Source organism: Photorhabdus australis DSM 17609 (genome assembly GCF_000711895.1).
GTDB lineage: Bacteria > Pseudomonadota > Gammaproteobacteria > Enterobacterales > Enterobacteriaceae > Photorhabdus > Photorhabdus australis.
Map to the genome: position 1 here is coordinate 1 of NZ_JONO01000034.1, position 57671 is coordinate 57671.

General features: G+C 41.1%; 58 protein-coding genes, 1 other RNA gene and 2 pseudogenes (1 of these 61 running past the window's edge). 38 read left to right on the forward strand and 23 right to left on the reverse strand.

From position 1 onward, the window contains the following. The 3 genes from BO26_RS10955 to dinQ all read left to right on the forward strand — a co-directional run. On the forward strand, nt 1-303 hold a 303-nt coding region (locus BO26_RS10955; RefSeq protein WP_036771339.1), incomplete at its 5' end, for a baseplate complex protein. Beyond that, nucleotides 303-1940: a type VI secretion system Vgr family protein gene (locus tag BO26_RS10960; protein WP_036771341.1), complete on the forward strand. Its 1638-nt coding sequence runs from the start codon at nt 303-305 to the stop codon at nt 1938-1940. The genes BO26_RS10955 and BO26_RS10960, both read left to right, overlap by 1 nt. Before the next feature lie 471 nt (nt 1941-2411). Continuing rightward, a complete protein-coding gene (gene dinQ, locus BO26_RS24635) occupies nt 2412-2495 on the forward strand; it encodes a damage-inducible type I toxin DinQ (protein WP_420864701.1) in 84 nt (27 codons plus the stop codon). Between the two features lie 653 nt (nt 2496-3148). Here the strand turns inward: dinQ and ssrA are convergent. Both ssrA and smpB read right to left on the reverse strand, forming a co-directional pair. Then, nucleotides 3149-3512, reverse strand: a transfer-messenger RNA (tmRNA) gene (ssrA, locus tag BO26_RS22090). Nucleotides 3513-3562: 50 nt separating this feature from the next. After that, nucleotides 3563-4045, reverse strand: a complete 483-nt coding sequence (gene smpB, locus BO26_RS10975; protein ID WP_015833415.1) for an SsrA-binding protein SmpB — start codon at nt 4043-4045, stop codon at nt 3563-3565. A gap of 157 nt (nt 4046-4202) precedes the next feature. Between smpB and BO26_RS10980 the strand changes: the two genes are divergently transcribed. Both BO26_RS10980 and BO26_RS10985 read left to right on the forward strand, forming a co-directional pair. Continuing rightward, nucleotides 4203-4637 carry a type II toxin-antitoxin system RatA family toxin gene (locus tag BO26_RS10980; RefSeq protein ID WP_036771346.1) on the forward strand — a complete coding sequence of 145 codons (435 nt, stop codon included), beginning with the start codon at nt 4203-4205 and terminating at the stop codon, nt 4635-4637. Continuing rightward, a complete protein-coding gene (locus tag BO26_RS10985; RefSeq protein ID WP_036771348.1) occupies nt 4630-4926 on the forward strand; it encodes an RnfH family protein in 297 nt (98 codons plus the stop codon). Before BO26_RS10980 ends, BO26_RS10985 begins: the two co-directional genes overlap by 8 nt. A gap of 56 nt (nt 4927-4982) precedes the next feature. Here the strand turns inward: BO26_RS10985 and bamE are convergent, their stop codons facing one another. The 3 genes from bamE to nadK form a co-directional block, all read right to left on the reverse strand. Next, entirely contained in the window at nt 4983-5330 is a 348-nt protein-coding gene (gene bamE / locus BO26_RS10990) for an outer membrane protein assembly factor BamE (protein WP_036771349.1), read from the reverse strand. Nucleotides 5331-5442: 112 nt separating this feature from the next. Continuing rightward, complete coding sequence (gene recN / locus BO26_RS10995) at nt 5443-7104, reverse strand: DNA repair protein RecN (RefSeq protein WP_036771350.1); 1662 nt, start codon at nt 7102-7104, stop codon at nt 5443-5445. Nucleotides 7105-7192: 88 nt separating this feature from the next. Then, a complete protein-coding gene (gene nadK, locus BO26_RS11000; RefSeq protein WP_036771351.1) occupies nt 7193-8071 on the reverse strand; it encodes an NAD(+) kinase in 879 nt (292 codons plus the stop codon). 124 nt (nt 8072-8195) lie between these two features. Between nadK and grpE the strand changes: the two genes are divergently transcribed. Beyond that, complete coding sequence (gene grpE, locus BO26_RS11005; RefSeq protein ID WP_036771352.1) at nt 8196-8777, forward strand: nucleotide exchange factor GrpE; 582 nt, start codon at nt 8196-8198, stop codon at nt 8775-8777. Nucleotides 8778-8830: 53 nt separating this feature from the next. Here grpE and ung read toward each other — a convergent pair whose 3' ends face one another. Further along, the gene (ung, locus tag BO26_RS11010; RefSeq protein ID WP_036771354.1) at nt 8831-9511 is read right to left on the reverse strand and encodes a uracil-DNA glycosylase; all 681 of its coding nucleotides are present in this window, start codon (nt 9509-9511) and stop codon (nt 8831-8833) included. A gap of 659 nt (nt 9512-10170) precedes the next feature. On the opposite strand from ung, the gene BO26_RS11015 reads away from it, so the two are divergent. The 7 genes from BO26_RS11015 (at nt 10171) to BO26_RS11045 (ending at nt 14131) form a co-directional block, all read left to right on the forward strand. Then, a complete protein-coding gene (locus BO26_RS11015) occupies nt 10171-11187 on the forward strand; it encodes a Tle-like phospholipase domain-containing protein (protein ID WP_036771356.1) in 1017 nt (338 codons plus the stop codon). 15 nt (nt 11188-11202) lie between these two features. Continuing rightward, nucleotides 11203-11790, forward strand: a complete 588-nt coding sequence (locus BO26_RS11020) for an ankyrin repeat domain-containing protein (protein WP_036771357.1) — start codon at nt 11203-11205, stop codon at nt 11788-11790. A 419-nt stretch (nt 11791-12209) separates the two neighbouring features. Further along, nucleotides 12210-12431 (forward strand): hypothetical protein, encoded by a 222-nt coding sequence (locus BO26_RS11025; protein WP_036771358.1) that lies wholly within the window; start codon nt 12210-12212, stop codon nt 12429-12431. A gap of 10 nt (nt 12432-12441) precedes the next feature. Next, on the forward strand, nt 12442-12861 hold the full coding sequence (locus BO26_RS11030; protein ID WP_477707023.1) for a hypothetical protein: 420 nt from the start codon (nt 12442-12444) through the stop codon (nt 12859-12861). A 102-nt stretch (nt 12862-12963) separates the two neighbouring features. Then, the gene (locus BO26_RS11035) at nt 12964-13155 is read left to right on the forward strand and encodes a hypothetical protein (protein ID WP_036771362.1); all 192 of its coding nucleotides are present in this window, start codon (nt 12964-12966) and stop codon (nt 13153-13155) included. Nucleotides 13156-13176: 21 nt separating this feature from the next. Beyond that, a complete protein-coding gene (locus BO26_RS11040) occupies nt 13177-13791 on the forward strand; it encodes a rhomboid family intramembrane serine protease (RefSeq protein ID WP_036771364.1) in 615 nt (204 codons plus the stop codon). Next, a complete protein-coding gene (locus tag BO26_RS11045; protein ID WP_036771366.1) occupies nt 13778-14131 on the forward strand; it encodes a hypothetical protein in 354 nt (117 codons plus the stop codon). Before BO26_RS11040 ends, BO26_RS11045 begins: the two co-directional genes overlap by 14 nt. A gap of 162 nt (nt 14132-14293) precedes the next feature. Here BO26_RS11045 and srmB read toward each other — a convergent pair whose 3' ends face one another. Continuing rightward, complete coding sequence (srmB, locus tag BO26_RS11050; protein ID WP_036771368.1) at nt 14294-15640, reverse strand: ATP-dependent RNA helicase SrmB; 1347 nt, start codon at nt 15638-15640, stop codon at nt 14294-14296. Between the two features lie 153 nt (nt 15641-15793). Here srmB and trmN point away from each other — a divergent pair, with 153 nt between their 5' ends. Then, nucleotides 15794-16528, forward strand: coding sequence for a tRNA(1)(Val) (adenine(37)-N(6))-methyltransferase TrmN (gene trmN, locus BO26_RS11055; RefSeq protein WP_110882734.1), 735 nt, complete (start codon nt 15794-15796; stop codon nt 16526-16528). A 49-nt stretch (nt 16529-16577) separates the two neighbouring features. Here the strand turns inward: trmN and nadB are convergent, their stop codons facing one another. Then, nucleotides 16578-18182, reverse strand: coding sequence for an L-aspartate oxidase (gene nadB, locus BO26_RS11060; protein WP_036771372.1), 1605 nt, complete (start codon nt 18180-18182; stop codon nt 16578-16580). Nucleotides 18183-18384: 202 nt separating this feature from the next. On the opposite strand from nadB, the gene rpoE reads away from it, so the two are divergent. The 11 genes from rpoE to acpS all read left to right on the forward strand — a co-directional run bounded on the left by rpoE (nt 18385) and on the right by acpS (nt 27734). Beyond that, complete coding sequence (gene rpoE, locus BO26_RS11065) at nt 18385-18954, forward strand: RNA polymerase sigma factor RpoE (protein ID WP_036771374.1); 570 nt, start codon at nt 18385-18387, stop codon at nt 18952-18954. 39 nt (nt 18955-18993) lie between these two features. Then, nucleotides 18994-19650 (forward strand): anti-sigma-E factor RseA, encoded by a 657-nt coding sequence (rseA, locus tag BO26_RS11070; RefSeq protein ID WP_036771375.1) that lies wholly within the window; start codon nt 18994-18996, stop codon nt 19648-19650. After that, a complete protein-coding gene (gene rseB, locus BO26_RS11075; RefSeq protein ID WP_036771377.1) occupies nt 19650-20606 on the forward strand; it encodes a sigma-E factor regulatory protein RseB in 957 nt (318 codons plus the stop codon). The genes rseA and rseB overlap by 1 nt, the downstream gene beginning before the upstream one ends. Next, entirely contained in the window at nt 20606-21070 is a 465-nt protein-coding gene (gene rseC, locus BO26_RS11080; RefSeq protein WP_036771379.1) for a SoxR-reducing system protein RseC, read from the forward strand. Before rseB ends, rseC begins: the two co-directional genes overlap by 1 nt. A gap of 195 nt (nt 21071-21265) precedes the next feature. After that, nucleotides 21266-23062, forward strand: coding sequence for a translation elongation factor 4 (gene lepA, locus BO26_RS11085; protein WP_036771381.1), 1797 nt, complete (start codon nt 21266-21268; stop codon nt 23060-23062). A gap of 20 nt (nt 23063-23082) precedes the next feature. After that, nucleotides 23083-24063: a signal peptidase I gene (gene lepB / locus BO26_RS11090; protein WP_036771382.1), complete on the forward strand. Its 981-nt coding sequence runs from the start codon at nt 23083-23085 to the stop codon at nt 24061-24063. Nucleotides 24064-24232: 169 nt separating this feature from the next. Next, nucleotides 24233-24913, forward strand: a complete 681-nt coding sequence (rnc, locus tag BO26_RS11095; protein ID WP_015833451.1) for a ribonuclease III — start codon at nt 24233-24235, stop codon at nt 24911-24913. Continuing rightward, entirely contained in the window at nt 24910-25818 is a 909-nt protein-coding gene (gene era, locus BO26_RS11100) for a GTPase Era (RefSeq protein WP_036771384.1), read from the forward strand. The genes rnc and era overlap by 4 nt, the downstream gene beginning before the upstream one ends. Before the next feature lie 10 nt (nt 25819-25828). Then, complete coding sequence (gene recO / locus BO26_RS11105) at nt 25829-26542, forward strand: DNA repair protein RecO (RefSeq protein WP_036771385.1); 714 nt, start codon at nt 25829-25831, stop codon at nt 26540-26542. 80 nt (nt 26543-26622) lie between these two features. Then, the gene (gene pdxJ, locus BO26_RS11110; RefSeq protein WP_036771387.1) at nt 26623-27354 is read left to right on the forward strand and encodes a pyridoxine 5'-phosphate synthase; all 732 of its coding nucleotides are present in this window, start codon (nt 26623-26625) and stop codon (nt 27352-27354) included. Beyond that, on the forward strand, nt 27354-27734 hold the full coding sequence (acpS, locus tag BO26_RS11115; RefSeq protein WP_036771388.1) for a holo-ACP synthase: 381 nt from the start codon (nt 27354-27356) through the stop codon (nt 27732-27734). Before pdxJ ends, acpS begins: the two co-directional genes overlap by 1 nt. A 2-nt stretch (nt 27735-27736) precedes the next feature. Here acpS and BO26_RS11120 read toward each other — a convergent pair whose 3' ends face one another. From BO26_RS11120 to BO26_RS11175, 12 genes and pseudogenes are all read right to left on the reverse strand, one after another. Beyond that, nucleotides 27737-27997: a YfhL family 4Fe-4S dicluster ferredoxin gene (locus BO26_RS11120; protein ID WP_036771390.1), complete on the reverse strand. Its 261-nt coding sequence runs from the start codon at nt 27995-27997 to the stop codon at nt 27737-27739. A 455-nt stretch (nt 27998-28452) separates the two neighbouring features. Then, a complete protein-coding gene (locus BO26_RS24040; RefSeq protein WP_236637432.1) occupies nt 28453-29178 on the reverse strand; it encodes a hypothetical protein in 726 nt (241 codons plus the stop codon). Nucleotides 29179-29569: 391 nt separating this feature from the next. Beyond that, entirely contained in the window at nt 29570-30004 is a 435-nt protein-coding gene (locus BO26_RS11130) for a tail fiber assembly protein (RefSeq protein ID WP_036771392.1), read from the reverse strand. Between the two features lie 48 nt (nt 30005-30052). After that, nucleotides 30053-30775 carry a phage tail protein gene (locus BO26_RS11135; protein WP_036771394.1) on the reverse strand — a complete coding sequence of 241 codons (723 nt, stop codon included), beginning with the start codon at nt 30773-30775 and terminating at the stop codon, nt 30053-30055. A 391-nt stretch (nt 30776-31166) separates the two neighbouring features. Then, nucleotides 31167-31601, reverse strand: a complete 435-nt coding sequence (locus BO26_RS11140) for a tail fiber assembly protein (protein ID WP_036771395.1) — start codon at nt 31599-31601, stop codon at nt 31167-31169. A 53-nt stretch (nt 31602-31654) separates the two neighbouring features. Beyond that, complete coding sequence (locus BO26_RS11145) at nt 31655-32368, reverse strand: phage tail protein (protein ID WP_036771397.1); 714 nt, start codon at nt 32366-32368, stop codon at nt 31655-31657. 391 nt (nt 32369-32759) lie between these two features. Then, a complete protein-coding gene (locus BO26_RS11150) occupies nt 32760-33194 on the reverse strand; it encodes a tail fiber assembly protein (RefSeq protein WP_036771399.1) in 435 nt (144 codons plus the stop codon). Between the two features lies 1 nt (nt 33195). Further along, complete coding sequence (locus BO26_RS11155; RefSeq protein WP_036771400.1) at nt 33196-34023, reverse strand: phage tail protein; 828 nt, start codon at nt 34021-34023, stop codon at nt 33196-33198. A 1039-nt stretch (nt 34024-35062) separates the two neighbouring features. Then, nucleotides 35063-35293, reverse strand: a pseudogene (locus tag BO26_RS21570) (tail fiber protein); the annotation flags it as partial. A 174-nt stretch (nt 35294-35467) separates the two neighbouring features. Then, nucleotides 35468-36067, reverse strand: coding sequence for a tail fiber assembly protein (locus BO26_RS11165; protein WP_036771402.1), 600 nt, complete (start codon nt 36065-36067; stop codon nt 35468-35470). Then, entirely contained in the window at nt 36064-36564 is a 501-nt protein-coding gene (locus BO26_RS11170; RefSeq protein WP_036771404.1) for a phage tail protein, read from the reverse strand. The genes BO26_RS11165 and BO26_RS11170 overlap by 4 nt, the downstream gene beginning before the upstream one ends. A gap of 162 nt (nt 36565-36726) precedes the next feature. Beyond that, nucleotides 36727-37128, reverse strand: coding sequence for a hypothetical protein (locus BO26_RS11175; RefSeq protein WP_051690951.1), 402 nt, complete (start codon nt 37126-37128; stop codon nt 36727-36729). 1111 nt (nt 37129-38239) lie between these two features. On the opposite strand from BO26_RS11175, the gene BO26_RS24045 reads away from it, so the two are divergent. Continuing rightward, a complete protein-coding gene (locus BO26_RS24045; protein WP_236637433.1) occupies nt 38240-38833 on the forward strand; it encodes a gp53-like domain-containing protein in 594 nt (197 codons plus the stop codon). Between the two features lie 265 nt (nt 38834-39098). Beyond that, on the forward strand, nt 39099-39608 hold the full coding sequence (tadA, locus tag BO26_RS11185) for a tRNA adenosine(34) deaminase TadA (protein ID WP_036771406.1): 510 nt from the start codon (nt 39099-39101) through the stop codon (nt 39606-39608). 11 nt (nt 39609-39619) lie between these two features. Here the strand turns inward: tadA and BO26_RS11190 are convergent, their stop codons facing one another. Both BO26_RS11190 and mltF read right to left on the reverse strand, forming a co-directional pair. Then, nucleotides 39620-41926 carry an Orn/Lys/Arg family decarboxylase gene (locus BO26_RS11190; RefSeq protein WP_036771408.1) on the reverse strand — a complete coding sequence of 769 codons (2307 nt, stop codon included), beginning with the start codon at nt 41924-41926 and terminating at the stop codon, nt 39620-39622. 126 nt (nt 41927-42052) lie between these two features. Then, on the reverse strand, nt 42053-43474 hold the full coding sequence (gene mltF, locus BO26_RS11195) for a membrane-bound lytic murein transglycosylase MltF (RefSeq protein WP_051690953.1): 1422 nt from the start codon (nt 43472-43474) through the stop codon (nt 42053-42055). 269 nt (nt 43475-43743) lie between these two features. Between mltF and purL the strand changes: the two genes are divergently transcribed. Further along, complete coding sequence (purL, locus tag BO26_RS11200) at nt 43744-47631, forward strand: phosphoribosylformylglycinamidine synthase (protein WP_036771427.1); 3888 nt, start codon at nt 43744-43746, stop codon at nt 47629-47631. A 100-nt stretch (nt 47632-47731) separates the two neighbouring features. On the opposite strand, the gene BO26_RS22095 is transcribed toward purL, so the two are convergent. Continuing rightward, nucleotides 47732-47911, reverse strand: coding sequence for a hypothetical protein (locus tag BO26_RS22095; protein WP_201771264.1), 180 nt, complete (start codon nt 47909-47911; stop codon nt 47732-47734). 505 nt (nt 47912-48416) lie between these two features. Between BO26_RS22095 and BO26_RS23480 the strand changes: the two genes are divergently transcribed. The 10 genes and pseudogenes from BO26_RS23480 to BO26_RS11240 all read left to right on the forward strand — a co-directional run. Beyond that, the gene (locus BO26_RS23480) at nt 48417-48575 is read left to right on the forward strand and encodes a hypothetical protein (RefSeq protein ID WP_157835547.1); all 159 of its coding nucleotides are present in this window, start codon (nt 48417-48419) and stop codon (nt 48573-48575) included. A 132-nt stretch (nt 48576-48707) separates the two neighbouring features. Next, a complete protein-coding gene (locus tag BO26_RS11210) occupies nt 48708-50147 on the forward strand; it encodes a sensor histidine kinase (RefSeq protein ID WP_036771411.1) in 1440 nt (479 codons plus the stop codon). Continuing rightward, nucleotides 50147-50983 (forward strand): two-component system QseEF-associated lipoprotein QseG, encoded by an 837-nt coding sequence (gene qseG / locus BO26_RS11215; protein WP_036771413.1) that lies wholly within the window; start codon nt 50147-50149, stop codon nt 50981-50983. Before BO26_RS11210 ends, qseG begins: the two co-directional genes overlap by 1 nt. Next, entirely contained in the window at nt 50980-52317 is a 1338-nt protein-coding gene (gene glrR, locus BO26_RS11220) for a two-component system response regulator GlrR (RefSeq protein WP_036771415.1), read from the forward strand. Before qseG ends, glrR begins: the two co-directional genes overlap by 4 nt. A gap of 65 nt (nt 52318-52382) precedes the next feature. After that, a complete protein-coding gene (locus BO26_RS11225; RefSeq protein WP_036771417.1) occupies nt 52383-54005 on the forward strand; it encodes an NAD+ synthase in 1623 nt (540 codons plus the stop codon). 15 nt (nt 54006-54020) lie between these two features. Further along, complete coding sequence (glnB, locus tag BO26_RS11230) at nt 54021-54359, forward strand: nitrogen regulatory protein P-II (RefSeq protein ID WP_036771418.1); 339 nt, start codon at nt 54021-54023, stop codon at nt 54357-54359. 748 nt (nt 54360-55107) lie between these two features. After that, nucleotides 55108-56169, forward strand: a complete 1062-nt coding sequence (locus BO26_RS11235; protein ID WP_036771419.1) for an AMP-binding protein — start codon at nt 55108-55110, stop codon at nt 56167-56169. Beyond that, nucleotides 56169-56327: a hypothetical protein gene (locus BO26_RS23485; protein WP_157835548.1), complete on the forward strand. Its 159-nt coding sequence runs from the start codon at nt 56169-56171 to the stop codon at nt 56325-56327. The genes BO26_RS11235 and BO26_RS23485 overlap by 1 nt, the downstream gene beginning before the upstream one ends. A gap of 36 nt (nt 56328-56363) precedes the next feature. Further along, nucleotides 56364-56663, forward strand: a pseudogene (locus BO26_RS24640) (hypothetical protein); the annotation flags it as partial. Nucleotides 56664-56887: 224 nt separating this feature from the next. Further along, nucleotides 56888-57671, forward strand: the 5' end (the start) of a protein-coding gene (locus BO26_RS11240) for a type VI secretion system Vgr family protein (protein WP_036771420.1). The gene runs 1253 nt beyond the window's last position; only the first 784 of its 2037 coding nucleotides appear in the window; the start codon lies at nt 56888-56890; its stop codon lies beyond the right edge, outside the window.

The following is a 57671-nucleotide window of genomic DNA, read 5'->3' on the forward strand; positions in this document are numbered from 1 at the left end:
AACCTGAAACGCTACAGGGTCGCCAACCTGACCGCACAGGCCATCAATTTTCGCATTGGCACCTTCACCAGTACCATTGATGCCAGCAAGCTGGACGGTAAGCAGGCATGGCAGGTCACTTTTACCCTGCGGGAACATTTATCGGTGTCTGAAAAACGCGATGCCCGTGCAGCCGGCACTGTTTCGGCCAGGAAACAAACCGGAAAAGGCGGCAGCACCGCAGCCAGGGAAGAGCCGGAAAAATTAAGCTGGTTTGAGCGTGAGGTTCTAAAACCGATTAATGATCATATCGGGGGCAGTTAATGAAACCCCTTAACCGGCTTTACCTGTCCAATGATGAGATCCATTTGGTGGATGCCAATCTTATGCTGGAACTGTCAGCCTGTGGCCGGGGCTTTATCACGGCAGAAACCACCACGGATTACACCGGAAAACTGGTGCGTCTTGATGTGGGTTATACCGATTTGTTGCTGCGCTGGTTTACAGGCTATGTCGAGCGTTCGCAGCCTGCTCAGAACGGTTACCAGCGTTTGTTTGTCCGTGAACTGGTCGGCGTGTTTGATAAGGCGTGGCCGTGCTCATTTCAGCACCCGACCCTGCGCCAGATTACGGGTTGGTTGCAGGAGCACAGCGGGTTGACGTTTATTTTACCGGATGCACCTTATACGGATACGCCTGTCCCGCACTACACCCATAACGGCACAGGCTACCAATTATTGGCAAATCTGGGGCAGGTCTTTGCTATTGAGGATTATATCTGGCACCAGTTGCCGGATGGTTCGGTGTATGTCGGCAACTGGGCGCATGCGATGTTTCAGGACAAACCTGTCGAGATCCCCAATGAATTCAGTCAGGGACAATCGGCGGGCAATGCCATGACCATACCGATGATCCAATCCTTGCGCCCCGGCTTTGTGGTCAATCAGCAACGGCTGAATAAGGTCAATCTCAACAATGAAAACATGATCATTATATGGATGCCAAAAAACCAGCAAGCGGGCAAAACGCCTATTCAGCGCCAGATTGATGCGGCATACCCGGAATTATCGGCGGGGCTGCATCTGCCCAAATTTGGCCGCATTGAGGCACATACCGAAAGTACGGCGAGTGGGGATATTTCCGACCCGTTCCGCCCGCGCTATGCAGTCGATGTGCAATTGCTGGATGCAGACGGTAAAGACGCCGCCGCCCCGGTTTATCGTGCTGTGCCGCTGCCCTTGCCGATGGCGGGCGGTGAATCGGGGATGTTCCAGTATCCGCCCATCGGCACTGTGGTTGAAATCGCGTTTGAGGGCGGACGCCCCGATAAGCCCTTTATCCGCCAGACCCTGAGTCAGGGCAACACCCTGCCGGATATCAAGCCGGGTGAACAGTTACAGCAGCAACGGGCGGAAGTCTCGCAACGGGTGACACAGGAAGGGAGCTGGATACGCCAGACTGACCAGACCATTAATGAGTCTTCCATGTACCGTGTCGTCAGGGCAGACACGGAAAACCGCACCGTGGTTGCCCGTGACACCACCATTCAGGCCACGGATAAAACCACGGTGCTGGGAACGTCCACACTACTGGCAGGCGCAATCCAGCAGGTGGCTGACGGGGATTACAGTCTGGCAGCATCCGACAATTACCTCGCCAGTGTAGGGAAAGAGGCCAATATCGATGTGGGCCAAAAGCTGATAGAAAAAATCGGCCTGCTTAAGCAGAGCATCGCCGGCGTCAAACAGGAAATCGTGGCACCCGTGGTCTGGGTGGGTAGCCAACAACTGAACGTCATGACTCTGATGTTAGAGACCCTGGATGTGGTGAAAGAACTGGCCGAACTGACCGCCGCCCATACCCATCACAACACTGGCACCCCGGAGAACGCTAGCGCCATCAGAGGCACAGCCCATCACTCTGAGGGACTGAAACAGAAATATTCGCCGGTGATTGGGTGAGTGCCACTTATCGGTATGCATGGGTTGATATTTTACGCTACAGGTATTAGACTGGTTATGTCAGTTGTGGAATACCGCGCTGTGACTGAGGCCACCAACTTCAGTAATAGCACAAATATGCTCCATCACGTATGGATAAAACAAAAAAGCCAACTAGTGAGGTTGGCTTTTTTGTTTTATCTACTTATCACTTGAATTGATTGAATGATCTGAAAATAAATTTATAATTCATGATTGTTAGTTGAGCTTGCGCAATGACCGCCGTTAAAAAGCATCTGATATGGAAAAGGAATTCAGCGTTTCGTAGGTTTTACGGAATGTATCAAAGCCCTGGCTGAAGAACAGGTGGTGCTGCTTCAGTGCCTCGGTCAGAGCGCGGTGTTCCACAACTGACGTGGCGGAAACCAACCGGACAGGCAGCGTAAAGGCAATGGCTGGTTAAGCCGTGCTCCTGCTCATAGGAGCGAACGGATGAAAGAGGTTATTAACGCCACTATCATCGTTCTAAAAGCACTAATTGCGCTTTTAGAGCTGATCCGTACATTTCTGAAGTAAAATAACGGAAACGTAGATAAGGTCATCGGGTTAACCGCCCGGTGGCCTTTAACATTTCTAGCGCACCCTCAATAAAACACCACCAGACGCATACAACGCCGTTCACCTCTCAATTCACTTCTCGCTACGGTTCATTTGGATCTGCGTTCCTGCGCCGTGCCCATGCTGCACAATCCCCACGAAATAAACGTCAACCTGACGTAAAACGGACTACACCGCACCCGCCTGCACGTTTTGGATCAAAAAATTATTTCAGTTTTAAAATTCTACAAACCGAATCGCCAGACCGCACCAATGCCGGCAGTGTGGGAAAAATCGTAAACTGGAAAGTGTGAAAAGATTTTCAGGGAATTTCAGTTTCTGGATCAAAAGCGGATCACGGAAAAGATGTCAATGCAATGATATTAAAGATAAAAATCCGTTTTACGTGGGTTAAATAGATCACCAGAGAAAGCCGTGTAGTGTTAAAGGGTTCAGAGTTTATGCGGCTTTGAGGATAGTGGAGAACTGAAATTTATTGAGATTGATTGTTGGTTGGCTAAAAAAGCTCATTAGAAGAATAAAACTGTAAGGCGTAAAAAAATTCTATCGCCACTTTGCCGCCATTGCCAAACAAAAAGAGGCCGCGTTTTCACGCAACCTCTTGATTTATTTGGTGGAGCTGGCGGGAGTTGAACCCGCGTCCGAAATTCCTACATCCTCGGTACTACATGCTTAGTCTAATCTTTACATTCACTTGCCAGCTGCGGACAGACACGCCACTAACAAACTAGCCTGATTAGATTTAACGCTTCAACCCCAGGCAAGGCATCCACGCGATCTCTTTTGGATTTGACCTCTCTTGATCCCCGTCCTAAGAGCGGAGGCTAGGGAGAGAGGGAGCTACGCAGGTTATTAAGCTGCTAGTTCGTATTGTGTGTCGTTTGCGACTATTTTTTTGCGGCTTTTTACGAGGCCAACCGCCCCTCGGCATGCACCTTGGGTTTCGCGAATCCCGTCGAATCCAGAATCAGCCCCAAGTGTCTTAAACGCGAGTATATCAGAATACTAAACTATAATGCCAGAATTTATCGCCCAGCATTCTTCATAATACGTGCTTTGTCTAATTTCCATTCACGTTCTTTTATATCTGAACGTTTGTCGTGTGCCTTTTTGCCTTTTGCTACACCAATTTTGACTTTGCACCAGGCATTTTTCCAATAGAGAGATAAGGCAACAACGGTATAACCTTCACGATTGACTCGACCATATAATGAGTCAAGTTCGCGCTGATTAAGTAAGAGTTTGCGTGAACGCATTGGATCACAGACGACATGGGAAGAAGCTACATTTAACGGGGTGATGGTGGCACCAAAAAGATAAGCATCGCCATCTTTGAGCAAAACATAACTGTCGCTGATATTAGCTTTACCAGCGCGTAGTGACTTGACTTCCCATCCTTGTAACGAGAGACCAGCCTCAAACTCTTCTTCGATGAAGTATTCGTGACGGGCTCGTCTATTCATGGCAATGGTTGCCGAACCGGGTTTGTGTGCTTTTTTCTTTGTCATAGTGTGTGCATTATACTGAATGCTTTGATGAAAGAAATCTTTTCCCGCAGCATATTTGCTGATTAATGAGTATTTATTGCATCATACGCTGACAGATTTTTCTTTGATCACGCATAGGTGATATTATTTGCCACAATTAAGCCTTACAGGAAATGATATGCCACAGATTAGTCGCTCTGCGTTAGTACCGTACAGCGTGGAACAAATGTACAAATTGGTCAATGATGTTGGTTCTTATCCGGATTTCTTACCGGGATGTGTCGGCAGTCGTGTGTTGAGTGTCAGTAGTAATGAAATGACTGCATCAGTCGATGTTTCCAAAGCGGGTATTAGTAAGACTTTTGTTACTCGGAATATTCTGGCTGATAACCAAAGCATTAATATGCAACTGGTGGATGGGCCTTTTCGTAAATTGATGGGTGGTTGGCAGTTTATTCCACTTAGTGAAGATGCTTGTAAAGTTGAGTTGTACCTGGATTTTGAATTTACTAATAAGCTCATTGAATTGGCTTTCGGTAGGATTTTTAAGGAATTAGTTGGAAGTATGATTCAGGCTTTTACTTTACGTGCACGTGAGGTTTATAGTGTCTGATATCAATATTGAAGTTGTTTATGCACTGCCTAACCGTCAATATCTGCGTACTGTGAAATTGTCCCAAGGTGCGACTGTAGAGCAGGCGATAGTTGCATCAGGTTTGCTGACTTTGCGTAATGATATTGATCTGCAAAAAAATAAAGTCGGAATTTATAGTCGTCCCGCCAAGCTGACGGATATTTTGGAAGAGGGTGATCGGGTGGAAATTTACCGCCCATTATTGGCCGATCCAAAAGAAATGCGTCGTAAGCGTGCTGAGCGGGCTAAGAATAATAATGCTCAATAATTGTTCATAAACAGCCAGTCATTATATTTTTCTGACTGGCTGTTTATGTTTCTTTGCTATCGAGGATTCTCAGTAAGTGAATTTTCGTTTTTAATGTCAGTCAGTACACCATTACTGTCAAATGTCAGTGTCAGGGTTTGCTGAGTCACTTTTTCATGCCCAGGTTGCTGACGAAATACATAAAACCATGTTTGAGTACCAAACGGGTCCTGTAGCATTGGTGTCCCCAATGTGTAGGCAACCTGTTGCTGGGTCATTCCCTTGTGGATTTTTGATATATTCGCAGATGTTAGATAGTTTCCCTGATTAATGTCAGGACGATACACAACCCGTTCCAACATAGAACAACCCGCAGTTAGCATAACGAATGATACAGCAGCGGCAGTCAACATTTTACAGCGCATGGTAATTACATTCCTTTAGGAGTCAGGATGTTGATAATAATAGACCTTGATGAGATTGAAAACCTTTACAAGCCTTAGTTATGACCCCAAATATATGCAAAAGTTGTATCTATCATGCTGCCAGTAGCTCTTTTGCGTTTGCTAAGGTGTTTTTTGTGACTTCACTACCAGCGAGAAGTCGCGCCAGCTCTTGTAACCTAGTTTTTTTATCCAGTAACTGCATTTGTGTTTCAGTTTCTTCACCATCAGTTTGTTTACTGACATAAAAGTGTTGGTGACCACAACCAGCTACTTGGGGTAGGTGAGTGACGCACATGACCTGCGTGGATTCACCTAATTCTCTCAACAGGCGACCGACAATTGCAGCTGTCGGACCACTGATGCCTACATCCACCTCATCAAAAATCAGAGCTGAAGTTTCCATTTTTTTTGCTGTTATAACCTGAATTGCCAGTGCAATACGGGAAAGTTCACCACCTGAAGCAACTTTCGCCAGTAATTGGTGTGGTTGACCAGGGTTAGTCGTAACATTAAATTCCACTTTATCTGCACCATCAACATTTAGGTGTTCAGGTACAAAAGAGACATCAATGGTAAAGCGCCCGTGAGGCATGGAGAGCTGATGCATACTGTTAGTAATTAGCTCATTTAATTCTTTGGCATATTGCTGGCGAACCAGATGTAATTTTTCTGCTACCTCTAATGCCTGCTTATGATGTTTATTTACTTGTTCGCAGAGATGAGCACAATCATCTTCTTGTTGAGTAAGTAGTTGCTGTTCTTCTAGTAGTTGTTGATGTAATGATGGTAGTTCTTCCGGTACAACATGGTGCTTACGAGCTATTCTGATTTGCTGCGAAATCTTCTGTTCCAGTTCAAACAGGCGGTTTGGGTCCATATCCAATTGATCACCGTAGTGACGAAGTTCATCACTAACTTCGTTAATTTGGATGGAGGCTTCTTCCAGCATGGTGAGTAAGTTATTGAATTTGTCATCCATAGTGATGAGTTCTGCCAGCTCGTGTTTAGCGTGATTCAGCAGACTGATAATATTTTGTTCATCATTATCACACAGTAGTTGGAGAGCATTTTGGCTGACAGATAATAGTTGGCCACGGTTTGCTAGCCGTTTGTATTCATTATCATGTTCCTGATATTCACCTGGTTGCGGTGCCAGTTCATTTAGTTCTTTCAGGTGGTATTCCAGTAGCTGCCGACGGGATTGACGCTCAAGAGCCTGTTGTTGGAATTTGGCCAGATCCTGACAGCTTTGGTGCCATTTCTGATATGTCTGTTTCATCTCATTTTGCAGATTGAATTGATTCGCGTAAGTATCAAGCAGACGTTTTTGGTGGTTGCTATCCAGTAGTAATTGGTGAGCATGTTGACCATGAATCTGAATAAGGTGGGCGCCCAGTTCGCGTAATTGGGAAAGTGGCACAGCGGTACCATTAATAAAGCCCCTTGAACGGCCATCTGAAGTTATGGTGCGTCGCAGCAGGCATTCGTTACTGTCATCAAGTTGGTGCTCTTCCAACCATTGACGAGCTGAAGGAGCATCAGTAAGAGAAAAACGGGCGCAGATATCAGCACGAGAAGCCCCGCTACGCACCATATTGGTTTCACTGCGATTACCCAAGCATAAACCTAATGCGTCAATTGCGATGGATTTACCAGCACCAGTTTCACCAGTTATGGCTGTCATACCTGGCCGGAATTCAATTTCAAGTTCACGAACAATGGCAAAGTTGCTGATGGTTAACTGGGTGAGCATTCTGCTTCTCCTGTGTATAAAAACACCTCTGTATTTTCATACAGTATAAACTGGTTTTTTATACAGTAAAGTAGTGTTGCCCATATTTTCAGAACATTTTTTTAGACCAACTGAGTTTTGTACTTAGTGTATTGAAGTAATTATAGTCTTTAGGGTGGATCAAATTGAGCTTCTGTTTGCTACGATTAATAATGACATCTTCACCATCTTGTATAGGCAGAACTATTTGGCTATCGCAACTGACTTCATAATCGTTGCTGTTTTGGGAAAATTTCAATCTGATACTGCTTTCACTACTGATAACTAATGGGCGGGAAGATAACGTATGTGGGAACATCGGCACCAGGACGATAGCATCCAGATTAGGTGTTAGAATTGGCCCTCCTGCGGAAAGTGAGTAAGCTGTAGAGCCGGTTGGTGTTGCGATAATCAGTCCGTCAGAACGTTGGGAAAAAGCAAAACGCTCATCGATATAAACTTCGAATTCAATCATGTGAGCCACTTTCCCCGGATGGAGTACTATCTCATTGATTGCGCTACTGATACGGGGTTTTTGACCGTTTCTTCTGACTTGTGCTTCGAGTAGGAAACGATGTTCGTTGCGATATTCGCCATCGAGTACTTCAGAAAGTTGTTGCAGAGCATTATCAGGATCTAAGTCTGTCAGAAAACCTAGATTGCCTCTGTTAATCCCGATAACTTTAATGTCATAACGGGAAAGAACCCGAGCAGCGCCTAGCATGTTGCCGTCACCACCAACAACAACAGCCAAATCAGCCAGTTTACCAATTTCAGTCAGGCCGCCGGTCTGTGCATCTTTCAAGCCAATATCTTTGGCGACCTGACGATCAACAATTACGCAGTAACCTTTGGATTTTAGCCAGTGATAAAGCATTTCATGAGTAGCAAGTGCTTCTGGGTGACGAGGATGCCCAACAATACCAATGCATTTGAATTTTTTATTCATCGTTGTAAATTTCCTTCAGCAAGAGGTTTTGTCCTCACAATATGACAGGTTCCCTTGAATCCCTAGTTTAGATCCCCATAATAAGCCAAGTAGCGAGATTAATGCCAAATACGCGGAGATATTCATGAGTAGTAAAGAACAAAAAGTGCCTGACGAGCAAGTCTCGGAAGATATGGAAGTTATATCTGAACAGCAAAACAGTGCGGATAAAGCAGAAGCATCAGAGACTGAAAACGTTGTTGATCCGCGAGTCGTAGAGCTGGAAGAACAGCTCAAGCAGGCGCAGCAGCGTGAACGTGATGCTATTTTGCGTGCTAAAGCTGAAGTTGAAAATATCCGTCGTCGTACTGAGCAAGATGTAGAAAAAGCCCATAAATTTGCGTTAGAAAGATTTGCTAATGAACTATTGCCAGTGATTGATAATCTTGAGCGAGCTCTGGATGCAGTGGATCGTACTAACACCGAAATAGCACCAATGATTGAAGGTATTGAATTGACGTTGAAGTCTTTCCTTGGGGCTGTGGGTAAATTTGGTATTGAAATTGTTGGCGACACAAATGTTCCTTTTAATCCTGAAGTTCATCAGGCCATGACCATGATGGAGTCCGATCAGCATGAGCCTAATCATGTCATGATGGTCATGCAGAAAGGGTATACCTTAAATGGTCGTTTATTGCGCCCAGCAATGGTAGCTGTATCAAAGTAATTTTAGCTCAGTATGTAGATAATGCATGCCGCTCCAGTTGGGGCGGCATTTTTTTACTGTGGTAACTCGGGTGTCCAGTTGATTGGTTCTAGCCCTTGTTTTTCAAGCAATTCATTGGCTTTTGAAAAGTGTTTGCAGCCAAAGAATCCTCGATGGGCGGATAGAGGAGATGGGTGGGGTGCTTTGAGAACATAGTGTTTGTTGTTATCGATAAAGTAGCCTTTTTTCTGGGCATGAGATCCCCAGAGAAGAAAAACTACGCCTGAGCGATGCTCGTTGATAGCCGCAATAACTTTGTCTGTGAAAGTTTCCCAGCCCAGATTCGCGTGAGAGTGAGCATTGCCGCGTTCTACGGTTAATACAGTATTGAGGAGTAGCACTCCTTGTTTGGCCCAACTGATAAGACAACCGTGATTTGGATATTGGAAGTCAGGTATATCAGATGCGAGTTCTTTGTACATATTAACCAGTGACGGTGGTGCAGGAATACCAGGTTGCACAGAAAAAGAGAGGCCGTGTGCCTGATTAGGGCCATGGTAAGGATCTTGCCCAAGTATTACAACTTTAATATCGGCCAATTCGGTGTAACGGAATGCATTAAATACATCTTGTTGTGGTGGATAAATGGTTTTACCTGCTTGACGCTCTTTGGCGACATAGGCCAGTGTGTCGATAAAATAAGGTTGTTTTTTCTCATTACCGATCACGTTGTGCCATATGAGAGGCGCGGACATAACAAATCCTTTCTATATAATTACCAGATGGACGTTAGCTTACCGACTCCAAAATCAGAGGGAAACCTTTGATGAACATTAAAACTAAATTTTTGATAAATATTTCAATGTCATGAAGTATTTTTGAAAATTTATCAGAATAATTCCTTTGTAGTTAGTTAGCGATAAATACTTATTTAAACGATAAAGTTGCAAGATATTTGTAGTAACTATATGAAATTAATTGGGCTGAATCAATGGATATCCTCATTCATACTGGTATGTGGGTATCAAATATATTGGTTTGACCAAATAACCAGAATGATGTTCTTGGTAATTGGGTTTGTTGTATACCTGTTATCTTTCAAGTTGCCTCTTTGTTGGCTGCACTCACCCCGGTCACATCGTTATCTATGCTCCCGGGGATTCGCTCCCTTGCCGTCGCGATTCATCTTGAAATCCATTGGGTATATAAGCATAGAGATAGAAATGATTACTGGTATTTAAGTTGCTGATAAATACTAGGTAGAAATTGATCTGATATCAGAGATAGAAATCACAACTCATTACGATTGGTAACACAAATTAAACATTTATTTAACTTAATGTTATTTCCTGCCGATAGATTAGTTGTACTAATTAGATCGTCGATTATTTTCAACTATCTTTAGGGGAATTTTATGAGTTTATCAATTGAAATGAATCTATCAGTCGATTCAAGTTTTCCCGTTTTAAATAATCTTCAACTTGTTACACCGCCTTCTGTTTCAGACCAGAATATTGAAAAAGCGAACACAGAAATTTTTTCCCTTTCGGAAACAACTAAACAAAGTAATAGAGTCTATCAATCATTAATTAATGAACAGAGTATTAACATTAATTTAAAGTCAATCACTGGAATTAAGTCTGAACAAATTAGTGGTAAGCAATCTCATGAAATTGATTATATGTTGACCTTAATTTCTGATGATGTCTACATACGCACCACGATGGGAATAGGTGACTATGTTCGTCTTTCTGACGGTGAATTATTAAAGGCAGGAATAGAACCGGCAAATTTAAGGGATGAAACAACGGGTTTTCAGGCAGGTATTTATCGGAATGATGATCTCTATATAGTTGCTTTTGTGGGCACTAATGATTTGAAGGATATATTAGCTAATTTACGACAAGGTTTTGGATTTGATGAAGCTCAATATCATCAAGCCATTGATTTAGCTCGTACCGCCAGAATGGTATTTGGGGAAAATGTGTTATTTACTGGGCATTCTTTGGGGGGAGGATTAGCAGCGACAGCTGCATTATCCGTTGGCAAGCCTGCGGTAGTATTTAATTCAGCCGGTGTTTCTGACAATATGATGAAAAATTTGGGTTTTTCACCCCAAGAGGGTAGGGCTATCGCTGAAAATGGATTGGTGCGTCATTATGTTGTGGAACATGATTTACTTGATGTATTACAACGGAAACTGCCCGTATCTCAGCCGATAGGCCATAAAATCTTACTGAAATATAATGATAATTCAGGAGAATCAGATCAAGGGTTTCCTCATAATCTGATACGTGGACTAAAAGCACATTCTCTTAAAAAGATGATGGAATTATTAACGATATACAAACCTTGGTCATCTTTAAATGATGAACAACAAGAAGAATCTCTAGTCATGCTTAATGAACCGGATCTGAGTATTTCCGCATAATTAAAGAGAGGCGCGATGAAAATTGGTGAAATAATTGAGCCTGAATTGGAACTGGATTGTCATCGGAGTGAAGAAAATATAACTCCGTTACAATGGGCTATATTCAATCAGCGAATGGATGATGTTAATAATTTGCTGAAAGAGGGCGCTGATCCTACTCAACTTGGTTTGCAACAAGAAAGTGCTTTACATACGTCTGCAAAAATCAACAACCCTGATTATCTTAAATCTTTGTTATCATTTGCTCCTGATGTGAATATTATGCATCCCGTAACTTTAGCAACACCTTTACATGTTGCGGTTCAGGTAGGGAGAAAAATGCAGATTGAATTACTGTTGGCCGCTGGTGCTAATCCCAATCAGGCTAATCGGATTGGAGATACTCCGTTACATATTGCAGCCAAAATTAATTCGCCGGAACTGGTGCTGATATTGTTGAAGTCAGGAGCTGATCCTAAATTGCAAAACAAGCAGCAGTTAACATTCCAGATGTATCTCAATCTCACACCGCTAAAAGCGCGGAGCTATGAGATGCAAGCGGAATATAATGAAGTCAATCATTGGCTGAAAGCGCAGCAAGTCAGCCGGTATTATTTGAAGTAAGATAAAAACGGGCTATTTGGCCTAATGCCAGTCAGTTAATCTGGCTGGCTTCCCTTTTTACCGGGTATTTTTGCGGTTTACTCCTCACTACTCCCGGATATTTTCTGTCAGGAAGCTTTGCTGGTAATTCAAACATGCTTAATGTTTCCAATAAGTAAGCATAGCGCTTAGGTAAATTAAATTACCTGTACCAGGATATTTTTGCTAAGAACAGCGAATCATCAATCATCATGATTCTGATGATGCATTTTTACACCTGTATGAAGATCTTCGCCGCAGAGAGTTTATAGGGAGTTCTGGTGCATTGAAATACCCGACACCGAAAAAATATCTTACTTCAAAACAGTAAAGAGGTTTTTTCTGCAGAGCTAATCTGTTTTGATGAATTAGTGCCTGTGTTCAGCAAGTTTGGATTAAGGATGCAAGAGATTGCTGCAAGTTACTATGATCCTCACATTAAATTGAAGTTATATGATGAGTTGATAGATGATATTGATTCATGGATTAGTAATTTCAATAATGAGCAGGTATTAAATGAATCATTATCGAGTGTCATTGATAATAACTTTCCATCGTTAATTATATCTACAAAAGGTGTTATTGCAAAAATAGTCCATGCATTCAAAAAAATTCTATTTTGACTTCAAAACTGTGAACTTCATAACTAATCCTGGTTTGTTAGATATTAAAATATATCAACATTTTAGTAGTGATTTGACGATTAGAACTACAAATTATTACCCAAATTCTGATATGGTTAAAAAATTTCATATATTAGAGACTGTTCCATTATTTAAGCCAGTTTCAAACTATCAAATCGAACAGAAGGACATTCCTTCTATTTTAATTCTCTGCAATGGATGTGAAGAAGGTTACTTTGATGTATTAAAAACCTCTTTCGAACATCCCTCGAAACCTAAAATTTTCATGGTTATTGCCTCGAATAAGAAATTGTATGATGAATGCATAGATTTAAATAGGAAGTATGCAGATAGAGCATGTATTTATAATACATTAGATAATAAGGATTATCTAAAGTTGGCACTAGAGGCTTCAACAAACAACAGATAATTTCTATACTTTAAATCTGCTCCAAACACAGTATTGGAATCAATTAGATTCAATTTACCCGTTTTAGTACATTTCTCTGGGTTACCAATGGAAAGATGGATAATGGAGTTGACAAACAAAAGAAAATTTGTTTTTTGTTTTGAAAATCAATCTAATGGATTTGGCTTAATAAAAAGATGGTTGGACAATCCTGAGATTGTTACTAACTTTAAGCGTAATATAGAATCAAGTAAAATTGATGATATAGATGTTACACTTAAAGATTTGTCTGATATAATTTATGATGTTATGTAATGATTATGAAGGAAGTATTGAATGTTCCAAATTAAAAAAGCTCCTATAACAACAGTATTTATAGTATGTGTGACAATTGTTTATTCCACATTTGTTTCATATTCATTAACAGATAGCTTTATCGGTAAAATGAGTATTATAGATCTAGAGAAATATGGAGGATTAACACCAAATAGATTATATGAATTTGAGTATTGGCGACTTCTGGTTTCTCAGTTCATACATGTTAAACAACTGCATATGGTCTACAATGTGCTATCACTTTCCATACTGGGAGTTTTATTAGAAAAACATCTTGGATCTAAATTTTTATTAGTTTTATGGTTTACTTCTGGTGCCTTGGGAACTCTTTATAGCACTAACTTTGTTAGTTACCCTTGGAATATTGGTACGGGAGCATCACAAGCTGTTTTGGGCGTATCCTCCTTTGCATTGCTGTTGGTTTTTGTCAAAGAGCATACTTCTAGTATATTAAAGTTTGCTGTTGTTTTTTCCATGCTGCCGGCAATAGCTCTAGATTTTATTTATGCTCACTACCCGAAGCCAGGCCATGTTCTTTCTATTTGTATTGGGCTTATAATGAGTTTGTTTTTCTATAGGAAAAATAAATCTTATTTTGATAATGTTGCTATTTGAAAATAATAATTATTTATCCAAGAAAAATATTATCAAATATAGAATGGAATTATTTTCATCACGTAGTCGATTAATTAAGCTTGAATCTGATATATTAAATTTAGAGAAAAGAAAGTACAGTTTAGATGATGAAAAGAATAGATACATAATTGGGGCAATAAAAGGGAAAGTTGAGGCTATATTTGGCGTAAAAAACGGCACGGCTGAAATTGTGATTAATATTGTTGATAAAAGGGATTTTGATTTAGAGTTTGGTAATTCAATCAAGGCATTTATCATCTTGAATGAAGTTAATCTGTATGAATATATATATGAAATAGTGTTTCCATATTTTGCTTAATGGTTTTATACCCTATGGATTTCAAGATGCATCGCGACAGTAAAGGAGTGAATCCCGGGTGCATGGTAAACTATGTGACCAAGGTAGGCGAGTGTAGCCAACAAAGAGGAAACTTGAAAGACGACGGGTATAATCAACGGGCCAATTGGCCCGTTTAAAGATTTACTCATCGCTGTTAGTTGGGGCTTCAGGTCTTGGATTACCAGAAGGTTTACGACGTTTGCCAATATTTTTGCTATCTCGATGGCGTATTTTTACTTTTTTCTTTAGCTCTTCGGCTTTCTTTTTCTCTTTGTTTTCTTTGCGCTTAGCCAGTACTTTTTTCGATGGCTTGTTACTGGTTTTTTCACTTGGTACTCTGGTTGTTGGACGGAGTTCATCAACAGTCCGTGACTTCAGTGGCTCGTTTATATAGCGGCTGATTTTGCCTAATAAAGGATGATCATGTGCTTCCACTAAGGTAATCGCGGTACCTTTGCGACCTGCGCGAGCTGTGCGGCCAATACGGTGTAGATATACGTCAGCGGTACGCGGTAAGTCGAAGTTGAAAACATGGCTAATATCATCAATATCTAATCCACGGGAAGCAACATCAGTGGAAACCAGAACATTGACACTGCCATCATTCAAGCGCTTAACCGCCTCTGTCCTTTTAGCCTGTACCATTTCCCCTTCGAGGTACCAGGATTTGATACCGGCTTGACGCAATTCATCTACAAGCTCATGTACACGTTCGCGTTTGCGAACAAAAATGATGGACTTAGTAACATCCGGTTGTTTCAGTAAATGGCAAAGCAGGGCAATTTTGTGTTTCAGATTATCTGCTCGATAGTAAAATTGCTGGATTTTTTTGCGTTCGCGGCGCGATGGTTCTGCATCAATTTCAACTGGATCTTCCAGTAAGCGTTTAGCAAAATCACGAATAGCGTCTCCTTCCAGAGTCGCAGAGAATAGCATAGTTTGTTTGCGCCAACGGGTCTCACCAGCTATGGTTTCAATGTCATTGGCAAAACCCATATCTAGCATACGATCTGCTTCATCAAGGATCAGTGTTTCAACTGCTCGGCAATCAAAGTTTTCTTCTTTGATATATTGCAACAGACGGCCTGTAGTAGCGACGACAATGTCCTGATTTTCACTGAAAACTTCTGCATGGTTCATATATGCTACGCCGCCAGTAATCGTAGCAATATCCAGATTGGTATGTGTAGCAAGTTCTTTTGCTTGGTCTGCCACCTGCATTGCCAATTCACGGGTGGGTGTTAGGATCAAAATGCGTGGTGGGCCAGATTTTTTGCGTGGAAAATCCAGTAAATGTTGTAGAGCTGGCAGTAGGTAAGCCGCAGTTTTACCTGTACCAGTCGGTGCGGAACCCAAAACATCACATCCATCCATTGCTGCTGGAATAGCCGCTGCTTGAATTGCTGTTGGGCGGGAGTAACCTTTGTCATTCAGAGCATCAAGCAGGCGTTCATCTAGGTCAAGTTCAGAAAAATTTGTTGCAGTCATCATATACCTCTGTTTGGGTCGCCGATTATAAACAGGTTGGGCATATTGTTCATCTATTAATACTGTTAGGGAAGCAGATAGCTTTTATCGGAACATAATTCCCCTTATCCTATAGCGAAATTTTTTTGTACTGACAGATGGTAGGTTATTAATTTGGAACAGAAACGATCTCTGCGTCAGGGAGGATTTACTTTTAAGCAATTTTTTGTCGGTCATGATCGATGTGCAATGAAAGTAGGGACTGATGGTGTTCTATTAGGCGCATGGGCTTCGGTTAATGACAAAAAAGCAATTTTGGATATTGGCTGTGGTAGCGGGTTGATTGCTCTGATGTTGGCGCAGCGTACCGATGAAAATATAAAAATTGATGCGGTGGAACTGGATATAAATGCCACATTTCAGGCACGAGAGAATGTAGAACGGTCCCCGTGGCGGAGAAAAGTAAATGTTTATCATCAGGATATTGGTGATTTTGCTGATCGATATTTACAATGTTATGACCTGATTGTTAGTAATCCACCTTATTTTGAGCCGGCTATTGCTTGCCGGAATGAGGCAAGGGAGCAGGCTCGTTATACTGGCTCTCTGACTCATCAGCGATTATTGCAATATGCAGAAAAGTTAGTCACGCCAGATGGCCTGTTCTGTGTGGTATTGCCATATGCTATTGGTGAGGTATTCGAAACAATGGCGTGTCAGCGAGGCTGGTTTTCTCATGATCGGGTTAATATTCGTGATAGGAAAGATAAGCCATTACATCGAATGTTGTTGGCACTTTCTCGTAAGGAAAATACAGGTTTAATCAGTGAGTTAACCATCCGTCAGCCAGATGGTGTATACACATTGGAATTTCAGCAACTGGTGACGGATTTCTATCTTTATTATTGAAATAATCACGCTGGGGTGTGTCGTTATGAGTAGGTTTCGCTGGCAGAGATCAAGGTGCCAGAATTGTTGGTTTTGACTCTGGCAATAAGTTGGGATAATCCAGCGTGAAATGCAGACCTCTGCTTTCTTTCCTTTCTAGTGCACAGCGTATAATTAATTCAGCGACTTGCACCAAATTTCGTAATTCCAATAGATTATTGGAGATTCTGAAATTGGAGTAATAGTCGTGAATCTCTTGCTGTAGCAAATTAATGCGGCGCAATGCTCGTTCCAGGCGTTTGGTTGTACGCACGATACCAACGTAATCCCACATAAACAGGCGTAATTCGTGCCAATTGTGCTGAATTACGACTTGTTCGTCTGAATTATCAACGCGACTCTCATCCCAAAAGGGGAGTTCTGGTACTGCTTCGATTTTTTTAATCTGTTGTTGGATGTCCTTTGCAGCAGACCAGCCGTAAACTAAACATTCCAGCAAAGAATTGGATGCCATACGGTTTGCACCATGCAGGCCAGTGTAGCTGACTTCACCGATAGCATATAAATTGTTGAGATCAGTACGTCCATGATGATCGACGACTATACCACCGCAGGTATAATGTGCGGCAGGCACGATTGGAATCGGTTCTTTTGTTAGATCAAAGCCCAACGTCAGTAGTTTTTCATAAATCATTGGAAAATGCTGGATGATGAAATCAGTTGGTTTATGGCTAATATCCAGAAACATGCAATCAGCGCCAAGACGTTTCATTTCATGGTCAATAGCCCGGGCTACGATGTCGCGAGGGGCCAGTTCAGCACGTTCATCAAAATCAGGCATAAAACGGCTGCCATCTGGTCGTTTCAGATAAGCGCCTTCACCTCTTAGAGCTTCAGTTAGCAAGAAATTACGTGCTTGTGGATGAAACAGACAAGTCGGATGAAACTGATTAAATTCCAGATTGGCGATACGGCAGCCTGCACGCCATGCCATTGCAATGCCATCACCGGATGAGATATCGGGATTTGTGGTGTATTGATAAACTTTAGCTGCACCACCGGTTGCTAGTACAACGACTTTAGCGCGATAAGTTTCTACTTGTTTCTGCTGGCGGTTCCAAATATAAGCGCCAACCACTCGATTATTCCCATTGAATTGGGCTTTATTTGAGGTAATCAAATCGACTGCATTACAGCTCTCTCTCACAATAATGTTCGGATGAGACCTGGCTTTTTCAACCAGTGTGGTTTCTACTTCTTTACCTGTTGCATCTGCATGGTGCAGAATACGTCGATGGCTGTGGCCACCTTCACGGGTCAGATGATATTGTTTTTTTCCATCTTCACGGGTTTCTGTATCAAATGAAACACCTTGTTCAATCAGCCATTGTACACAATGGCGGGCATTGCTGGTGATAAACTCGACAGCACTTTTATCGCAAAGTCCTGCTCCGGCAATCAAGGTGTCTTCAACATGAGATGCGATACTATCTGTTTTATCAAATACAGCGGCTATCCCCCCTTGTGCGTAATAAGATGCGCCTTCACTGAGAATACTTTTACTTAATACAGTGATTTTGTATTGTGAAGCGAGCCGTAAAGCCAGAGACAGGCCAGCCACACCACTGCCGATAATAAGTACATCGCTGTAATGTTGTGAGAATAATGGTTGCATAGTTGATGATATTGAAGAAGATGAGTAAAAATCATGTTAGCCTATCAGATATGATAAAGGCTATGATTGCAACAAAATGATGACAGAAATTGAACTTCGCAGAATTTTATTACTCAAAGCCATGCTTGCTCGGAAAACAGGACATAATGGTTGGTTTAATAAATATTAATACGGAGTTTTTCTTCAGGAGATTTAACCTCGGATGAGCGAGCAGTTAACGGATCAAATGCTGGTCGAGCGAGTGCAGAAAGGTGACCAAAAGGCGTTTAACTTACTGGTAGTCAGATATCAGCATAAAGTAGCGAGCCTTGTATCCCGCTATATTCCGCAGGGTGATGTTCCTGACGTTGCGCAGGAGGCATTTATTAAAGCCTATCGGGCATTAGCTTCATTTCGTGGCGATAGTGCTTTTTATACTTGGTTGTATCGTATCGCAGTAAATACTGCAAAGAACTATTTGGTTTCTCAAGGGCGACGTCCACCATCGACTGATTTGGATGTCAGTGACGTTGAAAATTATGAAGCTTCGAACGCACTAAAAGAAATTTCGAACCCTGAGAATTTAATGTTGTCAGAAGAATTAAGGCAGATGGTTTTCCGGACTATTGAATCTCTTCCTGAGGATTTGCGAATGGCAATAACTCTGAGGGAATTAGATGGGCTAAGCTATGAAGAGATAGCCGTTGTTATGGATTGTCCAGTAGGTACAGTTCGTTCCCGTATCTTCCGGGCAAGGGAAGCCATTGATGATAAAATTCAACCACTGATTTAAAATTAAAAATAGTGGGATAATACTGAAGGGTACTTTGACATGCAAAGAGAAAAACTTTCCGCACTTATGGATGGCGAAGCTCTTGATAGTGAAGTCGTTAGTATTTTGTCTAAAGATTCTGCAATGCAGAAACACTGGGAAAATTACCACTTGATCCGTGACACATTGCGCGGTGATGTGACTGAAGTATTGCATATGGATATTGCGAGCCGGGTTGCGCGGGTACTTGAGAAGGAGCCTGTTCATTTTAACCCTGGGGCTGTTCCTGAATCCCAGCCTCAGCCGGAGGCTTGGCAAAAAGCGACGTTCTGGCAGAAACTCCGCCCTTGGGGAAGTCAAATTACTCAAGTGGGGGTTGCTGCCTGTGTTTCGTTGGCGGTACTGATAGGCGTACAGCAGTATAATAGTCATAATTCTGTGGATATTGGATATCAATCTGATACACCGGTATTCAATACATTGCCTATAATGGGATCTGCATCACCGGTGAGCCTGGGAGTGCCTTCTGGCGACGATATGTTTGGTAATGATCAGCGTATACAAGTGCAGGAACGTAATAAACGCATTAATATCATGCTACAACAATATGAACTTGATCGCCGTGTACATTTTGAACAAAATGACGGACAGGGAATTCCACCACAGGTCGCCATTCCGGTCCCCGGAACGCAATCTTTAGGAACACAACAGCAGTAATGAAACATATCTGGTTTTCCGTCTTTTTGCTGGCGGGCAGCCTGTTTACTCCTCTACAAGCCTCGGCACAGCTTAGCAGCGCTGAGGCTTTGTTGCAGGAAATGGGTAGCGCCACTCAGTCTCTAACTTATGAGCTTGCCTTTATTAATCTCAGCCCGCAAGCTATTGTCTCAGTTCGTTATCGGCATGCCATTATCAATGGTATTCCAATTGCTCAAATCATGCAGATGGATGGTTCCCGTAGGGAGATTGTCCAGCGCGGTAATGAGATCAGTTATTTTGAACCAGGGTTGGATGCGTTCAGTCTTAACGGTGATCATATTATTGATTATTTACCTGCGGTTGTTTTTGCTGACTTCACTCAGTTGAAAAAATACTACAATTTCATCGATGTTGGTCGTACTCATATAGGTGACAGACCTTGCCGGGTTGTACGCATCATTTCCAAAGATGAAGTACGTTATAATTACATTTTACTTATCGACGAAGAAACGCATTTACCATTACGTATTGATTTACTTGATCGTGATAGTGAGACGCTTGAACAGTTTCGGGTTGTTTCCTCGACAATAGGTGGGGATGTCTATGAGGCAATGAGTGTAATTACTCGCCTGAATATGCCACCAATGCTGGTCGTTCCATCATCAGAGAAGGCGGTATTCAACTGGAAAGTAGGTAAATTGCCGGATGGTTTCACTGAGGTTTCACGCAACCGGCGTAAACTGTCGAATAATGATTCGCTCGAGTCTATTATGTTCAGTGATGGTTTATTCAGTTTTTCAGTGAATGTGATTAACGCGGATAAAACCAGTAAATTAGAGCATCTTCTTCGTCGTGGGAACCGAACGATTTATAGTGTAACGCGTGGGGCAAAGGAGGTGGCTATTATTGGTGAACTACCATTGGCAACCGCTAAATATGTTGCTGCAGGTGTTGCATTTATGGGAGCTAACTGATGATCAAAGAATGGGCAACAGTAATCCATTGGCAGCAAGGCAGAGCATTATTACGCTATGGTTCTTCTTCTAGTTGTGGCAGTTGTCAGGCTCGTGCTGCGTGTGGTTCTTATTTACTGAACAAACTAGGGCCAGATGGTGTTCATCAGCTCGAACTTGAGATTTTACAGCCGTTACAACCCGGGCAGAAAGTGGAGGTTGGTATCCCCGAAGGAAGCTTACTGCGTTCAGCGTTACTGGTTTATCTGACGCCACTTATTGGGCTATTCCTTGGTGGTGTACTTATTCAGTTATGGATGACCAATCAATTATGGGTGTTTTGTGGTGGTATATTGGGAGGAGTCTCAGGGTTTTTCCTTGCCCGCAAAGTTGCTACTTATTGGGATAATCGGCAGGAATACCAGCCGGTAGTTTTACAAATTGGCTTGCCTCCTGATGTAATTCATGTTCAGCATCGGGAATAAATCTGTTTTAATCACACAGAACTTTTAATTTACTGATCATACTAAAGCCACAGGCATGACTAGGTTTTCACAGATTTGGCATGTAGAATACAGCCTTTTAGGCCGGTGGCCAAACCTATAAACCGTCGCTTTATGTCCCTCTGTGTGTCCATTAGGCGAATGATTCAGAAATACCAAGGCAGAAAAATATTTATAATGAAGCAAATACGAAATTTCTCCATTATTGCCCACATTGACCACGGTAAGTCGACGTTATCTGACCGTATTATTCAAATTTGTGGTGGCTTAACAGATCGTGAAATGGCAGAGCAAGTGCTGGACTCCATGGAGCTTGAGCGTGAACGTGGTATTACCATCAAGGCGCAGAGTGTGACCCTGGATTACAAAGCCAATGATGGGCAGCTCTATCAATTAAACTTTATCGACACGCCAGGGCACGTTGACTTCTCATATGAGGTCTCCCGTTCGTTGGCTGCATGTGAAGGAGCATTGCTGGTAGTTGATGCCGGGCAGGGTGTGGAAGCTCAGACACTGGCTAACTGTTATACCGCTCTGGATATGAATCTGGAAGTTGTTCCGGTTCTGAATAAAATCGATTTACCTGCTGCGGAGCCTGAGCGCGTAGCAGAAGAAATTGAGGACATTGTTGGGATTGATGCTACCGATGCAGTGCGTTGTTCAGCCAAAACGGGTGTAGGCGTACAAGATGTCATTGAGCGTTTAGTTAAAGAGATTCCGGCTCCGGAAGGCGATCCTGGTGCGCCGTTACAGGCACTGATTATCGATTCATGGTTTGATAACTATCTCGGTGTTGTCTCGCTGGTGCGTATTAAAAATGGCACCTTGCGCAAGGGCGACAAAATCAAAGTGATGAGTACCGGTCAGGTATATAACGCTGATCGTCTTGGCATTTTTACACCGAAACGAGTTGACCGCGATGTATTAGATTGCGGTGAAGTAGGTTGGTTGGTTTGTGCGATTAAAGACATTCTTGGTGCCCCAGTTGGTGATACATTGACGCTGGCCCGTCAGCCTGCGGAAAAACCACTGCCAGGTTTTAAGAAAGTCAAACCACAGGTTTATGCGGGGTTATTTCCTGTCAGTTCGGATGACTATGAAGCATTCCGTGATGCATTGGGTAAGTTGAGTCTGAATGATGCTTCTCTGTTTTATGAGCCGGAGAGTTCTTCTGCACTGGGTTTTGGTTTCCGTTGTGGTTTCCTTGGTCTATTGCATATGGAGATTATTCAAGAGCGTCTGGAACGTGAATATGATCTCGACCTTATTACAACGGCACCAACGGTTGTTTATGAAGTGGAAACAACCAGCCACGATATTCTCTATGTGGACAGCCCTTCTAAATTGCCGCCGTTGAATAATATTGAAGAGTTGCGTGAACCTATTGCTGAGTGTCACATGTTGTTACCTCAGGAATACCTGGGGAATGTCATTACCTTATGTATTGAGAAACGTGGAGTGCAGACCAACATGGTTTACCATGGTAAACAAGTTGCACTGACTTACGAAATACCGATGGCTGAAGTTGTGTTAGATTTCTTTGATCGATTGAAATCTACATCTCGTGGTTATGCATCACTGGATTATAATTTCACTCGTTTCCAGGCATCTGATATGGTTCGTGTGGATGTGTTAATTAACGGTGAACGAGTTGATGCATTGGCGTTGATTACTCATCGTGACAATGCCCAATATCGTGGTCGGGAATTGGTCGAGAAGATGAAAGAACTCATTCCTCGTCAGCAGTTTGATATCGCGATCCAGGCTGCGATTGGCAATCATATTATTGCTCGCTCGACAGTGAAGCAATTGCGTAAAAACGTCTTGGCGAAGTGTTATGGTGGTGACGTTAGCCGTAAGAAAAAGCTATTGCAGAAACAGAAAGAGGGTAAGAAACGCATGAAGCAGGTTGGTAATGTTGAGTTACCACAAGAAGCTTTCTTAGCCATTCTTCATGTTGGTAAAGACAATTAATAAGGTTGTAAGGAGTCTAAATGGCTAACACTTTTGCCCTGATCCTAACGCTGGCAACGTTAGTCACCGGCATTATTTGGTGTATTGATCGTTTCAAATGGGCCCCAGCGCGCAAGAAGAAACTTGCCAGATTGCAGGAGCTAACTGAAGGTACAATGGATCAGGAGCATCTGGCTGAGACTATTAACAAACCAACATGGATAGATACTTGCTCATCCATTTTCCCAGTGCTGGCCGTGGTTCTGATCTTGCGCTCTTTTGTTTATGAGCCATTTCAGATCCCATCGGGTTCTATGATGCCAACTTTATTGATTGGTGATTTCATTCTGGTGGAGAAATATGCATACGGATTGAAAGATCCCATCACTCAAACTACATTGATTAAGACTGGCGAACCAAAGCGTGGTGATATTGCCGTATTCAAATATCCGTTGGACCCAAGTTTTGATTACATCAAACGAGTGATTGGCTTGCCGGGCGATAAAATTATTTATGATCCGTTGAAGAAAGAACTACGTATTTTTTCTGGTTGCGGTGAAATAGAAAGTTGTAAGGAAGAGCTACCGGTTTCTTATGGTTCACTGTTCCCAAGTGAGTGGACAATGAAACAGTATGGCGTCAATTCCCATGGTGAGAGCCTGAAAAAGATAGGTGTTTTCCAGATACCTGTTGAAGAAACTTTACCCCCTTACAGCATGCGGCAGGGTGAACGGATTGAGAATCTGGGGGTGACAACCCACCATATTTTGGAGATTCCGGGCGTACTGCCGAGGCCGAATTTCCGTCAGCCAGGTTTGCCTGAGGGAGTGTGGATTGTGCCTGAAGGTCACTATTTCATGATGGGTGATAACCGTGATAATAGTGCTGATAGCCGTGAGTGGGGCTTTGTTCCTGAGAAAAACCTGGTTGGCCGCGCTTCAGCAATCTGGATGAGTTTTGAGAAACAGGAAGGGGAATGGCCTACCGGAGTTCGCTTTAGCCGTATTGGTGGAATTAATTAATATTAGCGAAGCATTAATTTTACTCGCGGTGTAGAATATCCTTTCAAACTTAATGACTGGCTCCTGATAAGGAGCCAGTGCAAACGCAACAGTTTTGTCAGGGCCTCCCGTACAGGTCTGTTGCGTGTGCGTTTTTATTTGACGAATTCTGACCTATATTTGGTAGCACATGAATCCCATCGTAATTAACAGATTGCAGCGTAAGCTGGGGTACACTTTTGATCAGCATGATCTGCTGATACAAGCATTAACTCATCGTAGTGCCAGCAGTAAACATAACGAGCGGCTGGAATTTCTCGGTGATTCAATTCTCAGTTTTGTTATTGCTAATGCACTATATCACCGCTTTCCTCGTGTAGATGAAGGGGATATGAGCCGGATGCGTGCCACATTGGTTCGTGGTAACACTTTGGCTGAATTGGCAAGGGAATTTGAATTAGGTGAATGTCTTCGCCTTGGTCCGGGAGAACTGAAAAGCGGCGGTTACCGCCGTGAATCTATTCTGGCTGACACTGTGGAAGCGCTGATCGGCGGTATTTTCCTTGATAGCGACATTCAAACGGTTGAGAGAACTATTCTGAGATGGTATGAAACTCGTTTGAATGAAATTAGCCCGGGTGATAAACAGAAAGATCCTAAAACCCGGCTACAAGAATATCTGCAAGGGCATCATTTGCCTTTGCCGTCATATCTGGTTGTTATGGTACGTGGTGAAGCCCACGACCAGGAATTTACTATTCACTGTCAAGTGAGTGGTATCGAACAGCCGGTTAAAGGAACAGGCTCCAGCCGCCGCAAAGCGGAGCAGGCAGCGGCAGAGCAAGCATTAAAACAACTGGAGCTTGAATGAGCGAACAAGAAACCTATTGCGGATTTATCGCAATAGTCGGACGGCCTAATGTGGGAAAATCCACATTGCTGAATCAGCTTTTGGGTCAGAAAGTGTCTATTACTTCCCGTAAACCACAAACTACCCGTCACCGTATTATGGGTATTCACACGGAAGGGGCTTATCAGACCATTTATGTGGATACACCTGGATTGCATATTGAAGAAAAGCGGGCGATCAATCGTCTGATGAATCGTGCAGCCAGCAGTTCTATTGGTGATGTAGAGCTGGTCATTTTTGTTGTTGAAGGTACTCACTGGACGCCAGATGACGAAATGGTGCTGAATAAACTACGTAACCTGCGTTGTCCGGTTTTGCTGGCTATCAATAAAGTGGATAACGTGACTGATAAAGCTAGCTTGCTACCACATATTGGTTTCCTCAGCAAGCAAATGAACTTTCTCGATGTTGTACCGATGAGTGCTGAAAAAGGCATGAATGTCGATACAATTGCAAAGATTGTGCGCGGACATATGCCAAAGGTAACTCACCATTTCCCGGAAGATTATATTACTGACCGTTCCCAACGTTTTATGGCTTCTGAAATTATCCGCGAAAAACTCATGCGTTTTCTCGGTGATGAATTGCCCTATTCTGTGACAGTTGAAATTGAACAATTCGTAGCCAATGAGCGTGGCGGCTACAATATTCACGGTTTGATTCTGGTTGAACGTGACGGCCAGAAGAAAATGGTGATTGGTAATAAAGGGAGTAAAATCAAAACCATTGGTATTGAAGCCCGTCAGGACATGGAAAGGCTGTTTGATGTTAAAGTCCACTTGGAACTGTGGGTTAAAGTTAAAGCGGGTTGGGCTGATGACGAGCGGGCGCTGCGGAGCCTGGGTTACGTCGATGATTTGAAATAAGGCGTTGCCTGTGGACGGTTGGCAGCGTGCTTTTATTCTTCATCGGCGCCCTTACAGTGAAACCAGTTTGTTACTGGATCTTTTTACTGAAAATGAGGGGCGGATCAGTGTGTTGGCTAAAGGTGCGCGCAGCCGTCGTTCCAATTTAAAAGGCTGCTTGCAGCCATTTACCCCTTTGCTGATGCGCTGGAGTGGGCGGGGTGTAGTTAAGACGCTGCGTGATGCCGATCCTATTTCTTTAACTCTTCCTCTTACTGGCAGCGTGTTGTACAGCGGTCTATATGTCAATGAATTGCTGTCGAGAGTGCTTGAACAAGGAACGGCTTATCCGGCTTTGTTCTTTGATTACCTGCAATGTTTACAAATTCTTGCTGCCAGTGAATACACACCAGAGCATGCATTACGCCGGTTTGAGCTGGCGTTACTGGCAAATCTTGGTTATGGCGTTGATTATCTTCATTGTGCGGGCAGTGGTGAATCTGTGACTGATACGATGACCTACCGTTATAGAGAAGAAAAAGGATTTATCGCTAGCCTGATCATTGATCACTATAGTTTTACGGGTCGTGAATTAAAATCATTGGCAACGCGTGAATTCCCTGATTTGGCAACATTGAAAGCAGCAAAGCGTTTCACGCGTATTGCACTGAAACCCTACCTTGGTGGTAAGCCTTTAAAAAGTCGTGAACTATTCCGGCAATTTGTACATAAGAAGCTGGCATAGAAAGAAAACTAATGAATTTGTTTCTCTTCAAGATGGAAAGAGTAAACTTGTCACATTCAATATGACTACAGGAGATAAATATGGCTGAAATATTATTAGGCGTTAATATCGATCATATTGCGACAGTGCGTAATGCCCGTGGCACAAATTATCCTGATCCGGTTCAGGCAGCTTTTGTTGCAGAACAGGCTGGTGCAGATGGGATTACCATTCATTTGCGTGAAGATCGTCGTCATATTACTGATCGGGATGTTGAACTATTGAGTCAAACTATCCAGACCCGGATGAACCTTGAAATGGCTGTGACAGATGAAATGGTGGATATTGCCTGTCGCATTAAACCTGAATTTTGCTGTTTGGTGCCTGAAAAACGGCAGGAAGTGACAACAGAAGGTGGTTTAGATGTTGTCGGTCAGAAAAATAAGATTATGGTGGCGGTTAAACGTCTGTCTGAAGCGGGTATTCTTGTTTCTCTGTTTATTGATGCGGATCACCAGCAAATAGATGCAGCCAGAGAAGTTGGTGCGCCTTTTATTGAAATTCACACCGGTGCTTATGCTGATGCAGAAAATGAAATTGAACAGGAAAAAGAGTTCCAGCGCATCAAAAAGGCCGCGACCTATGCTGCGGATATTGGGCTGACGGTTAATGCAGGTCATGGGCTGACGTATCACAATGTACAACGTATTGCGGCTCTGCCGGAAATTTATGAATTAAATATTGGTCATGCCATTATCGGGCGGGCGGTGTTCAGTGGTTTGACTGCTGCTGTAGCAGATATGAAAACTCAAATGCGGAAAGCGCGCGGTTAATGGCTATTATCGGCTTGGGCACGGATATTGTTGAAATTGCCCGTATTGAGGGAGTTGTTGAGCGCTCAGGTGAGCGCTTGGCAAAACGTATTCTCAGTGAATTAGAATGGAAACAATATCAACAACATGAAAAACCGGTTCGTTTTCTGGCTAAGCGCTTTGCGGTAAAAGAAGCGGCGGCAAAAGCGCTGGGAACGGGTATCCGTAATGGCTTGGCATTTAACCAGTTTGAAGTGGTTAATGATGCTCTGGGAAAACCGACTTTGCGGCTCTATGGCGCAGCAGCAGAATTAGCTCAGAAACAGGGAGCTATGTCTTTGCATGTGACATTGGCCGATGAGCGCCTTTATGCTTGTGCGACCGTTATTTTAGAGAGTTAATTTTAGATTTTATCTGCATGATGCAGTAATACAAATTTATCCCACAATTGCTCTTCTGTTTCTTGTCGGTCTGGATCGGTAATAATGGTATTATTTATCGGACAGACTGATTGGCAAGTTGGAGCATCATAATGACCGACACATTCGGTACAACGCTCAGCATCGATTTCATAGATTACATCTCCCATTGATATAGCCTGATTGGGACATTCAGGTTCACACATATCACAATTGATACAGCTTTTTTTGATTAATAACGACATTTTAATAACTTAGTTTATTTTTCATTTTATACCCGTGTGTTATCGTCAGTTTTAATTTCTTACTATTACACACTTGTTGTATTTTTATACGGCATAAATTACATTGAAAAACCAGATCTGGCAACAGAAAACCATACTATATGAAATTTTTCCTATCTTAGGAAACTTTTACGTGTGAACTTTATTATGTGGTTAGCTATATAGGAAAGATGTCAAGGATGTGTAAAGCTTCCAATGTTATGTAGTTAACAAGTCTTAAGAGAAAATAGCTTGAATAATAACAGAATATTTACAACCTAGAGTATTAGCGTAAATAAAATGCTAAAGACCGGATGTTATTCTAATCCCGGTCTTTTTGTTAATTACGAAAATGGCTGAATTGGCCAGTCAATTTCCGGTACTTTATCGAGATAATTCTAAAATCTGAGATAGATAACAACTATTAGCGTTGAAAGTTAGTTATCTGATACTCCTACTACAAATATGCGTACAGGAGAAAAGTTTGTATCACGAGACTGCCAATGTGATATTATTACCAGGTTTTCTTTATTGATTTTGAATATTTCAGCTCCTTCAGAATAGTTACCTCCACGAGTAATTCCTCCCATACTGGAAAGTATAGCATGAGGTTCATAAGAGTATGCAATTGGGTAGGTGATAGTGAATTTCCCCTGGTTAGCTAAATTTGGAGCCTGTGTATATACAGATTGGAATAAGAGATATTTTCGCTCTGATCCGATGAAAAATGGAATTTTAAAAGTCATGAAATTATCCCCTTGTGTAAACAGAGGAGTACCTGCTAATAATAAGTTCAATAAACCGAGATTTTTCACAAACTCATTTTTATTGGGGATGTCAGCACCGTTTTGTGCTTTTTCTAGTGTGGAATTGGAAATTTTTGTTGTAATTTTTTGTTCTAACGCTTTATTTAATTGTGCAGTAAGTTTGGCTATATTACCATCATCCAAAACATCACTGCCAGATTCTGTCGCAATAAAATCAGCTACAACAGAGGATATTGTTGATGACTGACGTAATACCTTATTTAACAAGTGAATATTAGCTTCTTTACCGGGCGAAAATCCGTTTTGCAACTCTGAACTATTTTCATAGCGATATTGATCCTCCACATTAGCACCATTTCTAATAGAAAACGCTTTAAAATCATTCTTTGTACTCATATATATTTTCCTAAGGTTCAATAGTGAATTTTATAGATAATATCTTAAATTATTGCAGGGGTAATTTCTCAATGCTCATAGTCTAGAGATAAAAAAGAATGATTAAATATTTTTATAGCTTATGGGATTAATTATTTTTCGTATGTTTTGAGTAATAAGTAATTCGGTAATATCCAGGTGATTAATACTTATTTTATAGAAACGGGTTTAAATAGTTTTCTTATTGAAAGATTCATTATGGGAAGTAGGTTACAATAATGTTCGTGGTCACTAATATCGTATGGAGAATAGTTCGGATGATAACAAAATATCTATTGCTGTTGTGCTGGCAATAATACAATAACAAAATGATAAAGGCCGGAGTTTACCTTAATCCCGGCCTTTCTATTAGTTACGATAATGGCGCAATTGGCCAGTCAATTTCCGGTGCTTTCGAAGTATCAACCCGATTAAGCATCACACGATATTTTTTCCATTCTTTAAGTGATAGCATTTCTTCAGCTGTTGCTATATCAAGTTCTGCCGCATCAGCAAGCGGCATTATTTTCTCATTTGCAAGAAATATCAATTGCGCTCTTTGGGCTTCTGCTATAGATATCAATTCCTCTTTCGTTGGGGGTGGAATATCTTCCCAACAAGGAAGGCCATCTTTGCCAGAGAAGCGTATTTTTCCTGTTGGCGGTATTCCTGAAAATTCATTGAATATGTCATCAGTGACAGGTACAGGATCATTCGGCCATGAGCCTGCTTCAATATAATCCTGTTGCAATGATAACGGGTAAAATGCTTTATTTGAGGCGCTAAATATATAGTTTTTATCATTCATGGTTTTTTCCAGTTTTTATTAAATAATCATAATGATTTAATTTTTAAATTAATATCCTATTGCTATAAAAAATGCTCCAACAGAGGGAGTGTAAGGAGTATTACTTCTATAACACCGAAACTGACTCTGATTTTCTATTTTTGTTCCAAATATTCCGGCTGAGCCGGGGTCCCAACCATTATGAGTTAAAGTGATACTAAAACATTTATTTGGGAATGGGATTGGAAAGTTATTAAGATATCCGCTATTAGGTTTTCCACTGCCGCCGAAAGAAACTGATGCTATTCCCCACATTATAATTAGACCTGAAGGTAACTTTTGCCAACCATTCTGAGCCAGGTTTGCGGTGAAAGATGACATATTTGGAATTTGATTAATTTTATCATTTATATTGGAGACAAGCTTCTGGGTTGCAGCCAGTGTATTACTATTACCAATGATATCTGTGAGTTGAACAATACCTTTTTGTGTTAATGAGGCATCAGGAATTTTTGTTGTGATTTTTTGTTCTAACGCTTTACTTAATTGCGCTGTGAGTTTGGTTATATTACCATCATCCAAAACATCACTGCCAGATTCTGTCGCAATAAAATCAGCGACAACAGAGGATATTGTTGATGACTGGCGTAATGTCTTATTTAAGATATGCGTGGTAACACCGTCTGGTAGAAACCCAGTCCGCAATTCTGGACTATTTTCATATAAATTTTGATTCACCACATTAGCACCATCTGTAATAGAAAACGCTTTAAAATCATTCTTTGCACTCATATATATTTTCCTAAAGTTAAATAGTAATTTCTATAGATAATGTTTTAAATTATTGTAAGGATAATTTCCTATCGGTCATAGTCTAGAGATAAAAAAGAATAATTAAATATTTTTATAGCTTATGGGGTTAATTATTTTTCGTATGTTTTGAGTAATAAGTAATTCGATAACATCCAGGTGATTAATACTTATTTTATAGAAACGGGTTTAAATAGTTTTCTTATTTAAAGATTCATTATGGGAAATAGATTACAATAATGTTCGAGGTCACTAATATCGTATGGAGAATAGTTCGGATGATAACAAAATATCTATTGCTGTTGTGTTGGCAATAATACAATAACAAAATGATAAAGGCCGGGGTTTACCTTAATCCCGGCCTTTCTATTAGTTACGATAATGGCGCAATTGGCCAGTCAATTTCCGGTGCTTTCGAAGTATCAACTCGATTAAGCATCACACGATATTTTTTCCATTCTTTAAGTGATAGCATTTCTTCAGCTGTTGCTATATCAAGTTCTGCCGCATCAGCAAGCGGCATTATTTTCTCATTTGCAAGAAATATCAATTGCGCTCTTTGGGCTTCTGCTATAGATATCAATTCCTCTTTTGTTGGGGGTGGAATATCTTCCCAACAAGGAAGGCCATCTTTGCCAGAGAAGCGTATTTTTCCTGTGGGCGGTATTCCTGAAAATTCATTGAATATGTCATCAGTGACAGGTACTGGATCATTCGGCCATGAGCCTGCTTCAATGTAATCCTGCTGTAATGATATCGGATAAAATGCTTTATTTGATGCACTAAATACATAGTTTTTATTGTTCATAATTTTTGCCAATTTTAATTAAATAATCATTATGGTAAATTCATTGTTTTTAATTAATATCCTATTGCTCTGAAAAATGTCAAAACAAAAGGAAAGCTATCATCTATACTTCTATAACATCTGAATTGACTTTTATTTTCTATAATTACTGAGAATATTCCTGCTGCCTTAGGGCCATAACCATAGTGAGTTAATGTGACATTGAGGCAATTATTTGGAAACGGTATTGGAAAATTATTTAAATATCCATTAGAAGAAACATTAGCCATTCCCCACATTTCAATTAAACCGGACGGTAACTTTTGCCAGCCATTCTGAGTCAGATTTGCGGTGAAAGACGACATATTTGGAAGCTGGTTAATTCTATTGTTCACATTATTATTTATATCAGAGACAAATTTCTGAGTTGCAGCCAGTGTATTACTATTGCCAATCACATCTGTGAGCTGGACAACACCTTTCTGTGTTAATGAGGCATCGGGAACTTTTTTCGTAATTTTTTGTTCCAACGCTTTATTTAATTGTGCTGTGAGATTGGCTATATTACCATCATCCAAAACATCACTGCCAGATTCTGTCGCAATAAAATCAGCGACAACAGAGGCTATTGTTGATGACTGACGTAATGCCTTATTTAATATATGGGTGGTAAAACCGTCTGGTGGAAACCCAGTTTGCAATTCTGGACTATTTTCATATAAATTTTGATCCACCACATTAGCACCATCTGTAATAGAAAACGCTTTAAAATCATTCTTTGCACTCATATATATTTTCCTAAAGTTCAATAGTGAATTTTATAGATAATATCTTAAGTTATTGCAGGGATAATTTCCCAACGCTCATAGTCTAGAGATAAAAAAGAATAATTAAATATTTTTATAGCTTATGGGGCTAATTATTTTTCGTATATTTTGAATAATAAGTAATTCGATAACATCCAGGTGATTAATACTTATTTTATAGAAACGGTTTTAAATAGTTTTCTTATTTAAAGATTCATTATGGGAAGTAGATTACAATAATGTTCGAGGTCACTAATATCGTATGGAGAATAGTTCGGATGATAACAAAATATCTATTGCTGTTGTGTTGGCAATAATACAATAACAAAATGATAAAGGCCGGTGTTTACCTTAATCCCGGCCTTTCTATTAGTTACGATAATGGCGCAATTGGCCAGTCAATTTCCGGGGCTGTTAAAGTATCAACCCGATTAAGCATCACACGATATTTTTTCCATTCTTTAAGTGATAGCATTTCTTCAGCTGTTGCTATATCAAGTTCTGCCGCATCAGCAAGCGGCATTATTTTCTCATTTGCAAGAAATATCAATTGCGCTCTTTGGGCTTCTGCTATAGATATCAATTCCTCTTTCGTTGGGGGTGGAATATCTTCCCAACAAGGAAGGCCATCTTTGCCAGAGAAGCGTATTTTTCCTGTGGGCGGTATTCCCGAAAATTCATTGAATATGTCATCAGTTACAGGTACAGGATCATTCGGCCATGAGCCTGCTTCAATATAATCCTGTTGTAATGATAGCGGATAAAATGCTTTATTTAATGCACTAAATACATAGTTTTTATCGTTCATATTAATACCCTATTGCTCTATAAAATGCTGCTACAGGAATTTGTAAATTTGGAATACTGCTAAAACATTGGAATTGAGCATTATTGACCATCATTATTGAAAATGTACCAGCATGTTGAGGGGCGTTACCAACGTGAGTTAACGTGACGTTGAGACATGTATTTGGGAATGGAATTGGAAAGTTATTTAAAGCACCAGGTTCAGCATAAGCATTGCCTTTAACTGACGCTATTCCCCACATTTCAATTAAACCCGAAGGTAATTTTTGCCAGCCTGTGTGATTCAGGTTAGCGGTGAGAAACGACATATCAGGTACCTGATTTTCACCATTCCCTATCGTTATCTTTGTTGTATCTGATAAACCAAGGTTCTTTATAAACTTGGCTTTATCAGGAATATCTGCGCCGTTTTGGTCTTTTGCCAGTCGATTATTAGCATTATCATTTATATCAGAAACAAGCTTCTGAGTTGGAGCGAGTGTATTACTGTTGCCTGGTTGGTCTGTGAGCTGAATAATGCCTTTTTCTGTTAATGAGGCATCGCGAATTTCTGTTGTGTTTTTTTGCTCTAAGGCTTTCTTGAATTGGGCGGTGAGTTTGTCTATATCCCCATTATCCAGAACATCATCGCCAGATTGTGTTGCAATAAAATTAGCGACGACAGTGGATATGGTTGACGATTGACGTAATGCCTTATTCAATAGTTCAGCGGTAATATTTCCCGTTGGAAATCCAGTTTGTAAATTTTGATCTTTTTCATATATTTCTTGTTTCACTATATTTGCATTTTCACTAATAGAAAAAGCCTTAAAATCATTCTTTTGACTCATATATTTTCTCCAATTAAGTATCGAATTTTATAAGCAATATAGTGAATTTTTATAGAAATAATTTCTCCCTATTCACGCCGGCTATAGTTTAGTGATAAAAAAGAATAATGGAATATTCTTATAACTTATAGGGTTAACTGTTTTTATATAATTGGTGGTAATGAAAATTTTAATGTTTGAAAGTGATTTTTATTAGTTTAATTTAGGATCTGAAAAGGTTGGGTAATTGCCATTATCTAAGTCGTCTATTTATTCTGATTATTTGTGGTGGGTATGTATACCCGTCATCTTTCAAGTTGCTTCTTTGTTGGCTACGTTCACTTACCCCAGTCACATAGTTATCTATGCTCCCGGGGATTCGCTCCCTTGCCGCCGCGATGCATCTTGAAATCCATAGGGTATATAATATTTCTCAATAATATGAATTTCATTGCTAATATTAAGGTGTTAATGTTGGTTTAATATTTAAATGATTATTGATGTTGAATAGCTACAAAATATCGGAAGCAATAAAGCGGTTGAGACCGGGTGTTATTATAATCCCGGTTTTTTTAAGCTATGATAATGTTTGTATTATTCTGCCATAGCTACTAATTTATGTGGTAAATAATTACAACAAACCAACTTCAACAGAGATCTTATATTCCCCATACCCGTAAATAGACTATTATATTAGAATCTGGAAAAGCTTTGTAAACTCCTGCAGGATGATAAAGCCCTGTCCACACACTAATTGAAGTTTTGCTGGCATTTGCTACTCGTTCATGAAATGTTGCATTCTTTTGATTAGAATTACTTTTCATAATTACTCTTACATATTTCTCTATAATTCCACCAGGACTCCTCCACCAACCTTTATCGTTACCTATTTACTGGAAAATAAACTGGTATCTGGGATTTGATTAGCTGTGTTTCCTGTTTCTCGTTTCGCGGCTTCTTTTAAACCTGAGTTTTTCACAAACTCATTTTGGTCAGGAGTATCAGCACCGTTTTGCGTTTTTGCCAGTCTGTTATTGGCGTTATTATTTATATCTTAGGCAAGTTTCTGAGTTGCAGCCAATGTATTACTATTGCCAATGATATCTGTGAGTTGAATAACACCTTTCTGCGTTAATGAGGCATCAGGAATTTGTGTTGTAATTTTCATTTCTAACGCCTTATTTAATTGTGCGGTGAGTTTGGCTATATTACCATCATCTAAAACATCACTGCCAGATTCTGTCGAAATAAAGTCAGCTACAACAGAGGATATTGTTGACGACTGACGTATCGATTCAAAAATAAAATCAAAAAAGGGCTGCTATGCAGCCCTAAATTCTAATCGTGAATCGTATTTGATCGGGTTGAAACTTCAAAGGTATTGGGAATTGGCCGGTCAAAATAGTCATTATTATCACTGAAAAAAAGATCGGGGATAGAATAATGCCCGGTCTTGATAATTATATTATTCTGGTATTTTTGGCCATTCAATATCTGAAATCATTGAAATATCAATACGGTTCAGTAATACCACATACTTCTTCCAGGCAAGCAATAATGCTTTCTCTGCGTCTGAGGCCATCTCAGTCTCAATAGCATATTGTAATAAAATGATGGCTTCATCAGCCTGTTGGCGAAGAGCGACACGTTGTTGCTCTGCCTGTTTAATCTGATTAGCTTTTTGAGCTTCAATATCTGTTACCCATTTTTCGCCATCCCACTTATCAAAATCGGTGTCTGGTTGTTTGAATGTCAGTATTTCTGGTAATTCACCCGGTTTAATAATTTCTTTCTGTTCCCCAGTTTGGGTGTCGTAAGCTATTTTTCCCCGATAATCTGGCACAATTTGCCAGCCGGTTAAATCAGATGAACGACAGGCGACATATCCCTCCTGGGTTTCAGGTGGCGCGTCGGTGCAGGAATTAGCGGGAAGACCAATACCGATGGGAAGGTACTCATCGGAACTGTTTAAATATTCCAGTGTAATCGCATCGTAATTAAACACAATGATACTTCCGGCACTGATGGCAATATTATTTTTATCCAGTATAGCCTTATTCATCATGCAATCCTCACAATGTAATTAAATGCTACATTTCGTGGCCGTGTTTCTATTCCCGTTGAAGCGGCAATCGCATTATCCATATAACCGTAACCACCCGATCCCATACCGATAGCGATACCTATTCCGCGAGAATCAATGCCGTAATTAACGTTTTGGTAGACACTATTGAGGATACGACCTGCCGCACCCACCCCATCGGTTCCACCATTTGAGTTGGACCACATCCGGACAACCCTGTGACTATGTGGAGCAATATCCGCCAGTTGCCAGGATAATAGATATCGGCCAAGATCCACTCCACGCCCATCATCCCAGCCCCGGATAAATTCACCACGTAAATCAGGTAATCTACCAGTAGGATAAGCTTGCGCTAATTTCGGATATAAAGTTTGATCAAAGATCGCCCCATTGCATTTCACCCACCCGGTTGGTGGTATGTCAGTTGGCCAGGGAAGGGGTATTCCTACTGGGACTTCTTCAAGTAACAACGTACTCATTATGCTGCCCTCATTATGTGGTTAAACGCTAGGTTACGTGGCTTTGATGTCCTTATATCGGGTAGTCCGTTACCAGGATAAAGTTCCGTTAAATTTGGATATAAAGTTTTACGAAGATCGCTCTATTATATTTCACCCACTATTTGGTGGTATGTTAGTCGGTCAGGGAGGTGATACACCTTCCGGAATTAATTTTTCCAATAAGCGTCGGCTTTTCATAAGTGCATTTTTATTAGGAATATCTGCAACATTTTGTAATTTTTTCAATACGTAATTGGGAGTCTTAGTTATGATTTTTTGTTCTGATTCTCTATTTAATTGAGTATTGAGTTTAACGATTTCACTATCATTGAGAATACAATCACCAGATTGTGTCGCGATGAAATTAGCCACAACAGAGACTATTGTTGACGATTGACGTAATACCTTATTTAATAAGTGAGTGGGAACGTTATCTGATAAAAAACCAGAATATAACCTTAGGATTTTTTTGTATTTTTCTTGATTTACTACACTGGCACTATTACCAGTGAAAAAATCCTTAAAGTTATTTTTGGGGCTCATATACTTTCCTCATATTAGGTTATGTATTTATAGACCATGCCTTGAGTTTTTGTAAAGGTAGTATCCGTTTATTTATAATTTAGTTCATGAAAGGAATAATAGAATGATTTATAACTTAGGTTGTTAACTATTTATGTGTGTTTGGTAGTAATAGGTAATTAATGTTTTTTAATTAAAAATATATCAAAGTCATTAATGAATAATATTAAAAAATAACGTTGCATCTTATACTACTCATAATTCTATGCACAACAATGGGTTTAATAAGGCCATGTGTGGCAGAATTATGAAACGTTATTTATATTGTTTTTCTAACGCTATTATTACTTGTGGAAGGAAGTAATACATTATCACCACTATAAACTTCGGTAATTTAATGAGTGTGTATGAACATAAGTTTTATCGTTATTTGTTGGTGTTCTGGTTTAGTTATCATGATCTTATCTCCTTATTTTTATAATTGTTTGGTTGTTTATATGGCAGATGATTTTATCTGCAAGATTTAATTTAACATTTACCTTAAATAGTTAAATATTGAAGTTTGTCAGTGATGTAAAAATAATAAAATAAATGGATAATTAAAATAGTGATTAATTGTCATTAAATTATTAAATTATTAAATATTTATCTTTTTCGAATTCGTAATAATTATGTAATATCAAAGACTGGAGGTTGTAGAATGGTATTATGACTCGATATCTAAATTAAAGGTATGCGGGAAGAAGTAAGAATTAGTTCTATATTTAAAAGTAATAATATGTCTGATTGTTATCATAAGTTATTTGTTTCGATAATATATTGGTATTATTTTATGTTGAATATATATCGTGCTGAATAATAAATTTTTCTTCCATGAGATGCATTGGTTATTCTATACATGCTTAATTACATTGTCTTTGTAAAGTTAATGTTAATAATATGGTCTGTATGCTTTTCTAAATGGAATTATTTGTATTAGCATGAATTTGTTAATTAAATTAATGTTTTATAATGTTGGTATTAAAATAAGTTTGTTGATTAATTATATGCTCATGTTAAATTTATATTTTAAAATTCCTGTGTGAATAAAGTTTTAATCAAGAGTTTTTGTTATTTCCGGTTAGGAGGAACAATGAGTAGCAAGAATGATTTTAAAGCCTTTTCTATTAAAGATGGTGCTAATGTGGTGAGTCAAAACTTATATGAAAATAGCCCAGAATTGCAGTCTGGGTTTCCCCCAGTAGGGCTTACCACGCATGTATTAAATAAAGCATTACGCCAGTCGACCACAATAGCCTCTGTCGTGGCTAATTTTATGTCAACGCAGTGTGGAAAGGATGTTCTGGATAATGGTGATTTGGCAACACTTAATAAGAGTTTTACTGATTCATTACAGTGTTACATAAATAAACAATTCCCTGGACGTCTATCGTCTAATGGTTATCAATACTTGCCTGGCGGATTGATACTGCAATGGGGAAGGCATAGATTTACACCGTTTGTTGAAAATAAAGTCATTTTACCAACACCGTTTATTAATGGTTGTTTGAGTATCTCTATGATAGATAATGGTGATTTAGCCCTTCCAATGGCTGCAGTTCCTAACGGAACATTGAATAGTTTTAACGCTTGGGTAGCTGGTAAAGCTTTCAACTATCTTGGAAATGAGGTTAAATTATCTGCTGATCTCTATATAGCTGGACTATATCTTGCAATCGGTTTTTAATTAATATGTGAAAATGAATAATAAGCCGGATTTATTTCGGCTTTGTTTTTTCTATTTTTAATATTTTGGTGTTAATTAAATAAAATATAAAGATATTGTAAAGTTTTATATGTTATTTGTCGGATGTTTTTATATTGCTGAGATGAGAAGTATATAGGTCAATCTCAGATATCTATTTTCATCGAAATAATAAGTAAATATATCTGGAAAATAGGGAAAATAAATCGTTATAATTGTCCCTGATATAATGAAGTGAGATACCGTAGTGACTAAAATATATAGTGATGAATATTGGATGCAGCAGGCGATGGAACGAGCAATAAAAGCGTGGGAACAGGGGGAAATACCGGTAGGCGCTGTATTGGTCGCTGGTAATGAAATCATTGCTGAAGGCTGGAATCAATCTATTATTGCCCATGATCCCTCAGCTCATGCAGAAGTTATTGCGTTACGGAAAGGGGGAGAGCAGTTACAAAATTATCGTCTGCTAAATACCACTTTATATGTCACTCTCGAACCTTGTGTTATGTGCGCTGGCGCTATGATACATAGCCGGATACAGCGACTGGTTTATGGCGCCAGCGATATGAAAACGGGGGCCGCCGGTTCTTTGATTGATATATTGCGCCATCCTGGTATGAATCATCAAATTGAAATTACAGGTGGAATACTTGCGGAAGAGTGCTCCACGATGTTGAGTGTTTTTTTCAAACAACGTCGGGAGCAACATAAAGCATTAAAAGCAGCCAGAAGACAGCAGGAAGAAAATCAATAAGTATTGTTGATTCACTCTTTTAGCACCCATACATGGTGTTCGCCGTTTATCATCTCTGCGCCTTCCAGAATTTTCTCGAAGCCTGGGAATCTTTTATTCCACTCAGCGATCTGGCGAATATATTGTAACCAGGGAGAGTTTTCATCACCAAAGGATTCCCCCGGCATGATGATGGGTATACCCGGTGGATAAGGAATAACGCCAACAGCCGATATACGTCCAGTGAGTTTACTGAGTGGGATATGTTCAGTACGGCCTGCCATATGGTCAAGGAATGCCTGCCGGGGAAGCTTCACTATATTAGGTAATTGGTTAAATGATCTTGTTTGTTCAATATCCATTTCATATTCTTTCATATATCTGAACATTTCGTCCGAAATATCTTTTAGTCCTATATCTTGATAATTGGGGGGATATTGCTTAGTGAGTTTCGGCAAGCATTGTTTAAGTGGTGTATTAGCGTCATAGTGTCTCTTGAAACTTAATAATACATTGAGTAACGTGCCCCATTTGCCTTTGGTGACTCCGAGAGTAAATTGGCAAAGAACGATGAAATCAGTGGTACGTGCAGGTACAATGTCGTGCTGGCTCAGATAAGCGGAAAGAATTTCGGCTGGAATGCCATTTTCCATCAGTTCATCATTATCATTCATTCCTGGGCACAAAATACCGACTTTCATTGGATCAAGTAGGCACCATTCTTCCGATAGATTCTTAAATCCATGCCATTTGTCACCCTCTTTTAATACCCAACAGGAAGGATCATTTGCCAATTGTTCTCTGTTTGCTTCATGGAAAGGAATTAATTTACCGCTGTTTGAACTGATAATCTCTCTGGCATTCCAGGGTGAGAAGAACCAATCATTTTTTTGTTTAAATTCATGATGGGTCTTTGCCAAAGTTAGACGGAAGTCCACGGCTTCATTGATAGCACTTTGTATCAGTCTTTGTCCTTGCGGGCCATCCATCATAGCTGCGCCAATTTCATTAGTTGCGATCAGGGGATATAGCGGTGAAGTTGTGGACTGCATCATATAAGACTCATTGAAACGAGAGTGTTCAATGGGTTTTCTGCCATTGCGGATATGGATATAGGATGATTGCGATAATGCCGCTAGCATTTTATGTGTGGACTGAGTAGCAAATATTGTAGGGCTATTACTATCATAATCATCTGGTTCACCACGCATTGAATAACGATGTTTATACATTGGGTTAAAACGGGCATAGGCAAACCAGGCTTCATCAAAGTGAATTTGATCAACACTTTTTGCCAATAAATCTTCTACTTGTTCTGAGTGATAACATATTCCATCGTAAGTACTGTTGGTTACGACAGCATAAACAGGTTGGCTGTCTGTAGCGTTCTCTTTTAACGGGTGTTCATCAATGATTTGTTGGATATATTCTGGTTGAAATTGATCTTTAGGAATGGGGCCGATAATGCCATAGCGGTTGCGTTGTGGAATAAGGTATATGGGCAAAGCCCCTGTCATTATTAAACCTTGTTCAATGGATTTATGGCAATTGCGGTCGCATATAATAATCTCTTTTTCACCAATAACTGCATTCATGATAATACGGTTGGAACCAGAAGTGCCGGTAAGAACACAATAGCTCTGATGAGCACCAAAAACAGTGGCTGCGTATTCTTCTGATTCTTTGATCGCACCGGTATGATCTAAAAGTGAACCAAGTACTGTTCTTTCTACGCCAAGATCACTTCTGAATAAATTTTCCCCTAAAAAATTGATTAATTCTCTTCCTGCCGCTGTTTTGGTAAAAGCGACGCCGCCTTGATGTCCTGGGGTAGTCCAGGAATATTCGGGTGACTCTTGAGTATATTGAAATAATGCTCGGGTGAAAGGAGGTAATAACTGAGCATAGTATTTCTTAATCAAGGAATTGGCGCGGGAGGCGATAAATCCAACCGTATCTTCAAGCATCCAGACGAATTCATCTGCTAATTTCATTGCTTCAAGTGTCAGTGTATCTATGCTGGAATATTCGGCCGTTAGCAGCACCGGAATAGTGACATTGTGTCTGCGTATTTCTCTCAGCAATTCTGATACTTGTTCATGGGATTCAGCGTTATTGTCACCTGAAGTCCAGTCAACAAAAATACAGCACAGTGAAGAATCAGAAGAAACCGTTGCTATGCCATCTTGAATTGTTGCAGCAGGGATAACGGCAAAATTGTTCTTTTTCAATGCATCTATTAGCTCGGTAAATGCACGGCCATTTGCAGTCGTCGGGTTACATAGGTGGCTACTTACAACCATAATCTTGCTTTGTTCGTTAATATCTAAATTAATCATGATGCATCCTTTAGGTAAGATAGTATCCTGATAAATTTAGTATGGTTAGTTTAACTTGCTGTAATACATAATATGATTGGGGATATATAATTAACTATCATTGTATTTTTAGCGGCAGTTAATTGTTTACTTTGTTTTTGATTTTTTTTCCTGAGAAACTAATTTCTGCCGGTTTTCTTTTGCCTGTAAATATCCAACTAAACTAAGCTGATAACGGCGGATATTTTCGACATAGCGATAAGCTTCATGTCCACGAGCATAACCATAGGTAGTATTCGTATAATATTTTTTTTGACTTAACAGAGGTATTCGGGTTTTTACATCAAGCCAGCGATCAGGATTACCTTTTTGTGCTGCTGTCAATTTCCGGGCATCCAGCATATGGCCATAGCCCATGTTGTAGGCAGCCAGTGCAAACCATATCCGTTCATCTTTAGGAATGTTTTCAGGTAGTCGTTTCATCAGATTTTGCAAATAGATTGCACCTCCCTTAATGCTTTCTTCTGGATCAAGGCGGTCAACGACACCAAGCCCTTTAGCGGTTGGATTGGTTAACATCATCAGGCCACGGACCCCTGTGGGCGATGTTGCCTGTGGGTCCCAGTGAGATTCCTGCCAGGCAATTGCAGCCAGCAGTTGCCAACTGATATCACCAGAATATTTTTCAAATAATGGTTGATAAGTCGGTAGAACGTTATCAATGGCACTAAGAAAAGAGAGTGTATCGAAGTAATCAAATGAGCTGACATGAGCAAAGTATTTCTCTTCTAACCGCGGCATTACATCTTCTTCTGTCATTTGACTGAAAAAATCCAGCATAGCAGCATAAAGGCTGTAATCATCGGTACGCTTTAAATACCACGTTAAGGGATTATCTTCACTGACATCAAAAGCGACAGCCAGATTAGGGTAAGTGCGTTGTTGCAACGCGACATTAATAGAATCGCCTAAGGTGTAATCCAGCTTACCTTCTGATACCAATTCTAGTAACTCGCGGGTGTTGTACTGCTGTGTCTCGTCCCATTCAAGTCCTGGGTGGGATTCTGCTTTTATTTGTTTCAGTGTGCTGACGTGAGCAGAACCGGAAGTGACGAGTAATTTGCCTGTTAAATCTTTAAAAGAACGAGGGCGTGGCGTACCTTTACGGTAAATTAACTGTTGAGAAACAGAATAGTAAGCGGGGCCAGTTTGGGTTTGTTCCAGCCTTTCCTTGTTATAGGTTAGACCTGCGGCTAGAAAATCAGCATCACCATTTTCCAGATCATCAAATAACTGGTTGATATTTTTTCTGAATTTGATTTCCAGTTTTACACCAAGGTAATCAGCAAAGCGTTTTACCAGTTCGTAATCAAATCCATTGAGCTCTTTCTTGCTTGTCAGGTAAATCAGAGGTGAGCTGATGGTGCTGATCCGCAGTTCTCCCCTGGTAATGATCCTGTTAATCTGCTCTTGCTGTTTATTCGGCCAACTGATGTTTAGACTGATAATGGCAGCGGAAAAAAGAGCGATAACAATGATAACGAAGTAGTTTATTTTTATATTATTCAAACTGTTATCTCTTTGTAACGCGGCGTGATGCTATGTGGAAACGCGCTATTATTATCATGGTTAAATTTCCAGTGATTGAGCATTTTGCGGAACAAAAACTGACTGCGCAACTTATATCGATACTATTGGCATAATCTGGCCATCGAACAATTAGTCTTCATAATCATCACGCAAACGGTTTCGTCACTGGTTGCAATCCTCTATAATGTGTTTATTTTCCCCTAAGGCATCAGTCAGGTTTCGCTTCTAAGATGAGAGAATTTATTACTATGGAAATTCTGCGTGGTTCCCCCGCTTTATCGGCATTTCGTATCACCAAGCTCCTTTCTGTGTGTCAGGAACAGCAACTTCCGGTCAATGATATTTATGCGGAATATGTTCATTTTGCAGAGATTAATGCACCTTTGGGTGATACGGATTCAGCAAAGTTACAGCGATTGCTAAAATATGGGCCTTCATTAGCGGAGCATGAACCAAAAGGAACATTGCTGCTAGTGACTCCTCGTCCGGGGACGATTTCTCCATGGTCTTCTAAAGCAACAGATATTGCTCATAATTGTGGTTTGTCTCAGGTCGTGCGTCTGGAACGTGGTCTGGCTTATTACATCCAGTGTGGTGAAATGAGTGGCTCACAGTGGCAAATATTGTCTTCATTGCTGCATGATCAGATGATGGAAACGGTTTTTACTCAACTGAAACAGGCGGAGAAATTATTTTCTCATCAGCAGCCCACCCCATTAAAGCGCATTGATCTTCTGCAAGAAGGGCGAGGCGCACTAGAGAAAGCGAATACTGAACTTGGATTGGCGTTGGCACCGGATGAAATTGATTATTTGCTGGAAGCCTTCGAAAAATTGGGGCGCAATCCAACAGATGTTGAACTTTACATGTTTGCTCAAGCTAATTCAGAACATTGCCGTCATAAAATCTTTAATGCTGATTGGGTTATTGATGGTCAGGAACAGCCAAAATCATTGTTTAAAATGATTAAAAATACCTATGAGCAAACCCCGGATTATGTGTTGTCAGCTTATCAAGATAATGCCGCTGTGATGGAGGGATCTTCTGTTGGCCGTTTCTTTGCTGGTGTAGAAGACGGTTCATATGATTATCATCAGGAACAAGTTCATATTCTGATGAAGGTTGAAACCCATAATCATCCGACGGCAATCTCTCCCTGGCCGGGTGCCTCGACCGGTTCCGGTGGTGAAATTCGCGATGAAGGTGCAACAGGTCGAGGGGCTAAACCAAAAGCCGGGTTGGTAGGATTCTCTGTATCCAATCTGCGGATACCGGGTTTCGAACAGCCATGGGAAGAGGATTTCGGTAAACCAGAGCGTATTGTCAGTGCCCTGGATATCATGACTGAAGGGCCTTTGGGAGGGGCTGCATTTAATAACGAATTTGGTCGTCCAGCCTTGCTTGGTTATTTCCGTACTTATGAGGAAAAAGTAAACAGTCATAACGGCAGTGAGCTGCGTGGTTATCACAAGCCAATTATGTTGGCTGGCGGGATTGGTAATATCCGTGATGAACATGTCAAGAAGGGTGAAATTTCTGTTGGCGCGAAACTGATTGTTCTCGGTGGTCCGTCTATGAACATCGGTTTGGGTGGTGGTGCGGCATCTTCTATGGCATCTGGTCAATCCGATGCTGATCTGGATTTTGCTTCTGTGCAACGTGATAACCCAGAGATGGAACGCCGTTGTCAGGAAGTGATTGATCGCTGTTGGCAATTAGGTGAAAACAACCCAATTTTGTTCATTCATGATGTTGGTGCTGGTGGGCTTTCCAACGCTATGCCTGAGCTGGTGAGTGATGGTGGCCGCGGTGGACGGTTTGAACTACGTAAGATTCTTAATGATGAACCAGGAATGAGTCCACTGGAAGTCTGGTGTAATGAATCTCAGGAGCGTTATGTCCTGGCTGTTGCGCCAGAACAACTTCCTTTGTTTGAAGAGATTTGTCGGCGTGAGCGGGCACCTTATGCTGTTATCGGTGAGGCAACAGAAGAACGGCATTTGCTGCTTAATGATGAGCATTTTGCTAACCAGCCAATCGATATGCCCCTGGATGTGTTGCTGGGTAAAACGCCAAAAATGTTGCGTAATGTCAGCACATTAAAAGCCAGAGGGGGAAGCTTTGATCGTCGAGATATTGATTTGGCAGAAGCGGTTAAACGTATTATGCATTTGCCAACTGTGGCAGAAAAAACATTCCTGATAACAATCGGTGATCGTTCGGTAACGGGGATGGTTGCTCGTGATCAGATGGTTGGTCCATGGCAGATCCCGGTAGCTAACTGTGCTGTGACTACTGCCAGCCTTGATAGTTATTATGGCGAAGCGATGTCTTTGGGTGAACGTGCTCCAGTTGCTTTGTTAGATTTTGCCGCCTCGGCTCGTCTGGCTGTCGGGGAAGCTTTGACCAATATCGCTTGCGCTTATGTCCAGGATTTGAAACGTATTAAGCTTTCAGCTAACTGGATGTCTGCTGCCGGTCATCCCGGTGAAGATGCGGGTTTGTATGCGGCGGTCAAAGCGGTGGGTGAGGAATTGTGTCCGGCGTTGGGGCTGACTATTCCAGTGGGTAAAGATTCTATGTCGATGAAAACCAACTGGAATGACAAAGGTGAAGAACGCGAAATGACATCACCTTTGTCGCTGGTTATCACTGCTTTTGCCAGAGTGGAAGATGTACGCCGTACAGTCACGCCTGAGCTTTCCATTGATGAAGATAATGCGTTGTTGTTAATCGATCTGGGACAAGGCCAGAACACATTGGGCGGTACAGCATTGGCACAGGTTTACCGTCAATTGGGTAATAAAACCGCAGATGTGCGTAGTGCTGAACAATTGGCTGGATTCTTCAATGCGATTCAGCAACTGATTTCAGAACAGAAATTACAGGCTTATCACGACCGTTCTGATGGTGGTTTGCTGGTCACGTTGGCTGAAATGGCCTTTGCTGGTCACTGTGGAATTGAAGCTGATATCAGTGTGTTTGACGAAGATATTCTGGCTGCGCTCTTTACGGAAGAGTTGGGGGCCGTGATTCAGATTCGTTCATCTGAAAGGGAGTTTGTTGAACAGGTTTTGGCAGAACATGGTTTGGCCGATTGCGTGCATTATTTGGGTAAAGCCAAAGCAGGTGATGATTTTGTCATTTTCAGCGGTAATACTGAAGTGTATCGCCAGAATCGCAGTATTTTGCGTCTGTGGTGGGCTGAAACCACATGGCAAATGCAGCGTTTGCGCGATAACCCGGAATGTGCCGATCAGGAACATCAGGCTAAACAGGATAACCAGGACCCGGGTTTGAATGTTAAATTGACCTTTGATCCCGCAGAAGATATTGCAGCGCCTTACATTTTGCAGCAAGCAAGGCCGAAAGTGGCTGTATTGCGTGAACAGGGTGTTAACTCTCATGTTGAAATGGCCGCTGCGTTCCACCGGGCAGGTTTTGAGGCTATTGATGTTCATATGAGTGATTTGTTGTCTGGACGTATTGGATTGAGCCAGTTCCAGACACTAGTTGCCTGTGGTGGCTTCTCTTATGGTGACGTATTAGGAGCGGGTGAAGGTTGGGCCAAATCAATTCTGTTCAATGAACGTGTTCGTGATGAATTTTCGGTTTTCTTTACACGACCTGATACTTTGGCGCTTGGTGTTTGTAATGGTTGCCAGATGATGTCTAACTTGCGGGAATTGATCCCAGGTGCAGAACATTGGCCGCGTTTTGTGCGTAATCGTTCAGAGCGCTTTGAAGCACGATTCAGTTTAGTCGAGGTTGCTGACAGTCCATCATTATTCCTGAAAGATATGGTCGGTTCTCGTATGCCGATTGCTGTTTCTCACGGGGAAGGGCGAGTAGAATTCCGTGATAGTCAACATCTTCATATACTTGAAAGCAGCCAGTTAGTGGCTCTGCGTTATGTGAACAACTATGGTCAGGTCACTGAAAATTATCCGGCCAACCCAAATGGCTCAGTGAATGGTATCACTGCCGTTACCAGCCTTGATGGACGGGCAACCGTGATGATGCCGCATCCAGAAAGGGTGTTCCGCACGGTCAGTAACTCGTGGCATCCAGCGGAATGGGATGAAGATGGCCCATGGATGCGAGTTTTCCGTAATGCTCGTAAGCAGTTAGGGTAGTGTTGTAACCTAATAAACAGGGTTCTTTAGTCACGGCAGTTGGAGAATACTTTCAACTGATACGAAAAGGGTGAGCAGAAATTGCTCGCCCTTTTGTCAATTAATGAGTCAAATTCCGTAGGTTATTTCGCAGTGTATTAGATGATACGACGCGTCCTGACTTTATATCTTTTTCAGCAAAAGAGAGTAGGCATAGTAAGGCTATTTGTTCTTGCTGCATCTCAAATTGAGTCGGATCTTGAACCATATATAGTCGTTCCTCGTTTTGGACTTGATACATATTTTCCCCCGGATAAAGACCTTTTTGCTTCATCTACGATGGCACATCGTTGGCTGATAAAGGCTAAGGCTTGAGTATGAAGCAAATAATATAGACTATTGACATGATATCTATACGGGTGATTCAGATAAAAAAGTTTTGTATCGGAAATCCTTAGCAGTTCAAGCCCTGTTTCCCACTGTCTCAATTACCCGACAAATGTTTATTTGAGTGTCTCCAAAAGGAGACATTTAATTGATTGATTTTAATATATTTTTGTTTTCGTAATTCCAGGTGTCTTTAATTGGAGACAGAAAATAGATTTTATCTATATCTGGGAATAGATTTTTGGTTGCTGAAACGTTAATTTAAGTTTTTTATTTATAAAAAACAATAAATTATGATTAATGCTTTAATGTTGGCACGTAACCTGCATTAAATTGGCCCAGTTGCTCATTCAGCTTCTTATGTTGGCCCACATCGGTGGAGACATGTCACATAAACTATCGAATGATGCCAGAGTAAGGTGCCTACCGTCCAACTCAGTGATATCGCTTTCGGGCCTTATCAAACATCGGGCGACACGTGGAGTGAGGCACCACCTATCCTGACTGTAGATAAACAGCAGGAAAGTGCTATCCTCACTGGCGGGATAGTAGCCAAAGCTACTGTCCCGCCGTCATAATTCAGGTGTTTGCCTGCCTCATCGTATGGATGTTTGCATCTACTATTTATCAGTAACAGCAGAATTTATCAGCCGACAGGTTTTTCTATCTGCCTTTTGTCGGCTAACATTGGTGTACTGACAGGTTACGAGATGATTTCCTTGAAAAAATGGCGTTTGTTTCCGCGCTCATTGCGCCAATTAGTTGTGATGGCCTTTTGGCTGGTGCTACTGCCATTATTGATTTTGGCTTATCAGGCTTACCAGAGTCTTGATCAGCTCAGTGAACAGGCGGCTGATATAAACCGTACCACGTTGGCTGATGCTCGCCGCAGTGAAGCGATGACCGGTGTTGCGCTGGAGATGGAGCGTAGCTACCGCCAGTATTGTGTCCTGGGGGATAAAACGCTGGAAAATCTCTATCAGAAGCAATATCGGCAATATTCTAAGATGCTGAAAGATCAAATGGCTATACTTGATGATCAACAGCATATTAAGACGCTTAACGATTTACTGTCACAATTGACAGAAATCACTTGCCTCAATAGTGAACCTACACAACCCGCATCTCAATTACTTGAGCAATTTTCTAATGTTAATAGTCAGATGGTGCAGACCACTCGCGATGTTATTTTCAGTCGAGGGGAACAGTTACAGAAAGATATTGCCGAAAAAGGGCAATTCTTTGGCTGGCAGAGCCTTATTTTGTTTTTACTGAGTGCGCTACTGGTTGTGTTATTTACCCGTATGATTATCGGGCCAGTGAAAGGGATTGAACGAATGATTAACCGATTGGGAGAAGGGCAATCATTGGGAATTCGTATAGATTCTTTTCAGGGGCCGCGAGAACTTCGCTCTTTAGCGCAACGGATTGTTTGGCTCAGTGAGCGATTGGCTTGGTTGGAATCACAACGCCATGAATTTTTGCGTCATATTTCTCATGAATTAAAAACGCCGTTAGCAAGTATGCGGGAAGGGACAGAATTACTGGCTGATGAGGTTGCAGGGCCATTGACGGCAGATCAGCAAGAAGTGGTTGCTATTCTTGATAATAGTAGTAAACATTTGCAGCAGTTGATCGAACAATTGTTGGATTATAACCGTAAACTGGCGGATAGCTCGACGGAACAACAGCAAGTTTCTTTACGGGAAATTGTTAACGAAGTGGTTTTATCACACAGTTTGCCTGCGAGATCAAAGAACATTCAGACAGAAATTCAACTTAATGCTGATATTTGCTGGGCAGAACCTACACTATTAATGCGGGTTATTGATAATCTCTACTCCAATGCGGTGCACTATGGCGCTGAATCCGGTAACATCTGGGTTTCTAGTCGTCAGATCGGCAAATGCGTTCAAATTGATATTGCTAATACAGGTACTCCTATTCCTGAATCAGAGCGTAGTATGATTTTTGAACCGTTCTACCAGGGAACGCTCCAGCGTAAAGGTGCAGTGAAAGGTAGCGGCCTTGGGCTAAGCATTGCGCAGGATTGTATTAAGCGCATGAGAGGTGAACTGTTATTAATTCAGAGCGAATTTGCTGACGTATGTTTTCGAATTGAATTGCCATTAACTGCTGAGAATAAATAATGTATTACAGGTCTACTTACCGTTTTGTACAAAAGACGGATCGGCAGAATATTGCGGTACAGCCTGGGAAAAACGTTTTTGTCGCCAGACTATTATTACCACGCGTTTCAGCTTGGGGTCTTAGAATGATTCCGCTGATCCTCACTCCTTTTTTGTTGGCGGGTTGCGTCAAAAGTCCGGTTAATAATAATTTAACTGCTGCGGTGGTAATACCAGAACAACAGGTGACAGATTACCGTATCGCAGATTGCGATTTAATGTGGGATTTAGAGGCTCCACAATCGATTGAGAATGCGCTTTACTGGCTGAAGATGATAGATTGTTCAAATAGCCTGACATCAGCTAAAGCGCGTAATATTGCGAAACACATTACGCCGGTTACCTGGGATTCAGCTTTCAGGCAGAGTATTTTACTTAACAGTGCCAGGCCGACGTTGGCTGAGCGCCGGAAAATGGTTGAAAATCTCAACAAATTCGGACTTAAATTTCCAACCTCATTGCAATCATTATTGCAGTTATGGCGCGAACAACAGGTTCAGCAAATCGCAATTACTGAGGAGCGGGCAAGATTCCAGAAATTACAGGTGGATACCGATAACAAAATTGATCGTCTGCGTGAAAGTCGTGCGCGATTGGAATTTGAACTAGAAAAAACTTCTCGTAAATTGGAAAATCTGACAGATATTGAACGTCAGCTTTCTTCCCGTAAACAAAATCAGAATAGTGCTAGTTCAAGTAGCTCCAATGAACATACTGAAATGCCCGCGGCGCCATCACCTGGCGAAAATAGCATGCCAGGTAACACATCGGAATCGGATAAAGGAGTAGCACAATGACAGCACGTAAGCCAGCCCATCTTCTTCTGGTTGATGATGATCCCGGTTTGTTGAAATTATTGGGTATGCGTCTTACCAGCGAAGGCTTTCGTGTCACAACAGCAGAAAGCGGTTATGAAGCGCTGAGGCTACTCACTAAAGAAAAAACCGATTTAGTGATCAGCGACCTGCGCATGGATGAAATGGATGGTATGGCGCTGTTTGCTGAAATTCAGAAACAACAGCCTGGCATGCCGGTTATTATTTTGACAGCCCATGGCTCCATTCCTGACGCAGTTGCAGCAACTCAGCAAGGGGTTTTCAGTTTTCTGACTAAACCGGTTGACCGGGATGCACTTTATAAGGCAATTGATGGCGCATTGGCGTTGTCTACGCCTGCGGGGGATGAACAGTGGCGGGAGCAAATAGTTACCCGTAGCCCGGTTATGTTGCGCTTGTTGGAACAGGCCCGAATGGTTGCCCAATCTGATGTGAGTGTATTGATAAACGGCCAGAGTGGTACCGGGAAGGAAGTATTAGCTCAGGCAATTCATCGTGCCAGTCCACGAGCAAAAAAGCCGTTTATCGCGATTAATTGCGGCGCTTTACCGGAGCAACTGCTTGAATCTGAACTATTTGGTCATGCCAAAGGTGCGTTTACCGGTGCGGTCAGTAGCCGTGAAGGGCTATTTCTTGCTGCTCAGGGGGGAACGCTGTTTCTGGATGAAATCGGTGATATGCCGTTGGCTTTACAGGTTAAGTTGCTGCGGGTATTGCAGGAACGTAAAGTGCGTCCATTGGGCAGTAACCGTGATTTGAATATTGATGTGCGGATTATTTCTGCCACCCATCGCGATTTGCCAAAGGCGATGGCAAAAAATGAATTTCGTGAAGACCTCTATTACCGCTTAAATGTGGTGAATCTGAAAATTCCTGCCTTGAATGGAAGAGCTGAAGATATTCCTTTACTGGCGAATCATTTGTTACGTGAATCCGCGAAGCGTCATAAACCTTTTGTCCGCAGCTTCTCTGCTGATGCAATGAAATGTTTAATGTCAGCAGGCTGGCCTGGAAACGTGCGCCAACTTGTTAACGTGATTGAACAATGTGTTGCGTTGACTACTGCACCTGTTATTAGTGAAGCGTTGGTTACGCAGGCGCTGGAAGGGGAGAATACAGCGTTACCTACTTTTGCAGAAGCCAGAAATCAGTTTGAACTGAATTACTTGCGTAAATTACTGCAAATGACCAAAGGTAATGTGACTCATGCAGCGCGTATGGCAGGGCGTAACCGGACTGAATTCTACAAGTTACTGGCGCGTCATGAGTTAGATGCGAATGATTTTAAAGAATAACTTTTCCGCTGTTCAGGCAGTTTTTACACTGGTTAAAGATTGATGGCTTGGGAGAGCCAAATTATATGAGTCGTACTCTTAATATTGCCCTTGCACAGCTTAATTGGATGATTGGTGACATTGAAGGCAACTGTGAACGTATGTTGCAGACAGTGCAGGAACAACAGCAACAAGGTGCTGATTTAGTTATATTTTCTGAACTGGCACTATCCGGTTATTCTCCAGAAGATCTATTATTTCGTGCTGATTTTCATCAACGTTGCCGTGAGCAACTGGTTCGCTTACAGGCAGCCAGTTGCCAAACAGCTATTTTGGTTGGTCATCCCTGGGAACAGGATGGTGAAATTTACAATGCGCTTTCCTTGTTCTGGCAAGGGGAGATCCTGGCTCGTTATTTTAAACAACGGTTACCAAATTATGGTGTTTTCGATGAAAAACGCTATTTTAAAGCAGGTGATCAAAGCTGTGTTGTACCATTTAAAGGCTATAATCTTGGTCTGCTGATTTGTGAAGATTTATGGTTTGATGAGCCGATTGATGCTTTGCAACGGGCTGGTGCGGATTTAATTCTTTCTATTAATGCGTCTCCATATAATCGTGAAAAACCCTATATACGTTATGAACTGATTAGAGAACATTGCCAACGTACAGATTTGCCGATGATTTATCTCAACCAGGTTGGTGGTCAGGATGAATTAATTTTCGATGGCTGTTCTAAAGTTTTTAATGCAAGTGGTGAAATTACTCATCGGTTGGCTGCATTTAATGAACAAATCCAGCAATGCTGCTTTAATGAATTAGATATTGAACCTATGGTTAATCCGGCACCTGAATTACCGCCATTGCAGCAGGTGTACCAAGCCTTAGTACTTTCAGTTCGTGATTATGTGCGCAAGAATGGCTTTCAAGGTGTTCTGCTGGGTTTATCTGGGGGAATTGATTCTGGCCTGACGCTGGCCATTGCTGTTGATGCATTGGGTAAAGAGTCTGTTCAGGCGGTAATGATGCCGTTCCGCTATACATCTGAAATGAGTATAGAAGATGCCAAAGAGCAGGCTGATATGCTGGGTGTTGAGTTTAATGTTGTGTCGATAGAGCCGATGTTTGATGCATTTATGGCACAATTTGAACCTATGTTTGCTGATGCCGCCAAAGATACCACGGAAGAGAATTTACAGGCGCGTTGCCGTGCCGTTATTCTGATGGCGATATCTAATAAGCGTCGTCGTCTGGTGCTGACAACCAGTAATAAGAGTGAATCGGCTGTAGGATATTCCACATTATATGGTGATATGGCGGGTGGTTTTAATGCACTGAAAGATGTACCGAAAACATTGGTATTTGCATTGGCAAAATATCGTAATACGGTTTCTCCGGCGATACCTCAAAGAGTTATTGATCGTCCACCATCAGCAGAATTGGCGCCTGGACAACTTGATCAGGACAGTTTACCTCCCTACGACGTGCTGGATGCTATTCTGGAAGGGTATGTGGAACAGGATAAATCGGTAGATGAGCTGGTGGACGCTGGTTTTGATGAAGAAGTGGTACGCAAAGTTATTCGCCTGGTTGATATTAACGAATATAAACGTCGTCAGGCTCCGGTTGGCCCGCGTATTACTCCCCGTAATTTTGGAAAAGACAGACGCTACCCGATTACCTCTGGTTTCGGTCGTAAGAATTGGTAACAACAGGAAAACTTCATGAAAAAGATTGATGCGATTATCAAACCTTTCAAACTGGATGATGTGCGTGAAGCTCTGGCAGAAGTAGGTATTACTGGAATGACGGTAACAGAGGTGAAAGGCTTTGGGCGTCAGAAAGGGCATACAGAGTTGTACCGTGGTGCAGAATATATGGTGGATTTTCTGCCAAAAGTAAAAATCGAGATTGTTGTGCCAGATGAGATTGCTGATACCTGTGTTGAAACCATTATGCAGACAGCACAGACCGGAAAAATCGGTGACGGTAAAATCTTTGTCTTTGATGTTGCCCGTGTTGTGCGTATCCGTACTGGTGAACAGGACGAAGAGGCGATTTAGTATCATTTAAATTTTGAGGGTGGTAATAGTCAAATCAAAGTACCATCCTTAAATATAAAAATTAGGATTTTCGTAGATAGCCACTACTTTTGAACTGTATCTGGCTGATTAAGTTACGTGTTGAAGTAAAATAAGATATTTTTATATAAAACCAAGATGTTGGCTGATATGAAAATATTGAAAAATGTAGTAAAAAAACTTGCTAGTATAATAGTGAGAATAGGCTAATATATTCATTAATTATGATGTGTTATATGATTAACCAAATAATAACTTATAATTATCATTATATAAATTAATTAAAATCTAGTTACACCCGATTTCAATAAAGAAATTTATTTTCTTAATAATCGAATATGATAATTGATGTGTAATATTATTTTTACAATTTCTAAATTTGTTTTAAATCAATTGCTAATCTTTAACTTCATTATTTTTAATCTGAATTTATTGCAAGAATGTGATGTCATATTTAGAAATTAAATTAAAATTGCATTGTTGCATAGTATCTCTCTTTCTAACTAAAGAGAGAAACTTAAGAGTCTTATACCCAATAGATTTCAAGATGCATCGCGGCGGCAAGGGAGCGAATCCCCGGGAGCATAGATAACTATGTGACCGGGGTGAGTGAGTGCAGCCAACAAAGAAGCAACTTGAAAGATAACAGGTATATAGCTAGTTGAATTTGTTATCTTCTTTTAGGCTGATTCAGTAGTACCTGTAAACTTGACTTTATAATGAGGTACATATGACAGATTTTCATAGTTTTAACTCGCATTTATTTCAAGTCATGGATTGGCATTTTTCTCCTGAAACGGGAACGCCATTTTGGCTTGAGAAATGTAAAACATTAGATTTTGATCCATTGCAAGATGTCCGCACTTTCTCTGATTTAATGTTATTTCCAGATATTGCTGATGAACTCCGGGATATTCCTGTTGAAAGTTTGGTACCTCGAGGTTTGAGGGGAGCTGTGATTGCAGGCATATTTGAAAGTGGTGGTACGACGGGGCGGCCTAAGCGGGTTGTTGTATTTGAAGAATGGTTAGAGCAATTTGTGGCTTGGCGTTTGAATGATATACAAATCATTAATAAGGGGGCCGCAAAGAATACGCTCGCATTGGTTCCTTCCGGGCCTCATGTTATAGGGACAATAAACCGTCTTCGGGCTCGTTTCAGTGGAGGATATTTTTTCACCATAGATTTGGATTCACGTTGGGTCAAGAAGATGATTCAGCAAGGTGATGCTTCTGGGGTAGATGCTTATTGTGAGCATATTATTGATCAGGCTGAAGATATTATTAATACGCAACATATTAGTTACCTGATTGTTACTCCACCACTTTTAGAACGAATGGTAAGAAGAGCGGCTTTGGTGAGTCATTTGAATAAGACTTTGGATCTTATTGTTTGGGGTGGAACGCATATGGACCCGGATACACTAGCATTTTTACAATCTTCTGTTTTTCCTGATGTCAAAATAACAGCCAGTTACGGTAGTACGATGATACTTGGCGAGTCCAAATCAAGAAATGGTCAGGATTTTGAAGGTTCACCTATCTTTGATAGTTTTGCGCCTAATGTTCTTTTTGACGTTATTGATCCGTTAACGCAAAAACCGGTTCCTTTTGGCGAGCGAGGTCGGGTTGTCATGAGCTGTCTCAGTAAATTTGCTTTATTTCCTAATATATTGGAACGTGATACCGCTGTGCGACTTCCAAGAATAGATAATTACCCAGGGGCTTCAGTTGCTTTGGTACGTTCTATGGAGGAGATTTCTGGTCAGGCAGTGATAGAAGAAGTTAATTAATGCTAATCGATAGTGTAAAGCCTGACGCAAAAACAGCAATGGAGAACAAATTGCAACAGGTGGAGGCTCTCGCACTGGGAGAGCCCTATGTTACACGTCGGCGTGCGGCGGTTACTGACGTTTTAAATGAAGTTGTTCGGAAGATGAGAATTGCTTAAGAAGGGAACTAAGTACCTGAGGCACGGGCAAAATTTTTGCTAAATAAAACAAAATCGTGGAGACCCTCAGGTCCATCTAATTTAGAGGAACTTTACTATTGCGTCGATGACTTTTGCCAAAAATTTATTCCTCTCTGGCATCAACAGTTAATTGAAAATGGCTTGTTCAAACGTCACCGCGAAGCTTCCTTTTCTCTCAGTGAAGTGATGAGGCTCCTCATTTTATTCCACATGAGCCATTGTCGTGACTTTAAAACGTTTTATATTCAGCATGTCAAACACTATCTTAAGGACGATTTTCCCAGGCTGGTCAGCGACTCCTGGATTGTAGTGGTCTAAATTAGTGGACCACTACAGTGATGGTCAACTATTACATAGCCAAAAGCAAAGCCCGTCTGAAAGTTGCAAAATCCCACTTTGGTGCCAATGTTGCATCTCATCATATTTTCTTATGATTTAATTGTCTGATTGATTAAAAAACAGTATGATTGCTTTTTTTGTAATCATTTCTTTTGGGGCATATTGCGGGTTGATAACTTAATTATAGGTAACAATTGCTTATGGCTAATGATTTTGATGTGGAACGAACCGGATTGGTTTTTACTCTCACGGTCGGTAATCTCCCCGTGAAAACTTTTGCTGTGGTTGAATTTACACTGAATGAAGCGCTGTCAACATTATTCAGTTTGCAAGCCACATTAACCTGCGCCAATCCAGACATTGATTTTGCGGATGTTCTGGATAAATACGCCACATTGACCGTTTATCGCAATGGGCAGCCTGAGCGTTATATCACAGGAGTTGTGACGCATTTTGTGCAGGAAACAACTGGCCGTTATCGTAGTCGCTACTGCCTGACACTTCATCCTTCCTTGTGGCGTGCCGGATTACGGGTTAACTCTCGTATTTTTCAGAATCAATCGGTCACCGATATTATTGAAAGACTGTTGAAAGAAAATGGCGTTCGCCACTTCTCTTGTCTACTGCGTTATGAGCATCCAGAACGGGAGTTCTGCGTTCAATACGATGAGAGTGATTTGGCTTTTTTACAGCGTCTGTCAGCTGATGAAGGGATCTTTTACTACTATTACTTTGATCAAAGTAAGGACGAGCCGACAATTATTTTTGTCGACTCTTATACCCAGAATGGCGTTCTTTCACTGCCCTACAACCCTGAATTCGATGCTACAGGCAGTCAGTGTTGCATCAGCCAATTTCGTTGGGGAGAAAAGGTAGGAATTGCTGAAGTTTCGGTGAAAGACTACACATTTAAAAATCCCCGATGGCCTGCTGATTTTCAATTCCATGAGACCCAAAGGGACATCAGCAATCAGCGTTCGGATT

Bases quoted from the DNA above. Each gene is read 5' to 3' on its own strand.
- lepB (WP_036771382.1), top strand. From the start codon at position 23,083: ATGGCTAACACTTTTGCCCTGATCCTAACGCTGGCAACGTTAGTCACC.
- dinQ (WP_420864701.1), top strand. From the start codon at position 2,412: ATGAAAGAGGTTATTAACGCCACTATCATCGTTCTAAAAGCACTAATT.
- BO26_RS10980 (WP_036771346.1), top strand. From the start codon at position 4,203: ATGCCACAGATTAGTCGCTCTGCGTTAGTACCGTACAGCGTGGAACAA.
- BO26_RS11170 (WP_036771404.1), bottom strand. From the start codon at position 36,564: ATGAGTACGTTGTTACTTGAAGAAGTCCCAGTAGGAATACCCCTTCCC.
- nadK (WP_036771351.1), bottom strand. From the start codon at position 8,071: ATGAATAAAAAATTCAAATGCATTGGTATTGTTGGGCATCCTCGTCAC.
- purL (WP_036771427.1), top strand. From the start codon at position 43,744: ATGGAAATTCTGCGTGGTTCCCCCGCTTTATCGGCATTTCGTATCACC.
- ung (WP_036771354.1), bottom strand. From the start codon at position 9,511: ATGTCCGCGCCTCTCATATGGCACAACGTGATCGGTAATGAGAAAAAA.
- rpoE (WP_036771374.1), top strand. From the start codon at position 18,385: ATGAGCGAGCAGTTAACGGATCAAATGCTGGTCGAGCGAGTGCAGAAA.
- BO26_RS11035 (WP_036771362.1), top strand. From the start codon at position 12,964: ATGGAGTTGACAAACAAAAGAAAATTTGTTTTTTGTTTTGAAAATCAA.
- BO26_RS22095 (WP_201771264.1), bottom strand. From the start codon at position 47,911: ATGTATCAAGTCCAAAACGAGGAACGACTATATATGGTTCAAGATCCG.
- BO26_RS11040 (WP_036771364.1), top strand. From the start codon at position 13,177: ATGTTCCAAATTAAAAAAGCTCCTATAACAACAGTATTTATAGTATGT.
- smpB (WP_015833415.1), bottom strand. From the start codon at position 4,045: ATGACAAAGAAAAAAGCACACAAACCCGGTTCGGCAACCATTGCCATG.
- BO26_RS11025 (WP_036771358.1), top strand. From the start codon at position 12,210: ATGCAAGAGATTGCTGCAAGTTACTATGATCCTCACATTAAATTGAAG.
- BO26_RS11175 (WP_051690951.1), bottom strand. From the start codon at position 37,128: ATGAGCCCCAAAAATAACTTTAAGGATTTTTTCACTGGTAATAGTGCC.
- BO26_RS11045 (WP_036771366.1), top strand. From the start codon at position 13,778: ATGTTGCTATTTGAAAATAATAATTATTTATCCAAGAAAAATATTATC.
- BO26_RS11190 (WP_036771408.1), bottom strand. From the start codon at position 41,926: ATGATTAATTTAGATATTAACGAACAAAGCAAGATTATGGTTGTAAGT.
- acpS (WP_036771388.1), top strand. From the start codon at position 27,354: ATGGCTATTATCGGCTTGGGCACGGATATTGTTGAAATTGCCCGTATT.
- BO26_RS11140 (WP_036771395.1), bottom strand. From the start codon at position 31,601: ATGAACAATAAAAACTATGTATTTAGTGCATCAAATAAAGCATTTTAT.
- BO26_RS11155 (WP_036771400.1), bottom strand. From the start codon at position 34,023: ATGAGTCAAAAGAATGATTTTAAGGCTTTTTCTATTAGTGAAAATGCA.
- rnc (WP_015833451.1), top strand. From the start codon at position 24,233: ATGAATCCCATCGTAATTAACAGATTGCAGCGTAAGCTGGGGTACACT.
- BO26_RS23485 (WP_157835548.1), top strand. From the start codon at position 56,169: ATGCTAATCGATAGTGTAAAGCCTGACGCAAAAACAGCAATGGAGAAC.
- BO26_RS11015 (WP_036771356.1), top strand. From the start codon at position 10,171: ATGAGTTTATCAATTGAAATGAATCTATCAGTCGATTCAAGTTTTCCC.
- era (WP_036771384.1), top strand. From the start codon at position 24,910: ATGAGCGAACAAGAAACCTATTGCGGATTTATCGCAATAGTCGGACGG.
- rseB (WP_036771377.1), top strand. From the start codon at position 19,650: ATGAAACATATCTGGTTTTCCGTCTTTTTGCTGGCGGGCAGCCTGTTT.
- rseC (WP_036771379.1), top strand. From the start codon at position 20,606: ATGATCAAAGAATGGGCAACAGTAATCCATTGGCAGCAAGGCAGAGCA.
- bamE (WP_036771349.1), bottom strand. From the start codon at position 5,330: ATGCGCTGTAAAATGTTGACTGCCGCTGCTGTATCATTCGTTATGCTA.
- BO26_RS11130 (WP_036771392.1), bottom strand. From the start codon at position 30,004: ATGAATGATAAAAACTATATATTTAGCGCCTCAAATAAAGCATTTTAC.
- pdxJ (WP_036771387.1), top strand. From the start codon at position 26,623: ATGGCTGAAATATTATTAGGCGTTAATATCGATCATATTGCGACAGTG.
- BO26_RS11150 (WP_036771399.1), bottom strand. From the start codon at position 33,194: ATGAACGATAAAAACTATGTATTTAGTGCATTAAATAAAGCATTTTAT.
- BO26_RS11165 (WP_036771402.1), bottom strand. From the start codon at position 36,067: ATGATGAATAAGGCTATACTGGATAAAAATAATATTGCCATCAGTGCC.
- glnB (WP_036771418.1), top strand. From the start codon at position 54,021: ATGAAAAAGATTGATGCGATTATCAAACCTTTCAAACTGGATGATGTG.
- BO26_RS11120 (WP_036771390.1), bottom strand. From the start codon at position 27,997: ATGTCGTTATTAATCAAAAAAAGCTGTATCAATTGTGATATGTGTGAA.
- grpE (WP_036771352.1), top strand. From the start codon at position 8,196: ATGAGTAGTAAAGAACAAAAAGTGCCTGACGAGCAAGTCTCGGAAGAT.
- BO26_RS11235 (WP_036771419.1), top strand. From the start codon at position 55,108: ATGACAGATTTTCATAGTTTTAACTCGCATTTATTTCAAGTCATGGAT.
- BO26_RS11145 (WP_036771397.1), bottom strand. From the start codon at position 32,368: ATGAGTGCAAAGAATGATTTTAAAGCGTTTTCTATTACAGATGGTGCT.
- BO26_RS24045 (WP_236637433.1), top strand. From the start codon at position 38,240: ATGAGTAGCAAGAATGATTTTAAAGCCTTTTCTATTAAAGATGGTGCT.
- glrR (WP_036771415.1), top strand. From the start codon at position 50,980: ATGACAGCACGTAAGCCAGCCCATCTTCTTCTGGTTGATGATGATCCC.
- BO26_RS11020 (WP_036771357.1), top strand. From the start codon at position 11,203: ATGAAAATTGGTGAAATAATTGAGCCTGAATTGGAACTGGATTGTCAT.
- recN (WP_036771350.1), bottom strand. From the start codon at position 7,104: ATGCTCACCCAGTTAACCATCAGCAACTTTGCCATTGTTCGTGAACTT.
- qseG (WP_036771413.1), top strand. From the start codon at position 50,147: ATGTATTACAGGTCTACTTACCGTTTTGTACAAAAGACGGATCGGCAG.
- srmB (WP_036771368.1), bottom strand. From the start codon at position 15,640: ATGACTGCAACAAATTTTTCTGAACTTGACCTAGATGAACGCCTGCTT.
- nadB (WP_036771372.1), bottom strand. From the start codon at position 18,182: ATGCAACCATTATTCTCACAACATTACAGCGATGTACTTATTATCGGC.
- BO26_RS10960 (WP_036771341.1), top strand. From the start codon at position 303: ATGAAACCCCTTAACCGGCTTTACCTGTCCAATGATGAGATCCATTTG.
- BO26_RS11135 (WP_036771394.1), bottom strand. From the start codon at position 30,775: ATGAGTGCAAAGAATGATTTTAAAGCGTTTTCTATTACAGATGGTGCT.
- BO26_RS11210 (WP_036771411.1), top strand. From the start codon at position 48,708: ATGATTTCCTTGAAAAAATGGCGTTTGTTTCCGCGCTCATTGCGCCAA.
- lepA (WP_036771381.1), top strand. From the start codon at position 21,266: ATGAAGCAAATACGAAATTTCTCCATTATTGCCCACATTGACCACGGT.
- BO26_RS24040 (WP_236637432.1), bottom strand. From the start codon at position 29,178: ATGAGTACAAAGAATGATTTTAAAGCGTTTTCTATTAGAAATGGTGCT.
- BO26_RS11225 (WP_036771417.1), top strand. From the start codon at position 52,383: ATGAGTCGTACTCTTAATATTGCCCTTGCACAGCTTAATTGGATGATT.
- rseA (WP_036771375.1), top strand. From the start codon at position 18,994: ATGCAAAGAGAAAAACTTTCCGCACTTATGGATGGCGAAGCTCTTGAT.